This is a genomic window from Paenibacillus sp. GbtcB18, from assembly GCF_019091125.1.
GTDB lineage: Bacteria > Bacillota > Bacilli > Paenibacillales > NBRC-103111 > Paenibacillus_F > Paenibacillus_F chitinolyticus.
In genome coordinates, this window is record NZ_JAGXJX010000001.1 from 1 (window position 1) to 57,671 (window position 57,671).

Genomic DNA, 57,671 nt, shown 5'->3' on the forward strand with positions numbered 1-57,671 from the left:
TAGGTTGGAGGTGGAAGCACAGCAATGTGTGGAGCTGACCAATACTAATCGGTCGAGGGCTTGACCACACGTGTTCATGAACGTGAACGCGGCATCGGACGCATACGTAGTATGCACCACAAGATCTTTGGATGGATCGACTGCTTGTTTCGCTGCTAGTTTTCAGGGAGCAACCCTGATGTGTCTGGATAGACACCTGTTTGGTGACGATGGCGGAAGGGAACCACGCGTACCCATCCCGAACACGACCGTTAAGCCTTCCAGCGCCGATGGTACTTGGACCGAAGGGTCCTGGGAGAGTAGGACGTTGCCAAGCACATGAGAGTCCTTTTGAACGTAACCGTTCAAGAGGGCTCTTTTTGTATGGGGCGATTTTATCGGTGCTTGGTATTTTATTGGGAAACATAATAATGACATCCTACCGGAACGCTGCTTCTGTTCTATAAACTTCGGTGGTTTGCCTGCGGATTTAAAATGTAACACCGGCTGAAGCATAAAAAAGGCAGAACGTCTTCATACGTCCTGCCTTTTTTGTGCTTAGCTTGTGCGATATTTTGCGGGCGAAAGACCGTTGTGCTTTTTGAACAGTTGACAGAAGTAAGAGAAGTTAGAAAATCCGATTCGGTGCCCGATTTCGCGGACGGATAAGTTCGTCGACTTGAGAAGAAAAGAGGCTTGCTGCAGCCGTTTAGCGGTCAAATAGTTAGTCAAGGTGCTCCCGGTCTCCCTGTGAAACAGATAGGAAACATGGTTGGGGGTGAGGTGCACGTGTCTGGCCAAATCGGTTAAACGGAACTCCGAGGCATAGTTCACTTCGATCCAAGCGAGGATGTCAGTCACGGACGGAGAAAAACGGAGTGCGGAGCCATCCCTGCCTACGGTTGATTGTTTATCGAAAAGGATTTGAATCCGGTGGAGGAGGGAGAGCGTATCCAGCAGAACTTTTTCAGATTGGACAGGAGCGCCCAGGCTTACTTGGGACTCGTCCTTATAAAAAAGAAAAAGTTTGTCCATGGCATCCGTATTCGTCACGTTCATCCACTGTTCCCCGAAAGGATGTTTCCAGATATGAAGCAAGAAACTGTTTAACGACGGATAAGGCTTGGTATATCGGAGCAAAACGGCCGGATCAAACAGAAGCATGGAACGGATGTAAGGTTGCTGCTCGGTAATGGTCATCCGAATCGTATGAAGCTGGAAGGGTTTGAAAAACAGAAGCGTGCCGGGTTTCATCTCGAACAGCTCCTGCCCGATCATGACCCTCCCGCTGCCGCGGTGGACATATAAAATTTCGATTCCCTGATGAGCATGGAAAATATCGCGAAAGCTTTCCGAACGATTCAGATAGAGGGAAAGCTGCACGGGATGCCGTCCAAGATCGGCATAATTATCAAGTCTCATGGTGAGCGACCTCAATGAATTCGTAATATGACAACATTATATCATAATATTCCCAAAACAAGCCTGGACGGTGTTTGCTACGATAGAAGAATAACGACAATAACGGAATCTGCAGCGGTGGAGTGGAATGCCGGACGGATTGCCGGAAAGGCTGGGATAACGGTGAAGAAGGAAGAATTATGGGGCAGCTTGTATAAGAAAGTAAATGTGATGGCAGAAAAAATGGGGAATAAATCGCCTCATGTTGCTTTTGAAGGGGTATACGATAATATGAGAATCGATTGGTGGACATCCGGGTTCTGGCCGGGTATGTTGTGGATTATGCATGAAATGACAGGCGACCCTTCATTCCGGGAGAGAGCCTGGGACTGGGATTCGCGGTTGGAGCAGTGTATGGTAAACAACTCGAACCTTCACCATGATGTAGGGTTTCAATTTCTTCCGACTGCCGTGATCAAATACAAGCTTACGGGAGATGGGGATGCACGCCGAAGGGGGATTCAGGCGGCGAATTTTCTGGCGGGGCGGTTTAATCTGGCTGGTCGCTTTCTGCGCGCTTGGAATCAGGACAAAACCGGCTGGGCCATCATTGACTCCTGCATGAATCTGTCCCTGCTTTTCTGGGCGGCGGAAGAAATCCAGGATCCCCGCTTTCGCCATATAGCGGCGGCTCATGCGGATACCGTGCTGGAGCATTTTATCCGGGAAGACGGATCGGTCAGGCACATTGTCAGCTTTGATCCGGAGACGGGGGCTTTTCTGGAAGCGCTGGGGGGCCAGGGTCATTCGCCGGAATCGGGATGGAGCCGCGGTCAGGCGTGGGCTCTTTACGGGATGGCGAACGTTTACCGGTACACCGGCGATATCCGTTACCTTCATGCGGCGAAAAGAGTCGCCCACTATTTTCTGGCTTCCCTGCCGGAGGATGCCGTGCCTCACTGGGATTTCCGCACCGGGAATGCGGAAGGGGAGCCCAGAGATACGTCGGCGGCGGCTTGCGCGGCGTCCGGTCTGCTTGAAATCGCAAAGCATGTGGCTGCCCCTGAAAGAGAGCTGTATGATCGGGCCGCGCTGAGGATCATGGCAGCTTTGGCAGAATCATACGCGTCCTTTGATGACAAGAGCGAAGCGATCCTTCGGGAAGGCACGGGAAATAAGCCCGCCGGCCAGAACATCGACGTGGGGTTGATCTACGGCGATTACTTCTTTGTCGAGGCGGCCGCAAAGCTGAACGGGTGGCAGGGAAGCATTTTTTAAAGAAGCAAAGAAAAAGAAGGACAGCCGGAAAAACATAGAAAGACACATCTAGCCTTAGACAGTGAGTCGTTATAAGCACGGATAGCGTCTTTTCATAAATGGAATAATACTAGTGTGGTTAGGGAGCAAGGTTCCCTGGCACAGTCACTGTCATACGAGCATCGAAAGTAGGGGATGCCAAAAGTTCATAAGAGTCCATTTGGGATCATTCGCGGATTAACGGGGAAAGGAGTCTTTGCAGTGCAGCTGTGCAGATAAGATACGGGGAGGCTGTTTACCTAATGTTTACCTCCTTCTTATTTCGGGTAATAAAAAGTGTCCAATTATTGATCAAAATTTGAAAATTGTTTGAACAAATTTTAAAGATTGTGCTATAATAGACACAAATAGACCCTTACTGCACGAAAGGGAAGTGATATCAATGACAACTAAAACATTAACGGTACCGCAAAGACAAAAAAACGAACGCGAAGTTGGTCGCTTATTTTCTTTTATGAACCTGATGGCATGGAGCTCGCTTGTAATCGGAATTATTATGAGCTTGTGGAACGTATTCCACTTCAGCGACAAGAACTTGACGTTGATGGTCGGCATCGGTTTTATGGTTGGAAGCGTGTTCATTTACACGATCGGCACAGCGATTCATCTGGTGCACGAGCGTAAATTTGAACAGCAGGAGAACGGCGAAGTAACCGAATGACGCAGGATTAAAGGAGAAGTCCTCCGGACCCGTAAGGGCGGAGGGCTTTTTTTTATTGTCCTTGAGTATGAACGTGGAAGAGAGAGCGCGATTTTGACCGGGACAGGTTGTTAGAAGACGGACAATTCGGGTAATGAACTTAAAGGTGTATCTATGGATCGACATAATCGGACAGAATCGGCGTTCACAATTAGACTCAAAAGGGTGCTAAGTTTCATCCAAGTTTTGGGGAGAACGTTGGTCTGACAAGGTTTTCTGCCTATTCATTACAAAAAAACGTCGAAACGTTGAACTTTCTATTACGGAATTTCAACGGTTCAATGACACCTTTGTTAACAGGGCAGATGTTCGATTCCGTTTCTGTTATGTTTATCACATACATGAAAGAACGAAACGATCTCCGCATCTTCTGATGACGGAGGCGTTAGTCAGGAGATGAGGAGAATTGAAGAAGGGGAACTTGTTCCGGCGTTTTAGCGCAGTATTCATGCTGGTCTTGATGACGGTCGTTTCCGCAGGCTGTAAAAGTCCGATCGTATTGGATCCGAAGGGTCCCGTCGGTCAGCAGCAGATGGATTTGATCGTGATTTCGACTCTGCTCTGCCTGGTCATCATCGTACCCGTACTCGTGATTACCTTTGTAATCGTATGGCGCTACCGTGACAAGCCGGACAGAAAGGCGAAATATACGCCAAACTGGGAGCACAGCACCAAGCTCGAAACCATTTGGTGGGGGATCCCGATTCTGATTATTTTGGCTCTTGGAATCGTAACGGTCCGGTACACGCATGCGTTGGAGCCTTCCAAACCGCTTGCGGCCGAGAAAGAAGTTAAGCCGATCACGATCCAAGTTACATCGTTGGACTGGAAATGGCTTTTCAAGTATCCGGAACAAGGTATCGCGACAGTTAACTATGTTCAGTTTCCGGAAGATGTGCCGATCCGTTTCGAACTGACTTCGGACGCGCCGATGAACTCCTTCTGGATTCCGCAGCTTGGCGGACAGATTTACACCATGTCCGGGATGGCCATGAAGCTGAACTTGATGGCCAACGAACCTGGCGAATATATGGGCTCAGGCGCTAACTTCAGCGGTAAAGATTTCGGTAAGATGAGATTCGTCGCGAAAGCTACGACTCAAGCCGATTTCGATTCCTGGGTCAAAGAAATCAAAGGAAGTTCTCCGGAGCTTACGCTCGACGGCTATAAGAAGCTTGCGGAGCCTGGCGTATCCGATGTTCAGTCCTTCTCCAAATTCCCGGAAGGGTTGTTTGAGAAGATCGTAACGAGATACTCCCCGTCCCATAACCATGGAGGCTTCGGCGCACCTGTACCCGCCAAACCGTCCGCCGGTACCGAGTCGGGTACTTCCGACAAAGCCGCCGGAAACAGTTCAACGGAAGGCTCGGGCGCAGTGAAGCAAGAAGCATCGGCCGCTCATACGGGCCATGAATAGAGAGGAAAGGGGGAACATCCATCATGTTGGATAAAATCAAAGATTTCGCGTCCACGTTCTTCGTAACCGGCGATCCGCTGATCTACGGCGCTGACGTGAGTATCGCTCTGGCGACTATCGCCATCATCTTTGTACTTACTTATTTTAAAAAATGGACATGGCTGTGGCGCGAATGGCTGACTACCGTCGATCATAAACGTGTCGGGATCATGTACATCATCGCCTCGATTCTGATGCTGTTCCGCGGCGGCGTCGATGCGCTGCTTATGCGGACGCAGCTGGCGATGCCGGATATGGAGTTCCTGCAACCGGAGCACTATAACCAAATTTTCACTACGCACGGCGTTATCATGATTTTGTTTATGGCGATGCCGCTTATGTTCGGCTTGTTCAATATCGCCGTACCGCTTCAAATCGGAGCACGCGACGTTGCGTTCCCGTTCCTGAACGCGCTCAGCTTCTGGCTGTTCTTCTTCGGCGCGATGCTGTTCAATATGTCTTTCGTTATCGGAGGCTCGCCTGATGCGGGCTGGCTGGCCTATCCGCCGCTGTCGGAGCTTTCACACAGTCCGGGGGTCGGGCAGAACTTCTACATCTGGGGGATTCAGATTTCCGGTATCGGGAGTTTGATGACGGGTATTAACTTTATCGTGACCATTCTGAAAATGCGCGCACCGGGCATGAAGCTTATGAAAATGCCGATGTTTTCCTGGTCCGTGCTTTCCAGCTGTATCGCGATCATTTTCGCCTTCCCGATTCTGACCGTAACGCTGGCGCTGCTGTTCCTGGACCGTTTCATGGGCGCGCACTTCTTTACGCTGGACGGCGGGGGCAACCCGATGATGTACATCAACCTCATTTGGATGTGGGGTCACCCTGAGGTTTACATCGTTGTTCTGCCTGCATTCGGTATTTTCTCCGAAGTCGTCGCGACTTTCGCGAAGAAAAAATTGTTCGGGTACAAATCCATGGTGTTCGCCATGATGATTATTAGCGTTCTCTCGTTCTTTACTTGGGCGCATCACTTCTTCACGATGGGTTCGGGGGCCAATGTCAATGCCTTCTTTGCCATAACGACGATGATTATCGCGATTCCGACGGGCGTGAAGGTGTTTAACTGGCTGTTCACCATGTATCGGGGTAAAATCAGGTTCGACACGCCGATGCTGTGGACGATCGGATTTATTCCGTGCTTTATCGTGGGCGGGATGACCGGGGTGCTGCTCTCCGTAGCGCCGGCCGACTTCCAGTTCCACAACAGTTACTTCCTGATTGCCCACTTCCACCAAGTGCTTATCGGCGGTGTCGCATTCGGATACTTCGCCGGCCTGTACTACTGGTGGCCGAAGATTTTCGGCTTCAAGCTGAATGAGAAGCTCGGTAAATGGGCATTCTGGCTTTGGAATATCGGTTTCTATGTCTGCTTCATGCCGCAGTATTTCCTCGGCTTGGACGGCATGACACGGCGTCTCAGCACGTATGGCTGGGATTCCGGCTGGTACGGCTTGAACCTGACTTCCACTATCGGGGGCTTCCTGATGGGGATCGGCTTCATTTTCCAAGTGTGGCAAATCGCACACAGCATCAAATTCATGGAGCGCGACACAACAGGCGATCCTTGGAACGGACGTACGCTGGAGTGGTCCATTCCTTCGCCGGCTCCGCTTTATAACTTTGCGACGATTCCTACGGCAAGCGTGCAGGATCCTTGGTGGGAAGAGAAGCAGCGTCTGGAGCAGGGCGGCAAACCGGCGCCTAAGGCGAAGCTTGAACCGATTCACATGCCGAAAAACTCGGCGATTCCGTTCATCAAATCGCTTTGCTGGTTCATCGCGGGCTTCGGCTTCGTGTTCGGCTGGATGTTCTTCGCCATCCCGGGCATGATCGGAGTGGCGGTATGTATGCTCGCGCATTCTTTCAACTATGATACAGATTACTATATTCCGGTGGATGAGATTGAACGCACGGAAGCCGCGGCAAGGGGGTCGGTCTAATTGGCACAAGCAAGCAGCCATAACAAAGCAATGTCTCACCAGCACGATCACAGCCATGATGATGGCCATCATGACCTCGAATCGCTGCGGATGTTCGGCTTCTGGATCTTCCTGATCACCGACGTTATTCTGTTCGGTACGTTGTTTGCTACGTACATCGTTCTTCACGGTAACACTAACGGCGGCCCGACTCCGGCAGAACTGTTCGAAATGCCGGGTATTATCGCGGAGACGTTCATCCTCCTCACGTCCAGCTTTACAAGCGGTCTGGCCGTGCTGGCGATGAACAAAGGCAACCGTAAAGGCCTGATCGGCTGGCTGGCCGTAACGGCGCTGCTGGGTGCTTCCTTTATCACGCTTGAAGTAACCGAGTTCATAAAAATGGTTCATGAAGGCGCGACGATTTCCACGAGCGGTTTCTTGTCTGGGTTCTTCACCCTGGTCGGAACACACGGAATTCACGTATCCGTCGGTCTGGTATGGATGATTGCTTTGATGATTCAGCTAAGCCGTCACGGTATCAACTCGGTAACTCGCCGCAAAGTGAACATCATCAGCTTGTACTGGCACTTTCTGGACGTGGTCTGGATCTTCGTCTTCACGTTCGTTTACTTGATGGGGGTGATGTAAGATGGCACAACATACGACCCATTCGGGTGGAGCGCATGATCATGAACACCATGAATCGCATGGTTCTCTGAAGTCTTACGTCATCGGTTTCCTGCTGTCGATCGTACTGACGATTATTCCGCTGGTCGTAATCTTGAACAAAATGGTAACCGGCAAGGCGGCCATTCTGGTCCTGCTCATTACCGCCGTTCTCCAATTCGCCGTGCAGCTTCTGTTCTTCATGCACTTGACGGACGAGAAGGGGCCGCGATACAACCTGCTGACTTTGATTCTCGGTCTCGTCATTTTAACGACAATCGTAGCAGGTTCCATCTGGATTATGACATACAACGCCGTCGCTAACTAAGCGCGGTCCGAAAGAGCTTTCCCGTTTATGCGGGGGAGCTCTTTTTTTATATGGGCACCAGTAAGAAAAATGATTTTTCGATTGATTATAGAAGAATTTGAGGAAGTCTAGAAGGCTGCATGTTCGGTGCAATCGGATTCGGCTATAAGCAGGTTGGTTATGTTCACGGATAAAGGGGAAACCAATCAACAAAAAAGAATAGTACACGTATGATTGTATGCCCCTTGATTAACGATACTTCGTAGGCGGATAAGGAAGGAGATACGTGTGAAGCATTGTCCTAAATGCAACATTGACCGAATAAAGCGAACTTCTTCCATTTTCACGAGATTGCTAATAGCCCTTTATTTATTTCTGACTTTTCTGTTTTACACGGGAGAATTTTCTTATGGGGCTTTGCTTTCCTTGGTTTCTTTCGTAGTTCCCTATGATCATACATGTCTGAACTGCTGTCATAGGTTTTATAAATTTTTCCCCATATTGAACAAGGTTTCTCTATTCGGATTTTCGGTTTGGGATCAGTGTGTTTTGGCCCTTGCTCCTTCCATGCTTTTGATTACAGCGTTAATCGTATATTTTCCTTCCACGGGGCTTGGCAGAATTGTTAGTCTTCCTGCTGTTTATGTTTTAAACAGTACGGTGATCGCGATTGGCTTCCTAAAAAGACCAAAATACGTAAATCGGGCGGTTTCGGTAATCGTCGCAATCCTGATAACGTTATTCCTTTCGATTTTATTGCATCCACAAGAATATAATCCTCCGGTTTTGGAACAATTGTGGGAGTTGGCTTTTGGCCGGTAATTGCAACGGCAGAATTTTGTTGCACCCGTGTAAGAAGAAAAAAAGACAGCCCAATCGGCTTTTCAGTCATAGGGATGGGGCGACGTCATGTATGGGAAGTATCAAAAAACAAAATAAACATAAAAAAAAGCCTCAATTTCGAGGCTTTTTTGGGTTGTGTTATTGGAAACCGTATTGCAGATTCGAGACAGAGATAGCTTGTCCGCCAATAATAATCTTGTAAGTCCCGTATGGTAAGTTAGGAATGGAAGCGTTGATGGTTCCATTTCCGCCAACGGATGTGAAGATTTTGTTGTATACGGCTTGTCCGTTTTGGTTGCTGACATAAACCTCGGCATAAGAAGCTCCTGTGAAATTCGCCGTAACGGTCAACTGACCTTGGCCTGTGACTTGCACATTCGTTGCTGCTGATGCGGAAAGGGGAACAACAATAAACAGGGCGAAACAGAGGAACAACATTGCTAAAACTCTACTCTTCATTATTACACATCCTTTACCATAATTTGGACTACATCATCAAGGTAACACATTAACGTAAACCTGTAAATAAATAAAATAGCGGAATTTAAAATAAAATCTTTAATTATTTGATTATATTTTAAAAAAATAAAGTTGAACACTTTGTAGCAGTGCAAAACGTGTTTTTTAACTTTCTTATGGCTGTCTTCCTCTTCGTTTTCTGGCCAAGTTCGGAAACGACAATATTTCCTTTTTGGAAAAAATGAAGCGGTTTGTCCGAATGAAATGCTGTTCATGATTTTGTCGCCTTGACAATGCGAGGATGTTCGGGTATAAATAATTTAATTATTCAACCAACGAAAAAAAATGGAACGTTTAAGAACGGGATTGGCATTCAGACGGATAGTCGCAGCGAGCCGGAGAAGGTGAAAGCCGGTACGGATGTCTGGTTGGCCTCGGACCCGGGAAACGGTCTTCTGAACGGAAAGTAGGAAGATCCGGCTGAGCGCCGTTATCGGTCAAAAGAGGTCCGGTTTTCGCCCAAGAGGCGGCCGGGCACTTAGAGTGGTACCGCGGGAACTTACGAGCTCTCGTCTCTTCATAGAGACGGGGGCTTTTTTGCGTTTCATCATGAAAAGGGGGTTAAGAAAATGATATCCGCAACGCTGCGCATTGAAATCGAAAGAGGGGTCCGGAAGCTGCTGGACGAAGCGGGCACCTCGTGGCCGTCGGAACTGAAAGTGCTGGTGGATAGGCCCGCCCATCCCGATCACGGGGAGTACAGCACTAACGTCGCCATGCTTCTGGCCAAAACCTTAAGAAAGTCTCCCATGGAAATAGCCAATAAGCTAAAAAGTGAGCTTGAGCATGCGAAGATCGCAGAGGGCATCTTTTCAAGAATAGAGGCCGCGGCACCGGGCTTTTTGAATTTTGCAATCGATTGGAACGTCTGGCTGAACCGCCATCGGGAATATTCGGCTTACCAAGGCGAGACGGAGAAGGGAAAGGTGGTGATCGAGCATACCTCGATCAATCCGAACAAATCGGCACATATCGGACATTTGCGCAATTCTTGCATTGGGGATACGCTGGCACGCCTGTTAACGAGAGCCGGCTGTGAAGTCGAAATTCACAATTACATCGATGACCTGGGCAACCAGTTGGCCGATACAGTAGTGGGTATTCTTCATACGAAGACGGAGGGGGAGCATGTCCGGTTCGGTGATTTTTGCTGGGACACGTATGCAAAAGTAAACAGAGTGTCTAAAGAGAACCCAGGGCTGCAGGAAGAGAGAACGAGGGTGCTCCACGAGTTGGAGGAAGGAACCTCTTCTACGGCTTGGATCGGGCGTTTAACGGCGGAAAAAATCGTGCGCGAACAGCTTCACGAGATGAAGGCGTTCGGTATCGGTTATGACGTGCTCGTGTGGGAAAGCCGGGTTGTGGCCGAGGGGCTGTGGGAAGCCGCTTTTGAGCATCTCCAGGCTACCGGGGCCTTTTATAAAGTGGAGGAAGGCAAGCTTGCCGGATGCTGGGTGCTGCGGCACGGAGGTGAGGGCAGCGGTGAATCGGAGGGACCCCCAGGGCCTGACCCGGAAGCGCATCAGGCGGACAAAGTGCTCGTCCGGTCGAACGGGATACTGACGTATACGGCAAAAGATATCGCGTACCATCTGTGGAAGTTCGGTCTGTTGTCCCAAGATTTTACGTATATGCCGTTTGCGGACGGGGTCTGGTCCACCGATTCGCAAGGGCAAGCGATGCCGTTCGGCCGCGGAGAGACGGTGATCAACGTGATCGATTACCGGCAGGAATATCCGCAGGCGATGGTCAAGCTGGCGCTGGAGGCGCTCGGGTACAAGGAGCAGGCGGCCAGACTGCTGCATGTCAGCTACGGGGTCGTGTCGCTGAGCCCCGAAACGGCCGAAAGCCTGGGAGTCGACACTTCCGCAGGTAAAAGCTCGTATGCCATGTCGGGCCGCCAGGGGGTAGGCATCAAGGTGGCCGAACTCCTGCAGGTGATGGAGGAGAGCATCGAATCCAAGCGTTCCCGGCAGGAGGGGCTTTCCAGCCGGGAGATTGCGGCCGCCGCAATCCGGTATTACCTGCTGAAATATCATCTTCAGACGGAAGTCGTTTTCGATCTGCGCCAGGCGACGGAAGTAAGCGGAAATTCCGGCGTATATCTGCTGTACGCGTATGCTCGTGCCGGAAGTGTGCTGGAAAAAGCAGGCGCCGGCCAGACGGAAAGCGGCAAAGCGCTCATGGAGCCTCCGATGCCTTCCGTTGACGGCGGGGCGCTGGAGTTCCCGGAGCGTCAACTGCTGAAGCAGATCGCGTACTGGACCGAGACGATGGATGCCGCCGTCCGGCAGCTGGCCCCGAATCTGATCTGCAGCTATGCTTTCGAGCTGTCGCTGCTGTTCAACAATTTCTACGGAGCCTGTCCGATACTCAAGGGTCCGGCCGACCGGGTGGAGCTGCGGGTGTGGCTGACTTGGAAATTCCGTGAAACGCTGGGGAAGGCGCTCGATGTACTCGGCCTGCCGGCTCCCGAACGGATGTGATTTTACCGGGCGGGCGCGGTATGCCGTGCCTTGACCGGAAGGCTCCGTAAAAGCAGGGACTGCCGGACAGACTAGGAGAGTGAAGCAGCCGCGAACGGGCCGCTGCCGCCTAACCCGGTCCAAGTCCGGGCTTGGAACCGGCTTGCTTAGGCCGTTTCCTTGTTCACGGCAAGCTTTAACAGCGCGTGGGTGTCGGTATAGACGCCGCCAGAGCTTGACCGGAGTACGACAGTAATCAGGTTCTTCCCGTCGAGGTCCGCCGAAGAGACGAGACAATAGCCGGCTTCGTCGGTGAAGCCTGTTTTGACGCCGTTAACGCCTTTGAAGTAGTAGGCGCCGCCCTCTTGGAGAAGCTGATTTCGGTTAACGAAGGTTTGCTTGTTTCCGGCCGAAGCGACGGTGTGCCGGGGTTGGTCGACAATGCCGCGAAATACCTTGTTCTTCATGGCTTCGCGGGCAAGCAGGGCCATGTCGCCCGCAGTCGTGTAATGCTTGGGGTCGTGAAGCCCGTGCGGGTTCGTGAAGTGGGAACGCTTGGCGCCGACCGCGGCGGCCTTCTTGTTCATCAGACCGGCGAAATAGTCGATGCTTTCTTCCGCGGAGAGCTGCCGGCCGCTATCCTTCTCCGCTATGTAGCGGGCGACGGTTCTGGCCGCGTCGTTGCCGGAAGGAAGCATCATCGCGGCGATAAGGTCTTCCAGCGAGAGGCGCTGGCCTTCCCACAGCCCGGCGGTGCTTTCTCCCGGCGTTTTCAGCCGGATTTCGTCGCCGACCGTAATGAGGTCCTTGGCGCCGCCTTTCTCGAGGGCGATCATGGCGCTGACGATTTTGGTGGTGCTGGCGGGATACAGGCGCGAATCCTTCTGCTTCTCGAAGAGGACCTTGCCGGTATCCGCGTCCATGAGTACGGCGGCTTCACCCTCGAGGGAAGAAGTTAAAGGGCTGCCGCTTCCGCCCAGAAGACCTGAGCGCAGCGTCGATAAAGCGGACACGGCGCGAGGTTTAATGACATGTAAAGGATCCGAGACCAGGGTCAGGGCGACGACGGCCGCCGTGAGTCCCAGCAGGGTTGATTTTAGTTTCATGGGGTAATGCTCCTTTCCGGTTTGAAGCGATAACTCTCTCCTTCTATATTGGACTCTAACGTTTAATAAACCGATAAGAAAACCTTACGAAATACTTACGATTCTCTGTGATTTTAGACAGATTTTGAGAGTCGCGCGTACAGCCGTTGTTCCGGGGATAAAAAAAGCGATCTCCCGCGGGAGATCGCGTCTAAAAGGAACCGGAGCGGACGGAAGCAGGGGGAGGACTGTCGGGATTTAGCGTCCGCAGGCGGACTGTGAATACCGTCTCTTCCGGATCGCTGTAAGCCTCGATCGTTCCGCCGTGGAGATCGATAATCTGCTTGGCGATGGCCAGACCGATTCCGGAGCCCCCGAGATGCTTCGTACGGGACTTCTCCACGCGGTAGAACCGCTCGAAAATCCGTGGCAGATCGGGCGCGGGAATCGATTCCCCGTAATTGGTTAAGGACAGGACAATTTCGCTGCCTTCAACCCGTCCCGTGACGTCGAGATAAGCTCCGTCATGCCCGTATTTGATGGCGTTGGTGATCAGATTCTCGAACACCCGGCGCAGTTTGTTGCCGTCCGCAAGCACGTAGAGGCGGGGCTGTTCGAACGTCATCCGCGTGTCCATGTCCGCCTCCTTAAGCTGCAGCTGAAAAGCGGAGAAAATCTGATGCAGCATTTCGACCAGATCGATCTTGACGAGCTGCAGCTTCATTTCTTTGTTACGGAGCCGCGTATACTCGAACAAATCCTGTACGAGCTGGTTCAGCCGCTGGGATTCCTCGTACGCCATCCCGATATAGTGGCGGAGCTCCACCTCGTCCCGGTACCTGTCCTGATCCACCAGACCCAGATAACCCGTAATGGAAGTGAGCGGTGTCCGGAGATCGTGGGATACGTTCGTGATCAGGTCGTTCTTGGCCTGTTCGGCCTGGCGCTCTTCCTCCAGGGAGAGCTTCAGGCGGTCCACGAGCCGGTTGACGTGCACGGCAAGCTGGCCGAGCTCGCCGGAGCCTCCCGCCGGTACCCGGTGATTAAAATCGCCGTCGGTGATTTTTTGCATATTCTCGATAATCTGCGCGAGCGTACGCTTGTCCCGGTGACGCTGCTCCAGCCGGAAAAAGTAAATAAAAAAGAGAAGGAAGATGATCAGTCCGGCCTGGATGTAAGCATCGGGATAACCGATCCGGTAGTTGATCCAGATCAAAATATTTTCCAGACTGATCCGCTCGGAAAGATAGGAATAGAAGAGCGTGCGGCCCAGCAGAAAAATAAGAAGCAGCACGATGAGGGACGATCCGAGGCTGTACAGCAGGGCTCTGCTCCAATTAGTTTTCAAGCTTGTAGCCGACCCCCCATATCGTGTGAATGATTTTCTCGCCTTCCATTTCTTTCTCCAGCTTGTCGCGGAGGCGGCTGATATGAACCGTTACGGAGTTCGTGGATTCGAAATATTTTTCTTTCCAGATTTTCTCGAAAATTTCTTCCGAGCTGAAAACACGTCCCGGATGAGTCGCCAGCAGGGACAGAATGCCGAATTCGATCGGCGTGAGCTTGACGAGGCGCCCGTTGGCGGTAACGGTGTGCGTCTGCTTGTCGATCAAGAGGGAACCGATCCGCGTCGTGTGCTCTTCTGCGGGAACGGCCGCCTGGGATTGGAAATAAGCCCGTCGCAGCAAGGACTTGACACGGGCGATCAGCTCCAGCGGATTGAAGGGCTTCACGACGTAATCGTCCGCCCCGGTCATCAGTCCGGTAATTTTATCGAGATCCCCGTCCTTGGCGCTGATCATCAAGATGGGGGTCATTTGCTTTTCGCGTATTTTCATGCACACTTGAAGGCCGTCCATGCCCGGCATCATAATATCGAGTATGACAAGGTGAACCGTCTGCTCCGCCATAATTTCCAGAGCTGTCAGGCCGTTATCGGCTTTGTAGACGGTATAACCCTCGTTTTGTAAATAAATTTCGATGAGCTGCGCGATTTTATCGTCGTCGTCGACGATCAGAATATGCTTGTCCATGTCCGTTTTCATCCTTTGTTGTACCCGGTTGCGGCGGGCCGTCAGTCATAATGGTTCCATTGTATCATTTGTTGCTTAGGATCTTTTTACAAAAAGGTTAAGAAATCCTTTCAATAAAAAAAGCGGGGACGCCCCCGCGGCTTAAACAAAGGCCGGTCCCCAATAAGGAACCCGGCCCCGGTTCTTATTTCGTAAACAGTTTCAGGTAATCGCCGTAGCCTTCTTCTTCCAGTTTGTTTTTCGGAACGAAGCGCAGAGCGGCCGAGTTGATGCAGTAGCGCAGCCCGTTCGGGCCCGGACCGTCTTCGAAGACATGCCCCAGATGGGAATCCGCTTCTTTGCTGCGGACTTCCGTGCGGACCATATTGTGGGTCAGATCCACATGCTCCGTTACTTGCTCGCCCTGCAGCGGCTGCGTAAAGGAAGGCCATCCGCAAGAGGAATCGAATTTGTCCAGAGAACTGAAAAGAGGCTCGCCGGATACGATATCGACGTACAGCCCTTCTTCTTTGTGGTCCCAGAATTCATTGCGGAACGGCGGCTCGGTGCCGCTGTTTTGCGTCACTTCGTACTGCATGGGCGTGAGACGCTTTTTGAGATCCTGATCTTTCGCGTGGTCTTTCCAAGTGTTTTTCAAAAATGCCGCCCTCCCTGATCCTACCGAGTACGCTTTATAGCGCAGGGGATTTTTTTTATAGTAGTCTTGGTGATACTCTTCTGCCGGGTAAAACGGTTTGGCCGGTAAAATTTCCGTGGCGATCGGTTTGTCGAAACGACCGCTGCGGGCCAGATCCAGCTTGGATTTCTCCGCCGCCGCCTTCTGTTCCTCGCTATGGTAGAAAATGGCGGTCTGATAGGATTGGCCGCGGTCGTTAAATTGGCCGCCCGCGTCCGTCGGGTCGATCTGCTGCCAGAATACTTGAAGCAGGCGCTCGTAAGAGAACACGGCAGGGTCGAACGTGATTTGGACCGCTTCGTAATGGCCGGTCGTATCGGAGCAAACCTGCTCGTACGTCGGGTTTTCCAGGTGACCGCCCGTATAGCCGGATTCGACCTTGAGAATTCCAGGCTGCTCGTCGAACGGCTTGACCATGCACCAGAAGCAGCCGCCTGCAAATGTTGCCAGCTCGGATGATTTGTTTTCCAAACTCATGGGTTCCCAGCTCCTTTATTTAAACGTTCTTTAAAGTCGGTAAGATTCCTGACCCTTCCATTATACCATCTCCGGGCGGAAAAAAAGAAATCCCGCCGCCACGGCACGGCCGCCTGTCGTTTGCCACCCCGGCTGTCCGGTCGGCCGCTCTTTCACGAAAGTCGCGAAAGGAGTATAATGGCCCTTGCATGACGTATGCAGTCCATTCTGAAACGAAACAGGTGACCTCGATGGAAGCGAATTATTGTATGACGTGCGGAACTCCGCTTGAAACGCGGGAAATGGACGGAACGCTCCGCCGGGCCTGTCCGGCCTGCAGTTTTGTCCACTGGGGCAGCTACAGTGCGGGCGTAGGGGCGCTTGTGATGCGGGAAGGAAAACTCCTGCTCGTCCGCAGGGCGCAGGAGCCGGGCAAGGGAAGATGGACCAACCCGGGCGGCTTTATCGAACAGCTGGAGCTGATTCACGAGACGATTGTTCGGGAAGTGCTGGAGGAGACGGGCATCGAGGCTTCCGTTAAGAAGGTAGTGGCGTTCCGGGATATGCCGAAAAGCATTCATAACATTTATATCGCTTTTGCGATGGACTACGTAAGCGGCGAACCCGTACCGGACGATCACGAGGTGGACGCCGCAGGATTTTACAGCCTGGAAGAAATGGAGACGATGAACGTGGCGCCGTTTACTCGCTGGCTGGCCGATGTGGCCTGGAACGGGCGGGACGGAGGGCTCGTTATCGACACGGACCCGGTGGTTCCGCTGGACGGGTACGGACTTTTCCGCGTCTGACACGGGTAAACAGCGGTGCGGATTCAAAGCATGCAGCCAAGGCAGGAATTGCCGGAAGCTGCATTTTTTTAGGGAAAAAATAGCATGAAAAGATTCGGGCGGGCAGCATTCGAATCCTTGATTTCCATTGGTAAAATTTTTCTCCAATTGCGCCGAAAAACGTATTAAAAATTCCTTGTACAGATGGAAGTTTCTTGTGCTATCTTATTGCCATAGAAAGATTTGGAAGCGTTTTCTAAAAAGGCGGACGTAATGATTTTCGGCTCCGGTTTTAAACCTCTTTTTTAAGTTCTCCGACATAAAGACTTCTGCTGTTAGACTCATCCTACGAGATTTTTCTTACACATTCCGTTTAATGATTTCCACCGAACGGGACGCTTTCCGAATCTTCCGCCATCATGTATGGGAGGTCATATTCTTGAAAAAATGGAAACCTTCTTTATTGACCGCATTAACGCTGGGGCTTGCGCTGGGAGCCGTTCCCGCCATGGGCGCGTCCTCTGCCGGGGATATCAGTATCGCTTACGGCAGCCGTGTCGCCGTACAGCAGCTGAAGCCTGTTCTGCAGGGGGATGCCTTGACCGTACCCGCCGAGGAGCTGGCCAAACAGCTTCAACTAAAGCTTAGTCCTCTTAAAGAGGACGGTACTTTTACGCTGTCCAAGACGGGCGTCTTTATCGAGATGAAGCTGGGCTCCAAGGAAGCGCGTGTGAACAACCGGCTCGCTGCGCTTCAAGCCGCTCCCGTCAAACAGGGAGACGCGCTGTACGTTCCTCTCCGTTTCGTATCGGAGGCTTCGCGCAGCCTGGTGGAGTGGGATCAAGCCAGACGAATGGCGATCATCAGCCCAGCTTATAAAGTCGTCGGGTATTTCACCTCCTGGGGAAAATTGAAGGCTTCCGAGATCGACGCGTCCAGGCTGACGCATATCAACTACGCGTTCGCCAATATCGTGGACGGGGAAGTGGCGCTGAGTTCGCCTAAGGAGCAGGAAGAAGCCTACCCCGGAGCGTGCAAAGGAGAAGATTGCGCGAAATTCGTAAGCGATTTCAAAGAGCTGGCCAAATTAAAGCAGGCGAATCCTCATTTGCAGACGCTGGTCAGTGTCGGCGGCTGGACCTGGTCGGGCCGGTTCTCGGACGCGGCTCTTACGGAGGCTTCGCGTGCCAAATTCGCCGACAGCGCCGTCCGCTTTATCCGGGAGAACGGCTTCGACGGAGTCGATCTCGACTGGGAGTATCCGGTGACGGGAGGCCTGGAAACGAACGTGCGCCGTCCGGAGGACCGCACGAATTTTACCCTCCTGCTGCAAACCATCCGCGAGAAGCTGGAAGCCGCCGGACGTGAAGACGGCCGCCATTATCTGCTCACGATCGCGTCGGGCGCGAATCCGAACTACGTGAGGGATACGGAGCTCGATAAAGTGTCCGAATCCATCGATTTCGTGAACATCATGACGTACGATCTGCACGGAAGCTGGGAGCCGACGAGCAACAACAACGCCGCCCTGTACTACGATCCGGCCGATCCGGATCCGAACGCGCATCGTTTCTACGCGGAAGCGGCCGTGAACGGTCACCTGAGCGCGGGCGTGCCGGCCAAAAAGCTGGTGCTGGGCATTCCGTTCTACGGCCGTTCCTGGGGCGGCTGCGAAGCCGTAAACAACGGTCTTTACCAGGCCTGCAAAGGCGGGGACGTCGTGGATTGGACCGAAAAGCCGGAAGGATTCCAGCGCTACTGGAACGACCGTGCCAAAGTTCCTTACCTCTACAACAAGCAAACCGGCCAGTTCGTCTCCTACGAGGACGAGGAATCGATCGGTTACAGAGCCGAATTTATCAAGGAAAAAGGCCTCGGCGGAGCCATGTTCTGGGAGCTGAACGGCGATCCGGACGGCAAGCTGCTGCCACGGCTGGCGGAATCGCTCGACCGGTAAGGAAACCGGTTAAAACTTCAAAAGAGCAAGATGCACAAAGAAAAGTCAGTAGAAACAGACACGAAAATTATTTATAAGAATTAAAACCGCCCTTTCGTTTAGAGAAGGGCGGTTTTAATTCTTAATATCCATATTAAGTTAGTTTAATTATTTTTCTACTGATTTGGGCTGTATAGGATCAGGCCATTTATTATTTTTATAGCTGCTGATTGTAGTTGTTAATTCTTGTTCGGTTAAAGTTTCTTTTCTGTTCTCAGCCTTGCCGTTTTTTAAAGAAAATTTACCTTGGAACATGCCTCTTGTGATGAGGTGATCTTTTTCTTTTGATTTGCTGTACGCCGTGTCGTCATTATCTAAGAAAATTAGAACATTTTCATTTAGATTAAACTGAGGTTCACCTTCCGATTCAACCTTTCGAATCGTTTTACCTGCTGGGACTTCGCCTTCGTAAACCCGAACATTTACATACTCTGACGGTGATCCTTTTAATACTTTGTCTACTTTAATCTTTACATCATGGTAAATGACGTCTGAAAATTTAATTTCTTTTGGTTCAAGTCCATCGGGAGTATTCCATTTTGCTTCTCCAATTGAAGAAACAACTCCTTTTATTATAACTGGAGAAGTGGAGGCCATTTCTTCTTTCGAGTAATTTGGCAGTTGTCCGGCTATCACTATTGTATCGTCTGGTTTTTGTTTACTATTATAGAAATAAAAACCTATCGTAAAACATGCAGTTGCTAGTATTGCTACCGTCATACCAATAGATAGTAATTTTTTCATATTGGATCACCCCTAATTTTAATTTATTAGTTATTCCACGCAATATTATTATATCCTTGAAGATCATCTGACGTTAAGACAGTCTTTATGGTACCACTATCCAATTGGTAAAACATGACGGCCACACCTGCTCCTGTATGGTTTAAACCAGCCACATGACCAAATTCATGTGCAAAGACAGATGCTACATCGTATGTTAGACCATAAAAAGGAAACATTTAAAGCAATATCTGCTTCCGTAGTATGAGATCCTGATGCCCAACGAGTAGTTTGGGCTAGATATGAATTTGTACCATTGGAAATTTTAAAAACTTCGTTATTTCCATTTTTTGAAGCGACGGAAGCTGAATTTGAAGAGCTAGTGGTTTGAAAGTAAAATTGAGGGTTTTTTAATAAATTCCAGGGGCTTGCTCCACGATCTACAGAGTTCTTTCCCTCGCTAGAAAAGTCACTGCCGTAACTATATGTATAAGTTACATTACGTGGCCAGTGGTCAGAAAGAAGTGACCAAGCATTTGCAACTCCATAACCACAACTAAAGAAGAAGAGTGAAGTTATTCCTAACCTTAAGAAAATTTTTGGATATTTAAACATATGACAACACCTTTCCATTCATTAATTTATTTTAGGTTGAAAGGTTTTCGTTTTCACCCTTTTTAAACACTATACACTTCTTATTTAAGATATAAATGGTATAAAATACCTAATCTTACTTTTTGAAGAATGCAACCGGGTATTGGTTCCGTGCGGTCTCCCCATGGTATAATGCGGACATCTCATCTGTTTACCTGTTAAATAAAGGAGTCGGACTCTAGTGAAATCGCGTCTTGTTCTGCTTGTTTTGGCGCTGTTCGTTTATGCGGGGCTTAATATCTACATCGGATGGCATGGCGAGCGGTTTCTCGACTTCTGGGGAATTTCCGTGCCCGCAGGACTATACTGGACGCTGCTGGCGGTGCTGGCTCTCGCTTACATGCTGGGCCGCTCTCCCGCAGTCCCGGGTCCCCCGGGCAGGCTGCTGAAGGTCATCGGGTCTTATTATTTCGCCGTGCTGGAATTTGCCGTTATTCTCCTTCCGCTGGGAGACTTGGCCGCCTGGCTCTTGAAGCTTGCCGGATTTCCGCCCGCCGTATATTTCGGAGGTACGGGATGCGTCGTGCTCGGGATTCTGATTATTCTGCTTGCAAAAGGATACTGGAATGCCTGGACGCCCATTGTCCGGACGTACCGGGCTCGGGTCGGCAAAGGGGCCGGACCCTTGCGTCAACTCCGGATAGCCGTTGCATCCGATATTCACTTGGGTAATATTGTAGGAAAACGGCACTTGGCCCGCCTGGTTAAGACCGTCGACGCCATGAAGCCCGATCTTATTCTGCTTCCCGGCGACCTTATCGACGACAGCATCGAGCCGTATATCCGCAACGGGATGTCGGAGGTCATGAAGCAGCTTCAGGCGAAATACGGCGTGTATGCGGTGCTGGGAAACCACGAATATTACGGCGGCCATATCGAAGAGCACATCCGCCAAATGGAGTCTATCGGTATCCGCGTGCTGCGGGACGAGACCGTTTCCGTAGAGGACGCTTTCTATATCGCGGGACGCAAAGACAAGACGGCGGAGTCGTTCGATACCGGCGGCCGTATGGCAGTGGACCGGCTGCTGTCCGGGCTGGATCCGTCGAAGCCGATTCTTCTCATGGACCACCAGCCCTATCATTTTGACAAGGCAGCCGCTGCGGGAGCGGATGTGCTTCTGTGCGGTCACACGCACCGCGGTCAGTTCGCGCCGAATCACTGGATCACGGGAAGGTTATTCGAGCTGGACTGGGGCTACATGCTGAAGGATAAGATGCATGTCGTCGTATCGTCCGGTTTCGGCACGTGGGGACCGCCCATACGGATCGCCAGCCGTTCGGAAGTTATCGAACTTATTCTCGATTTTGAAGAAGCGGAATGAAAGAGTTTTCATGGTATAATAGTCTGGTAAAAGACCGCGCCGGAACTGACGAGGGGAGAGAGAAGCATGACACATAACCGTGCGTATGAAAGTAGTTATCAGGGAATGAAAGCCGTCCGGCTGGAGTGGGGCTCCTATGAAGCCGTCATGCTCCCGGATTACGGAGGCAACCTTATCGCTTTCCGGGATAAGGACAACGGCTACCGGTTTCTGCACGAGCCGGCCGAGGAAGAGCTGGAATCCTTTAAGGCGAATCCGGGAATCCACGGCATTCCCGTGCTTTTTCCGCCGAACCGTTACGAAGACGGCAAGTTCCCGTGGAACGGCAAAGTGCTCCGGTTTCCGATTAACGAAGAATCGACGGGCAATCATTTGCACGGATTTTTACATAAGATTCCTTGGCAGGTCGACGAATACGGGACGACGGAGAGCGAAAGCTTCGTAAGCGTGTCCGTCCGGGTGGATGAAGCTCATGAGGTGTACAAGTTCCTGCCGTTCCGCTTTACGATCCGCCTGCGTTATTCGCTAAACGGGGACGGGTTGGCCCAGCATTTGTTTATCCGCAACGAAGGCGGAGAACGAATGCCTTGTCTGCTTGCTTTTCACACGTCGGTCAACGCCCCTTTCGCGCCGGATGCTTCGGCGAAGGATTACAGGGTGAAGCTGACGATCGGCAAGCGCTGGGAAATGAACGACCGCATGCTTCCTACGGGGAAGCAGCAAGCCTTGACGCGGGAAGAAGAGCAGCTCCGGGACGAAGGGGTTTATCCTTTCTACGAGCCGCTGGACAACCATTATACGGTGTCGGCCCAGAACGGGCGCAACCGTATGGAGCTGACCGACACGAAGCACAACGTCACCCTCGTTTACGATGTCGGTACGTCCTACAAGCAGTGGATGATCTGGAACCACTTCGGGGAGGAAGGATTTTTCTGCCCGGAGCCGCAGGTGAATCTCGTGAATGCGCCGAACAGCCCGCTGCCGGTGGAAGAAATTGGCTTATTCGGGCTGAATCCCGGAGAAATCTGGGAAGAGACGGGAAGGCTTTATGTGAAGTAACGGCCACAACGCAGCCGAAGCGGGAAAAGAAGACGCTGCTTTCCCATCATCTCCAGAACATGATAAGATGGGAGGCAAGGAGGAGTATATATGACCACACCTAACGAATCCGGCGATCAGCCTATTGAAGCTCAATCGACAGAAGAAGAGCAGCTGTCTCCCGAAGAGCAGGCAGCCCGGGAACAGCAGGAACAACAGCAGGAACAACAGCAGGAACAACAGCAGGAACAACAGCAGCAGAACGAAATTATTTTTGCCTGGTACAAGCATGCCGAACAGGTATTAAAAGAGCAGTTTTCCGACTACGAAGTGGAAGGACAGGTGGGCCAGCATCCCGTCTTCGGTCCTTTGTTCGCCTACACGATCCGTCAGAACGATAACAGTTACTCCTGCGGATTTTTCCTTAACGAGCTTGTGCATACGTTCCAGAATAAGGAGAATCCGGGTCTATGGATGTCTTCCTTCTTCGTGGACTTGATCCGCAGCTCCGACAATCGTCCGCTTCCGGCCGCTCCTCAAAGCGAAGAAGAAGCGAAACAGCTGCTGGACAATTATATCGTGCCTCACTGCGCGGAGAGCGTAAGAAGCGAATTTCCGGAAGAACAGATCTACGTCGATCTGGAGATGCATCCCGAAGCCGGCCCGGTTCTGGAAGTGGGCTTCCCGTCCATTAAAGAAGGCAACAATACGTTTGCCCTTCCGCTCCAGTTTCTGATGACGCTTCACTTGCTGAACCGCGATCCGGCCGATCCGCTTGTTCAGGCGCTCTATAAAATCCATGAAGAGCATCAGCAGCAGGCGGAGCGCACGTAACCGCTTCCGGTTGTCCGATGCCCGCCTGCCGGCTAACGGTGCCGCTTATCGTGCCGTACCGGCCGGCGAGATATAAAAAAGACGATTCTCCGAAAGGGGAATCGTCTTTTTTCGTTGCCACGCGCTACAGACCGGGCTCCTCTTCAAAGTTCAGGTTGATCGGAGCGTCGGGTAACGCGTTAACCTCCTCCAGACTCGTCACGGGCACCTGGAGACTGACGGTATCGAACTGGAGGCTGTCGATCCAGACCCGGCCGCCTCCGTTCAGCAGAACGCCGAATGCGATGGCCACACTCTCTTTGGGCACATCCAGCACCAGGCTGCATCGGCTCCAGCCCGTCGTTCCGCGGATGGGTCTGCCGCCCATGTTGTCAAAACCGAGCACGTCGTGATCTTTGCCGTCTATGCGCAGCCACAAGCCGCACCAGTCCCGGACTTGCTCGGTTTTGACAAAACCGCTCAGCCGGAGCCGGCTTCCCAGGTAAGCGTCCGCTTTGAACATCTGCATCATGGTCCCGAACCCGGAGGCCCGTTCCGTGAGCGAACGCAGATAACCGGACGATTTGCCGTGATGGACCACCAGCCGGTCTACGCCCATCTCGTAATCTCCCGTGTGGGTGCCGGTAAGCATCCAGCCAAGGGGTTCTCCTTGCAAAGCATTCAATTGATCCGCCTGTTCGGCCATTTCGGCTTCACTCTCCTTCTGCATCGTAAGCGTGCGGTAATAGGAACGGTACTGGCCCGGCGTCATAAGGAACATGCGCTTGAAAGAGCGGGTAAACGATTCCTGGGAATCGAAGCGGTATTCAAGCGCGATGTCGAGGATCCTCCGCTCGGTTCCGAGCAGGCTGCATGCCGCGCTGGACAGCCGGCGCCTGCGGATATAGTCGGCGGGAGGCATACCTACCTGAGCCTGGAAGATCCGGTGAAAATGATACATGGAAAATGCCGCCCGCTCGGCGAGGATTTCCAGATTCAGCTCCTCTTTCAGATGAGCCTCGATGTAAGATAAGGTCCGGTTGACCGTTTCCGAATATAGGACTGCTTGCACCATAGCGGGGTATCGCCTGCCTTTCCGCTTTCAGCTTACCATGGAGAGCCGGACGGGGCTTGATCGTTCTTGCGCTTTACAACTGCTGGCGTTCGGCAACGGTCGATTGGATATCTACGTACAGGGTGTTCGTGTACTCCACCCGGCCGATTTCACAGCCGGGACCGATCTTCACGTCTCTACCGCGTACGACGGAGGCGAATGTATGCTCCAGGTAGATGACGTCGCCTTCGATGGTTCCGGCTTCCAGGGATATGCGTTTGGAACCGAAAAGAGAAGCCAGCGAGTTCAGGAAACCGTTTTTGTTAACCCGGATGGATTCTCCGCCGATTTCTCGGGCCCGGCACGGTCCGAACAGGCGAATGTCGATCATGCCCGCATTCAGCAGACCGCCGACTTCAAATCCGCCGTAGGCTTCGAACTTTTCCGCTTCGCAGTCTCCGTTGATCTGTACGGAACCGCGAATGACCGCCGTGTCCGCTGTCAAGGAGCCGCCGATGCCGGCCGATCCGTTCACTTTGACCAGCCCGGCAGCCACGTCGCCCCGAAATTCCCCGTTTCCGCTGACACTCAGCAATTCGGAACGGACATTTCCGGCAACGGAGCCGCTGCCGCGCAGGATCACTTCACTGGCGGCCAAGTTTCCGTACACATGACTGTGCCCCGCCGATTTAAAGCTTCGGCATTCCAGATCGCCGTCAATCCGGCCGTTTCCGTTAATTCTCGCGTTCCGGTAACGTCCGCCGTCTGCCGAACCCGATCCCGAGATGGACAAGTCATTCGTTATAATAGGCTGTGCTTCCATGGTCAGGCCTCCCGCCAAATTTTTGTTTTTAACGCTTCAACGGATGAGGAAAGCTGCAGGCGCGCCACCACTTTCACACCCTTTTCCAGATAAATCTCTCCGGTGCCCTGCTTTAGAAAACAGGTGGACACCCCCATTTTGCGGATAAAAAGGAGTTCCCCGTCGCTGTCGCTCATGTTGAGGTACTGGTCCGTCATAAGCTGGATAAGGCCGCTGCCTTCCTCCAAGCTGATTTCCCCGGTTTCGAGCAGTGTGTGAAGAACATAGACGGCGAAAATACGCTCGAATGTCCACACCTCGGCGTCTCCGCTGAGCCGGACGAAATAGTCCAATGCAACCTTCGAAACAATGTTGCGAAGGATAAGCTCATCTTTTGTCATGCTTAGGTCGGAAGGGCGGGGAGAAAAGCGGTCGGCCAGCTCATCCAGCGACAAATCGTCTTTCTGATACAAAATGTTGTCAATGCGGACGAGAATCTCTTTCTTGGGAAAAAACGTTTCCTGCCCCGTGAAGGTAGATTTTCGGATGAACCACGCTTCGGGTATAAGGTTTTTTCGTTTCCAGCGATAAAGCTGGCCATAGGATATGCCGGTCAATTCGAGCAGATCTTTTTTAGAAATCAATTCTTGCGTCATCTCAACACCTCTTGAAAAAGATTGTAACATAACACTGTTACGCTGTAAATCAGGCTAAATGCCGAGATTTTTTGCAAATGAAGTCGTAAAAAAAGACGTTGACACTTCAAAAAAACGTGTGCTAAGCTACTTGAAACTCCGATAACATACTAATCCAATCGGAATTATTAAAAGAAATGAAGTCTACCGTTCGAACGGAGACGCGCTTTTTTCCTGTCGGGGAAAGTGCGTCTTCTTTTTTTGGGATGAGCGGAAGAACGTCAGGGGGAGAGAGACGAAAATGACAACGAAATCCGGGCGGCTGAAGCGTTCCGCACGTACAAAAGCATGGCTGGCGGCTCTTATGCTGACGGCTGCGGCCGTTCTGTCCGCATGTTCTTCGGGCGGGGACAAAGGGGCCTCGGCAACAACGCCGAATGAAATCAAATCCGCCGTAACGGGAGACGCCAAGGTGCTCCGAATCGGCTACCAGAAAGGGAACACGCTGAATATACTGAAAGAACACGGCAATTTGGAGAAACGGCTGAAAGAGAAGAACATCACCGTGGAATGGAAAGTTTTTGCGGGCGGGAATTTTCTGTTGGAGGCGTTAACGGCGGGAAGCATCGATTTCGGGCATGCGGCAGACGGTTCGGGCGTATTCGCGCAGGCCGGAGGCAAACCGTTTGTCTACGTGGGCAGTGATCTCCCCAATCCGGAAGGCATGGGAATCGTCGTTCATGCGGGGTCGCCGGTCAAAACCGTCGCGGATTTGAAAGGCAAGAAGATCGCAGTAGCGAAGGGCGGGAATCATCATTACCTCGCTGTTCTGGCCCTGGAAAAGGCCGGCCTCAAACTGGACGATGTCAAATTCGTGTTCGTCAAAGACGCATCCGAAGGGAGAGCTTTGTTCGAAACGAAGCAGGTGGACGCGCTCGGTTCCTGGGACCCTTTCTTCGCTTCGGTCGAGAACGATCTGTCGCCGGTGACGCTGACGGACGGAACGGGATTTTCACCGAACCGGACCTTTTATTACGCCAATGAAGCGTTCGCGAAAGGAAATGCCGAGCTGATCCAAACGATTCTGGAGGAAATCGACGTCTCCGACAAATGGGCCAATACGAACAAGCCGGAAGTCGTCAAGCAGCTGACGGAAGCGCTCGGCATCGACCGGAAGGCAATCGAACGGGCCGTGAACCGACGAACGTACGGCGTCGAAAATTTATCCCCGGAAATCATCGAGCCGCAGCAAAAACTGGCCGATACGTTCCACCGGATCGGACTGATCGGGGATAAAATCGATGTAGCTCCGCTGATGCCCGTCCGGCAGGCGTGGGCGATCGGGAAATGACGGCGGATCCTAACTTGAGGGAGATGACGAAATGTGGGTAAACACTGAGCAAGCGGATACGAGACGAAGAGATACATGGACGGCCTTGCTGCTTCCCTGGCTGCTTCCGGTGCTTATTGTGGCGGGTTGGCATATGGCCGCCGTCTACGGGCCTGTTTCCCAGCGGTTGTTCCCGCCTCCTCTTGAGGTAGCAAAGTCGGGATGGAAGCTTTTCGCCTCCGGTCAGCTCACGTACCATCTGGGCGTCAGTCTCGGCCGGGCGGCCGCGGGTTTTGTCATCGGCGGAGGAATCGGGCTGCTGCTCGGGGCGGCCAACGGACTGTTTGTGACGTCCTACCGGATTTTCGATACGTCGATCCAGATGATCCGGAATATTCCGCACCTTGCGCTGGTGCCCCTTGTGATATTATGGATGGGAATCGACGAAGGAGCGAAGGTGTTTCTGGTGTCTCTCGGTGTGCTTTTCCCGGTCTATGTAAATACGTTTCACGGAATACGATCGGTCGACCGGGGATATTTGGAAATGGGCCGCGTCTACGGGCTCACCTCCTGGCAGTTGTTTCGCCATGTTATTTTGCCGGGCGCGCTTCCTTCCGTTTTTGTGGGAATCCGTTACGGGCTCGGAATTATGTGGCTGACGCTGATCGTAGCCGAAACGATCGCCACCGATAAAGGAATCGGGTTTTTGGCTTTAAACGCCCGTGAGTTTATGCAGGCGGACATCATCATTTTAAGTATTCTGCTGTACGCGCTGCTGGGCAAGCTGGCGGATGTGATCGCCAAATGGCTGGAGCATGCCGTGCTCAAGTGGAATGTAAGCTACCGGAAAGCCTAGAACAACGTAAACGGAGGTGCCGCAAGTGAGCGGGTGGAGTCAGTTGGCCGAGGAGGCTTTATATACGGAAGCGCCGGCAGGTGATAGGCGAAAGGCGGTTTCGGGCGATGATGCCGGGCAAAACGGAGAGCGTCAGTTCGGAGCGTCCGTCCAGCTGCAGGGCGTTCATAAATCGTTCGGAGGCAAAAAGGTGCTTCACGAGCTGGATCTGACGATCCGCCCGGGCCAGTTTATTGCCGTTGCAGGCAGAAGCGGCAGCGGCAAAAGCACGCTGCTCAGACTGCTGGCGGGACTTGAGAAGCCTGCCGAGGGCCGGATCGAGATCGACGGCAGGCCCGTGTCCGGCATCGGCCGGGATATCACGGTCATGTTCCAGGAGGCCCGCTTGCTCCCGTGGAAAACCGTGCTGGATAACGTGGGCATCGGTTTAAGCGGGAACTGGCGCCCGCGTGCCCTGCACGTACTCGGGCAGGTAGGCTTGACGGACCGCGCCGGCGAATGGCCGGGCGTCCTCTCCGGAGGCCAGAAGCAGCGGGTCGCCCTGGCGCGGGCGCTTGTCCGCCAGCCGAAGCTGCTGCTGCTTGATGAGCCGCTGAGCGCGCTGGATGCGCTGACCCGGCTGGAGATGCAGCAGCTGATCGGCACGCTCCGGCAGCGGCATGGCTTCACGACTGTGCTCGTCACGCACGACGTAAGCGAAGCGGTCCGTCTGGCGGACCGGATTCTTCTGATCGAGGACGGGAAAATCGCGCTGGACGCCGATAACCCGGCTCCGTGGCCGAGGGATCAGGCGAATCCGGAATTCGCCCGGCTGGAGAAGCGGGTGCTGGAGCGGATTATGCAGACGGGCGGGGGGAACGGCCGATGAATCCATCTCCATTCAGCTTTGCCCGGACGGCGGAAGAGCAGAGGCGTCTCGATGAGATCGGCCGGTTGGCCGACACGCTGCGTGATGAAGCGGCCAGGGCGGATGAGGAGAACGGCTTCTCCTACGGAGCTATCGACGCTCTGAAAGAAGCCGGGTATCCTTCGCTGACGGTCCCGGCCGAATACGGAGGAGCCGGAGCATCCCTGTACGAATTTGTCCTCCTGCAGGAAAGGCTGGCCGAGGGAGATGCGGCGACTGCACTCGGAATCGGCTGGCATCTGGGCATCGTTCTGGAACTGGCGAATCAGCCTGCCTGGCAGGACAAATACGAGGCGCTGTGTAGAGACATCGCTTCCCGCAATCTTCTGATTAACCGCGCGGCCACGGAAAAAGGGACGGGGAGCCCGTCGCGCGGAGGCCGTCCGGCTACAACGGCGGCGGAAGTAAAGGGCGGCTACCTTCTAAACGGACGTAAGACGTTTACGACGCTGGCTCCCGCCCTCGATCTCGTCATTGTGACGGCATCCCTGGAGCCGGACGGAAGTCACGGCGAGTTTGTTTTTCCCGTCGCGACGGAAGGCGTCCGTATAGAGCCGACATGGGATATGGTCGGCATGCGGGGAACGGCCAGTCACGACCTGGTGCTGGAGGATGTGCTTGTCCCGCCGGAGGCGAGAGTAAAGCACACCCGCAGCGAACCGAGCAGACCCGGGCCGGCGGCTCATCCGTATCTGCTGCACATTCCCGCCTGCTACCTTGGCATCGCTCTTGCGGCGAGGCGGGAAGCGGTCACTTTCGCGGCGGCTTACCGGCCGAACTCGCTTCCTCACCCGATTCTGGAGCTGCCTCATATCCGACAGCTGATCGGGGAGATCGAGCTGGAGCTTTCCGCGGCAAGGCATTTTCTCTACGCGGTCGCGCAGCGCTGGGAGAGTGCCCCCGCAGATCCGGGGGCATTCGCCGCGGATTTGAGCGCCGCCAAGACGTTCGCCGTGCGGACGGCGCTTACCGTCGTCGACAAATCGATGCGGATCGCGGGGGCGCACAGCTTGGCGATGACTCATCCGCTTCAGCGGCTGTACCGGGATGTGCGGTTCGGACTGCACAATCCCCCGATGGACGACGTCACACTGAAGCAGCTGGCCGACCGGGCGGAGCGCGAGCTGCTGCCTCCGCCTGAGGGAACGGCGGAGGCGTAAGCGAAAGGCGCTAATGCCATGAAGAAAATTAACTGGCCAAGCATGGCATCTCTAGCACATATTCCAATTCCATGCCATCACAAGTTAATACATGATGTACGTGACTAACGTCTATTAGGTTAAGAGCCACGGTTAGAATATGGAAACTTCGGCTCCTGTATTTAACCAACATTTTTACAGTATACACGGGCTGAATGATTAAGCGAAAAAAGATCATGGCTGTAGGTCGCCGTGATCTTTTTTCGCTTAGATTGCTCATTACCGTAGAGTGCTCCCTATACTGGCACTCCGATTCCTTCATCAAGAAGCGTCCTTGGGTTTATCTCGTTCTGTAAGGACTGCTTGTTTTGTGGTTCGTCTGTGTTATGCCCACTTTTGAAGTGAATCAAGTTGAAGAGGTTTGCGCCCGTTTGAAAGATAAAGGGGTTAACGAGCCTCATGCTAGGCAAGGCTTTCAGCTAACGGGTGACGAGAGCACGATAGGTGATTCAGCAGGCTGCCGACGATCGGCAGCCTATTGAAGTAACAGGCAGATTAGTTAAAGATCATTTGAGGGGAACCATACCACAAGTGACGGCGAAAAATGTTGGTTGTGGGTATGGCGGGCAGTGTTGTTGTTATGTGAAATAGAATGGATTTTAACCTCTACGACCTTTGGGTTTAGGGGGTTTAAGGCTTAAAACAAGGTATTCACGAAGTTCATGAATAAGACGTTATCAGAAATTACTACAAAGGATTGAAAAAAATGATTCCAGAAAATATTGAAGAGATTTTTTTATCTGATGGACTATATAAATCATATTTAATTGAAAGTAATGATGATGTAACTTCTATAATTAGTAACATATATATGAATTTGATTAAACTAGATTGCCACTGTACTCAATGTGGAAGAGATAGTACTTATATTAGTGCTCAAAACCAAGGTTCAAGAACTTATTCATTAAATTGGTTAGAAAACCAAAGAGTATTTACGAGACATTTTTATTGTTCAAGAGTCATAGAACATAAGATGTATTTTATATTTCTGGTTACAGATAATAGATTAATTAAAGTTGGTCAATATCCATCTATTGCAGATTTAACATCTCCAAAATTTAAAAAATATCAAAAAGTCCTAAATAAATTAGACTACCATGAATTAAGTAAAGCAATTGGTTTGGCTTCACATGGTATTGGAATTGGTTCCTTTGTGTATTTAAGAAGAATTTTTGAAAAGCTAATATTTGATGCTTATGAACAATTCAAATCTAATATTGGGGTTAATGAAGATGAATTTTTCAAAAGTCGAATGAACGAAAAAATCTTTATTTTGCAAGAATATTTACCAAGATTTTTAGCTGAGAACCGAGGAATATATTCAATTTTAAGCAAAGGCATTCATGAATTATCTGAAGATGAATGCCTTGAGCTCTTTCCAGTGATGCTAATAAGTATTGAGTTAATACTTGATGAAAAACTCGAGGCTCTAGAAAGAACAAACAAAATAAAATCAGCATCTAAATCAATATCAAATATTTTAAGTAAATTCGGTGAAGGCAGTAACTTCTGATAACACCATATTCACGCATCGGGGCATTCGCCCCTCGGACCAGCAGAAGATATTGACATGGGAGCTGGAGCAGCCGGAACAACCGACTTCGTCGGATGTCGTGAATATACGAAACGTTAGACGAAATCATTAAAACGGGGTGGTCTTTTTGAAAGATAAAATAAATAATCCAGAAACCAATAAATTGATTTCTGGCCTTCAAATCAGCGATGCTGCTATAATGATGACCTTCGAGCGCCCCGAAGGGTCGCTGGGGTCAGCGATGGATTGATACCCCAGCGGCAGCTAACTCGGCTGCATCTACTTGAAGGGCTTCCTGTATTTTTTCCAAAGTATCTATGGTGAAGTTCCTTTCTCCCCGCTCCACTGCACCGATATACGCATCAATGGGGAGCGGCGGTCTGTATTTTGGCTTTTCTGGTGCTCATCGGGGTGGCTGTACGCTTCGCGTATTTGGCGATTTGTGCCCTAAGGCATGCCGAGACTGCGCTTGACACGATGTAGGAGCAAGTGCGTCAAACTGCGGAGAACACCGAAAGCTTACTTCGGGTGTCACCGAGGTCATGCAGGACCTGCAAGGCAAAATGAAATCGATCGATGCTTGGTTTGCGGCAGCGGAGGAGACGGGAGAAGCGGTGCAGCGGGTATCCCGAATCGTGAAGTCCGCGTCACTTGCCATTGAGAACACGGCACTTGAGGCGCGCAAAGCGTTACATAGCCATCGGGATGCCGCAAACGACCTGATGGAGCTGACAGGCGCCGGCCTGCAGCTCTGGCATCGCCTGCAAGCTTCCAGACCCATGAAATCAAAGGAGTGAAAAACGATGGCATCGGAAAAAGAAATAAGGATTTGCTCGTCGGAAAGCTTGACTTGCAAAAAAAACGGGATCTTCGGCGCTATGCCTGAGATCCCGTTTGGTTTTGGCTGTTTGGATTTTAACAACTATTAATCTGGCAAACAGTAAAGGATGGCCATTTTTAGCGGGCTAGTACTCCTAGTGATTGATTCATCTGTAGGGCAGGAAGACCGCCCGTGTCAGAAGCCTCAATGTATCACTTAACGGTTTTTTTTGACACTTCAGAGTAGAATAGGCGCGATTGCTTCTGTTAGAGTAGTGCCTTGACTTTCACTATTCAGTGCCCGGTACGGCAAGATGATAATTCCGATATATTATAAAATAAATATAAAAAACCAAAATTTACAAAATAAGTATATACATAAAAACTATATAGTGGTAGTATATAGTTAATTACTTTGGTGATATACAACTGGCCAGCTTGTATTATCATAAAAATTTAGTTGAGGTGATTAAATGTCTATTTCTCGAACTAGTTTTATTTTCACAATTTGTTTAACATTGATCTTAGCGTTTACAACATCAGCATACGCTGCTCAACCAAAAGAGAACATTGAAAAGGAAAAATTAAATAAGATTTTCAGCAAATACCATGGTCATATCCAGCTTATAGACGATAACGATCAAGGTTTTAAGGTAAGTGAGAAAAATAGGGTGTATTCCATTGAAGAACTCGAAAAAAAACTTGATGAAATCCAAAAAGATACTGATTTTTTAATGAAGGCTATAGAAAATTCTTCACAAGCTCAAATAGTGGATGAGAACCGAATCAGCACTAATTCAGCAGGAATGAGAACAATAAAAGAATGGTTTCCAACGCTCCCTGGTGGGACTTTTGTATGGTTAAATACAACTCTTAATTATACATATGTGTACGGAGTTAATCCTGATAATCCGAGTGCTCCTCCTCATAACTATTTTAAGAGTGGGGACGCAGCTAATATTTATCTCACTGGTGTTGATACGTTGTTATACAGCATCCAAATGGTCAGCGCTCCTCAATGGCAAATAACTGACGATTGGGAAAACGGCGCAGTCTTGCGATGCTCTTATACCTATGCAATGAAGATTGGGGTTCCTACACCTTGGGGGACTATTGGATATACAACAACTACAGGTACGCATTCTGTTAGCACGTCATCACCGTAACCTCAATACTGAAAAATTGTACTGTCCCCTTGACTAAGGGGATAGTTCAATTTAATTTGGAGGAACTTTGATAATGAGGCCACAAGCGATATTATTTATTGGTTATATGTATTTTTTTTACGCATTATTGGTGCTGCTTTCTTTGTTTAAGTTCGGATTTTTGAATATAAGTTTCGAACCAAGATTAAGTATTGCTAATGGATTGCCCTTCGTAAATGACTCAGTTTTCAAAGTAGTATTGGGATGCTTACTCCTGTTTATTTCGTATGGAATATCAAAATTTAAAAAATGGGGTTACTATTTATTGACCGCATACAGTGTGTACTTGATAATTGTTAGTTTATTTTTATACTCTAACTCGCAGCAGGTTATTTTTATGGGAAATGTTTTTTTTAACGCAGGCATCGTCTATGTATTAAATAGATATAGGAGTAGTTTTTCAAGATGAGATTTTATCATCGTAGGATCGAGAGTAAAATCGCAGTTCCCATCATCATTCTTGATGATGACCGTACGGGACGAGAATGTAAAAACGGGATCTTCGGCGCTAAACCCAAGATCCCGTTTGTTTTGTGTCGAGATTACCATTTGGACGGATTGATCTTGCTTGGATCGAATCCTTCCCAAATGTTCTTGATATTCGCTTTAGACGGGGCTTTGAACACGAGCCATGCAGTGGGCAAATACCGTTCGCCATTCTCGCTGGAAGGCTTGTTCAAAATCTGGTTGTCCTTGACCAGCAGTGCTATTGATTATATAGAGGAACATCTTGCCGAGCAACTTTCGTTAGAAGAAATCAGTAGGGCGGCTGCGATGTCGGTACCGAACTTATATCGCTTGTTTTATGCAATGACGAGTCACCCTATAAAAGAATATATACGCAAACGAAGGACTAGTGAGGCAGCTTGTCTCTTGCGACAAACTAACCTGCCGTCGATTGAGATAGGATTTCGCTGCGGGTTTGATACGTATCAAACTTATATCAAGACATTCAAGCGAAACACAGGATTGACTCCTAGACTTTATCGAAAAACGGAAGTCATTTACAGCTTCGAACGGATTCGCCTTCACGAACGATTTTCTTATTTAGAGGAACGGGAGATTTCCGAACGCTTCCCGGATGTGAAGGTTATTAGTCTTTCTCCCCAAGAAGGAATAGGTTATCTTCATGTTGCCGATCGGGATGAAGGACTGGAAGAAGAAAAGGTGTCAACTGCGTGATTACGGGCTGATGAGGCCAATATGAAATGGTTAACACTTAATGGCTTCATAGGGCAATCGCTTTGAGGTATTCATGAATAGTAGCTACGGCAGTCCGTCTGATGACAGCAATATGTATGAAATTTGTATCACTTTACCGGAACGTCTTGTCCCCTCTCCTGAGGAAAACACCGAGTGGCTGATATGGAAAGCGGATTGTATACTTGCTTAACAACCAGATACTTAGGTTCAATGGCTGGAGTCCTTGAAAGGATTTACCGTTGGCTGGGTACATCTTTTGAGTATGAGGCGGATGAAGATCGGCATTGGTTTACTCACTACATTCTTGATGAAAGCGTAAAGGAGTGGGGGCTGGGTCTCTTGAGAAAGTGGTGTGGGTAAAATGCTGTGTGCCTGTCGTTTTACGAAATCTGAAGCAGGGGGATTGATCATGAGCGAAGGATCTGCACGCAAAAATTTACCGGAAGATTACAGACCCTTAGTGATTCCGAAAACTCTAAAAATGATTCATGGAGGTAGAATGATGAACGAACAACAGCAAGCCAAAGAAAGCAATTCGCAGGCTAGCCCGGTCAAAAACAAAGTCGGGAGCATTTTTGTCCCCGTTAGGGACATTGAGAAGTCACGCAGATGGTATTGTCAGGTTTTAGGACTGAATGAAGATGACTGCAAGATCATAAATGGTCACTTATGTACTTTTCCCATGGAAGGGAACCGGGATTATTCTTGATACGATGCCAAAGTGGGGAGGTGACCAACCGGGAGGAGCTCCGTCTATCGAAACTCTTCGCTTTTTTTCAATAAGGCGAACGAATGAAATGCTTATTTTCGGAGCGAGGCATTATATCGGTGAGTGTATACAAGCCATGTAATGCTTGCTGTTAATAATGCCGACGAAATCAAAGCTGTAAGAACACTATATGTTTGCCAAATAAGTATCGTTGACCAATCTAATACACAGCACATTATAAACTGGACAATCGTAGCAATCAGCAAAATAGCTGTTACGATTATTCGCTTTTTTGTTATTGGCTGCCGTTCACTTGTTTTCCTTTTGCGTAAGCCTAAGAGAAAGAACAGAACAGCCAAAAGGCAAAGAATAATTGTGGTAGACGACAAAATGATGTCCAAAAGCTGTGTGCCGCTTATTCCATATGACTGAGTCAGGTTGCCGTCTAATATATCTTTAACTTTTAGTACCATGCTTCTATTGATATTTGCGCCGTTGGTCAGCAAGCAGATGGCTGTTCGTTCATTTGGCAGTATGGCTATTTCGGTTCCGAAATTGGGATTGCCCCCTGGGTGCTCTATAATCGTTTGGTTGGCGTTTACCGACCAGCCCGCCGCATAATACATTTCATTGACAGCCGGAACAGACCTATCACCCTGATGTGATTTTTCGATAACCGTATGGAATATTTCGGGTATGTCCTGCACAATACCCATCTGTATGCCCATCCAACGCGCCATATCTTTTGTACAAGAAATGATGTAGCCTGCGGGTTTATTCCCGGAATAATCCGGCGCGTTATATGGAGTTGTCATAAAAAAGGAAGAACGGTAGCCCTGTGCCAACTGTCCGGTGGCTTGAGCATCTTCTTTATAAACATACGTCTGGTGGAGACCCAACGGCTGAAATACCTGTTCCCTCATAAAGTCTTCATAGCTTTGTCCCGCCACAATCTCAATAACCAGACCTAATACGTCATAATTAACAGTTCCGTAATTATACTGCTCACCAGGATAGAACGACAATTCAGAATCTACGAGCATTTCTACGGTTTTTTGCAACATATCCGGCGTATTGCCTTGGGGAATGTTTTGACTGTGACTGCCATTTGTTAAGCCGCTAGTATGGTGTAAAAAGTTATTGAGTGTAATACTTTGCATATCAACGTGTTTCCCCTGATACTTTAATGTAAACCAAGGCAAATATTTCTGGATAGGGTCTGACATTGACAGCAGTCCTTGCTCTTCCATCAGCAGAATACCCATGCCGGTAAAAGCCTTACTTACCGAAGCCAGCTCATATAGAGTATTTTCGCTTGCCGACAGTCCCTTTTCACGATCTGCGTACCCGGAAGAAAAGTAGAGCACTTCATTGTTCGCAAGTATTGAGATTGATATTCCCGGTACACCTGATATACGGCTTGCATCATCCAACAATGTTTGTATTGAATCAGATTGCGAATCTGATAATGCATAGCTTGGTGTTGCGAATCCGGTGAACAGTATAAGTACTGCAATCATAAAGACAATAATTTTTTTCATAGTCTCTCCATTCCGAAAAAACTCCCGTACGGAAAATATAAATAATCCGCAGTAGCTTATTATTGCAAAATCTTTTTGTATGTGAAGAATCATACGATATAAAAAATTAGATTGCTATCATAATCTTCTCATCAAAGGTTAGCTCGATCTCTTTGTGATGCATTTATTTACTGCTTCAGTCAGATAGAAACACTGCATTTAGTCAAACTTGAATAGCTCAGAAGACTCCAATTGTGTTGATGTCGAGCTCTTTCAGTGATATTCCAGCTGTAAACAAGGTTGATAGTCAAGCATTTTGAGGCGATTTCCGAAAAACAATAATAATATAGGAGATTATTACCTTATGGACGAGTTCTTTTGATAGGAGTTAAGTTCGCTTTATAGATGATATGGTGAAACTTATCATAAGTGACGACGAAAAGTTTTTGCATTATGTCTACATTTTATGAAATGCACTGAAGTAGAAATATTAATCCCTAAGTAGCAGGGGAATACTGGTAAATGCCGAAATTAAGTATTAATGCATATCACCTGGTTGGGTGAGGAGGAATACTGTGTGACTACAAATGAGATTATTAAACAACTATTTATCAATTGAACAACTTGGAAGAGTTAATGATGAAGATGAACCACCACACATATGGAAAAATGATGTATCAAATAAATCGAGCGTGGAATTACAAAGTTTTTCAATCGGATTTAAAGATGCTTGCAAGGATGACACTGTCATCAAGGATTTATTCTCTCACGCCGAATTGGATTGATCTAGATTAATATTTGGGCGGTAAGAGCGGGATTTCTTCATATGACGGGAGTATATGGATTGAGTGAACACAGGGAGGATAACTGGGATGAGAATGCCAAGCGACAGCTTCTACAATTTATTGAGAAGCATCATGAAAAACTCAAGCGCTATCAATTGATGGATGATGAGAATGAATTGGCGGACGAGCTCGCGATCAAGGAGCAAATTCCGATTGTGTTTGCTTTGTATACAGCGTCACTGTAGATTGGGGAGAGGATGACGAGGAAATCGTCCGATTGTTCGGTAAACGGCTTCCAGATGAAACGATCGAAGTGACGTCTACGGACAAAGGACTGGACGTTACCTACAATGGACAACTGTATTCGATTGCGCTTACCTTTACCGGAAATGATCGCTATATCACGATTCGCGGCTTTCAGGAGCTGATCCGGGACAAATACGAAATTCGACTATTTGAGGCCTCGTATCTTTCCGATACGCACGATTTTTTTGATTTTACCGAAGCGGCAGTGGGGGGAACTGGATGCCCGGTATCCGGTGCGGAATAGGGAGATATTCCGTGTCATCGATGATGAGCTGGATTTTCCGTAACCAGGATGTTTTTGCCTGATTTGCTTGGGATAAGACAAAAAAGAGCTGTAGCTGCGACAATAGTTTCATTTTTATAGCGGGTCATATGTCAAACATGAGCAATCAGGGATTTATTCCCTCGCGCCGAATTGGATTGATTACAGTACAAAGGAGCTGGCCGCGACAGCTCCTTTTCGCATTTTTCGCCGTTAGCCCCGTTAAGCTGAACCTTACCATATGTGACGCAACGAAAACCGCGTCTAGTATTCAACCCAGCGTTGCCAACTGCATTCCGGTTCTAAAGCCGAATGCAGTTTTTTATTTATCATATCAACGTGTCCGCTATTCTTTATTTTGACCTGCTGTTTTTCTTTTTGTTTGTGGGGCTTCGATCGGTCGGGAAGAGCGGCAGAAGGCGGATATTTTTACAACTTGCCGCTCGATCCTATCTCGCCTTTTTCGTCTCACCGGTTTGCTGGACAACCCGTTCATGTCGTTTCAACTTGGCAACGACCTGATCCTTCGTTCTCTGCGGGATGTCGAACTTCTGGAGCGCAGGCGCTGAGGGAAAACGAGGCCTGGTCTAAGCATTGAATTCGGCAGTAAACAGTGTTAATCTGAGGTGCGGCAGACTCCGTATTCATGTTCTGCAGTACCTCTAATAAACCCCATTTCAGCTACCAAGAAAGGTAACACGATGATCAACGTTGAACACTTATCCTTTTCGTTCCCGCAAAAAGAACTGTATACCGACGTTTCGTTCACGCTTGAAGAAGGGCAGCACTGCGCCTTTATCGGAACAAGCGGCAGCGGGAAAAGCACCCTGATCGAGATCCTGATGGACCCGGAAAAGCATTTGTTCGACGGCAAGCTGGAGATCGATCCGAACTGCCGAATCGGGTACGTCAGTCAGTTCTCGCAGTTGGACCCGGCGAAAGAAATGACCGTTTTTGAATATATTAGTGAAGAATTTACCAAGATCCAAGAGAAGCTCAACGCGATTTATGCCGAAATGGCGACGACATCGGATATGGATTCGCTCATGGAGAAATATCAACTCGCTCTGGACGCGTTGGACTCGATGGGCGGGGACGATTTCGAGAGCCGCATCCATAAGAAGCTGAATCTGGCCAATCTCGCGAAGTTAAAAGACGTTAGCGTAACCTCCTTAAGCGGCGGGGAATTCAAACTCATTCAAGTCATGAAGGAAATGTTGACCCATCCGGACTTGATGATCATGGACGAACCCGATGTATTTTTGGACTTCGAAAACCTGAATTCGCTCAAAAAATTGATCAACTCTCACAAGGGCATGCTGCTGGTCGTTACGCACAACCGCTATCTTCTAAACCATTGCTTCAACAAAATCATTCACCTGGAAAATACGGAAATTCAAGAGTTTGACGGAAGCTATATCGAATATCATTTCTCGCTGCTTCAGACCAAAATCGAGCTGCAGGAGATCGCTGTTGCTGAAGCAGAAGAGATCGAGCGATATGATCACATCATCGACAACCTCAGAGCGATCGCGACTTATAATTCAGAAGCATCCAGAGGCCGAGCGTTAAAAGCCAGAGTGAAGTTCCAAGAAAGACTGGAAGCGCGCAGAATCAAAGCGCCGTTCGTCGAGATCAAGCAGCCGGATATCAGCTTCGGGATCGAGCATGAAATGGAAGACGCGGCTGTCGTAAAAGTCGATCATTATAGCGTGTCCTTCGAGGAGCTGCTGTTGGAAAACGTAAACTTCGAGATCAAATCCACGGACAAAGTCGCTATCATCGGTCCGAACGGCACCGGGAAAACGACTTTGCTGCGGGACATCTTCCGAAACCATCAGGAGTCGATCGAAGTCCATAGGGATGCGAATGTGGCTTACTTATCTCAGCTTCAAGGCGAAACGCTGCAAGATTCGAATACGATCCTGCATGAATTCATCGACGCCGGATTCAAGACTTATGACGAGGTCAGAGCGTATCTGGTGAACTACGGCTTCGAAGGAGAGATCCTTGAGCAGAAGATCGAATCGTTGTCCGGCGGAGAAAAGAACATGCTCCAATTGGCTAAAGTCGCGGCCAGTCAAGCCAACTTACTGCTGCTTGACGAACCGACGAGCCATTTGGACATCTATACACAGATCGCGTTGGAAAAAGCCATCATCGACTATAAAGGTGCGATCGTTATGGTTTCACACGATTTCTATTCCGTCGTTAACGGGATGGATTATGTGCTGATCGTTGACAATAAGACCATTCGAAAAATGAGTATGCGAAAATTCAGACAGATGATCTACGCCAGTCATTTCGATAAAGACTACTTAGAAATTGAGCAAAAGAAAAAGTCAGTCGAAATGCAAATCGAATCAGCCTTGAAAGAAACGGATTTCGAACTTGCAAAAGGATTGGTCGACGAGCTGGAAGGATTGATCAAGCAGTTGTCTGCGCTCTAGCATGCGCCACAGGCTTAGACGTTTCGGGAAGAACAATCGAATATTCGAAGAGAGGAGCTCCGCTTCAAGTGAAGCTCCTCTCTTTGTCTCAGCCTACAAGCGCCACAGCCCGAACCTCTACCCACTGTTCCGGAAATGCCAGGTAAGTCACCCCGATCATGCTCCCCGCCGGCCGATGCTCCCCGACATTCTTTTTGAATAGTCTGATTGCGGTTTCCCCGTGCTCCTGCGCATTCGTCAGATACAGCGAAGTGGACTACTATCCGAAAGGATAGCGTGAACATGGGCATTTCCGATTTGAAGGGCAAGGAAACGGTAATCCAAGACACACCGTTCGGTTATACGATGTCCGTGATCGGCGGGAAGTGGAAGATGGCGATTCTTATCTGCTGTCCGCAAAGCAGTCGGTTCGATTCAACGAAATGCAGAGACAGCTTGGAGCGGTGATGTACAAAGTTCTCAGCGCGCAGTCTGGAATAGCGTCAGGTTGAGAGGAAATAGGATTTGTATTATTGAAAGGTGTGAGCTAAAGGGGGAAAGTTGAGTACACGGAAATGTTTAATGACTTTCTATCTAAATGTAGCATTCATGTTAAATGATCCTAGGTTGAGGGGAGAGCGCAGGGAGGCCGGGGCTAATCGATAGGTTTGTCAATGTGGTCCCGATAGTAGTCAAAATACAACTGATTTTGCGTACCTCTCACGGCATAGAACACGTCGGATACGGACTTGTTCCGCTGCCGCAGCACCTGCTCCAGCCATTGGACGGTCAGCCCGTTGTGGATGAGATTGTCTTCCATGATTATGCCGTCCATAATCAGCTCGACAGGGAACGACTGGACGGCCGCGGCGTGTAGCTTCAGATCTTTGCGCGTCACCCACTCATACTCGCTTTTTTTCTTGACGGACAGCTTCCCGTGATCCTCCAAGCAAGCGTACTCGACTTCCGCCATATTAAAAATATCTTTTTCACGCAAAGATTGGGCCAGGGAGTCCAACGTGTAACGGATTTTTCGCATGTTGTCCTCGAGAATTTTGCCGTTCTCGATGACGACGGTCGGAGTGCCGGATACCAACCGGTTCCACGCCCGGTTTTTGAGCGCGATCTTGGACACGAGGAAAGAGATGCTGAAGAAGATCAGCAGCGATACGACGATGAGCCAATGGTTGAGCTTATCGTTAAACGCCAAATTCGCCGCAATGGCACCCAGCGTGATGCCGCTCACGAAGTCATGGAAGGTCATATTGGATATCGTCTGCTTGCCGAGAATTCTCGATGTGATCATGAGGAGGACAAAAGCGGCGATCGTTCGAAAAATAACTTCCACGTATGCTTGCAATGGTCGGACTCCTTTTTCCAATTTGTGGGGGTGTCGTACGGCTCGATAATAACAATATGGACGGTTGGAGCCGGGGTTATAACATTTTCGCATTGGGGGTTGCAAAGAAAGGTCAAACCATAAGAATGGCCTTAAACTTGCCGTTATAGACAACGCGAAGAACCTTATCATAAGTGACGGCAAAAAATTGGGGCGAAACGGCTCCTTAGTAACCTATCAAATCTTCCCGGCAACAATGAAATATTCCTGAGAGCTTTTCTTCAAGCAATCCGATTCGACAATTGAAAAATTCCCTTTCTCAATTGTAACGACTAGATTGCGTATTTTAAATGGTCTTATCTTCGGCGCTAGACCAACTCTGCCTGCAAAGAATAACAAGCTGCTTATAAATTTTTTTCTCCCACGCAGGGCGTTGCAGAAATCATTGATTTGCTGTTTTGTCCCAGAAACGTTCCGATGTATTCATTTTCGTTACACCTTCTTTTCTAGAACATCCACCCGGTTGAATCCTTTAAGGATTAGCCATATGGCCAAAATCAATTGTTGAGAGGCTATTGGAACGTTCAACATCATGTAGGTTGCATCGAGACCGATGAAGCGAATCATAAATAATAAGCTTGCCAATATGGACAATATAGACCCAATAAGACCCCAAACGGATAACCAACGCGGAACAAATTTTGTTCGGTAAAATATGCAGTTAAACAAGAACATCGCCAAAACAAATGTCAGTGTCGTGGCCACATGATTCACCAGATCACGTCCTTCCCGTAACACTCCACCCAAGGTCTGAAAATACGAACCATTCAGAGTTCCGAATTTTGCAAATTCGTGGCTTAAAGTCAGTAGCAACAGAAGAATGATTACACCAATAATAATGAACACACCCGCCATAATGCCGAAAGCAACAGATCCAAGAGCTAAACCTTTATGAGGCTTGCTTAAAATCGGATACATCAAAATAGGAATACCAACATAGGGAACAACCATTAACAACTGGAAAAACGCTCCTATTAGTACCTGATTTTCATTTGTAGAAGCCTTGACAAGGTAGTCTGCTCCATCTATAACAGGAACGACACTAAATATACCTGTAACCAACCCGGCTATGAATAACACCCCGGCAATCACTGCAGACCTTCTGCCTGAATTTGTACTCTTCCTCAACATAATGAACCTCCTCATTGCTTATCATCAGGAAACGATGGAGTACCGTTGGGGTTACACACCTTTCTTTGTTTGCATGGCTGCTCGACACTTCCATGATACTAAACAAAGAGGGTGTTTTCTGTCGAAAGAAGAAAAAATATTGCATGAACTCTTAAAGCCGCATGGAGTTCAGGTTAATTCGAGACTGCGAAAGTTGCAAGCGGAGCTCCGTGGAGATTGGCGTCCCCTCCCTTGCAGGCCTGATATGGATTCTGTATGTGTAACCCTGCCTCGCTGCAGTGACGGAAGCAAACTGGCGCAAAAAGACCCGCAGCCAGCGTTCGTAACCGAACGTGAGGCTGCGGGTCTTTTTTATACAAGCGGGCAGAAGACTCAGGAACCGATCGCCTGCATGCCCCGCGAGTGACGGTACAGCTCCTCGTAGTAGCCTTTCTTGGCCAGCAGCTGCCTGTGGGTGCCTTCCTCCACGATCTCACCGTGCTTCATGACAATGATCCGGTCGGCGTGCATAATCGTGGACAGCCGGTGGGCGATGAGCAAGGACGTCCTGCCTTCGGAGACGACGGAGAGCGCCTTTTGCACGAGCTGCTCCGTATGGGAGTCGAGGTTGGCCGTAGCTTCGTCGAGTATGAGAATTCTCGGTTTGAATACGAGAATGCGCGCGAACGACAGAAGCTGTCTCTCGCCGGCCGAGAGGCCGCTGCCGCGTTCCGAAAGCTTCGTGTCATACCCGTTCTTGAGCCGGGTGATGAGCGGATGGGCGCCGACCGCCTTACAAGCGGCGATCACCTCATCGCGGCTGATTTCTTGCCGGAACAGCCGCACGTTGTCGAGGATCGTCCCGGAGTACAGGTACGGCTCCTGCTGGACGAGCCCGATCATCCGGTGAAGCGTATCCTGCGGAATGCGCCGGATATCGGTTCCGTCGATCGTGACGCTTCCCGCGTTCACGTCATAGAAGCGGGTAAGCAGGGAGATCAGCGAACTTTTGCCGGCTCCTGTCGTTCCGACAATCCCGATCATTTCCCCCGGTTTGATGTGCAAGTCCAGATTCCGGAGGACCTTGCTTCCCTCCACATAAGAAAAATCCACGTGATTATAGTCGATTTTTCCGGCTGTTTTTTTCCAGTCGACTTCGGCTTTATCTTCGCCGGCAGGTTCTTTTACATCGGGTTCCGTGGAAAAAATGTTCCACAGCCGCTCCATCGAAACGGAGGTCGATTGCAGAGTATTCCACTGCTGGGTGATCTGGTTGATCGGCTGAAAAAACTGGCGGATGTAAGTAATAAACGCGTAAAGCACACCGAATTCGATGCTGTCGCCGAGAAAAGCGAGTCCCCCTAGCCACACGAGAAGTGCGACGGATATGTTGCCGAAAGTATCGAAGGACCGGTTGAATAGCACGTTCGTGCGGATTTCTTTCAGGTTGGCTTTCAAGTACTGCCCGTTGCGGTCGCTGAAACGTCCGAACTGCTCATCCTGCTGGTTGTACGTCTGAATCAGGCTCATCCCGGCGAGATTTTCAGCCAGATAAGCGATGAGACGGGACAACTGCGCCCGGGTCTCTTGGTAAGCTTTTCGCAGCATGGAACGGAAAAGGACGGCGATCAGCGCGATGACCGGCAGAAGAAGCATGCTGTACCAGGCGAGTGTGGCGTCCAGTTGAAACATGAAAAAGATGATAAGCACCAGGGTCATCCCGTCCCGGACTAGACTGAGGAATACCTGAGTGAAAAACTGGCTGATCGTCTCGGTATCGCTCGATTCGAGCGTGACCAGGCTCCCGATCGGATAACGGTCGAAGAAAGACATCGACAGTTTCGAGATATGAGCGAACAAATTTTTGCGGATACTGGCGACGATGCTTTGCCCGGCATACTGGAGCAGGTTGTTCTGGATATAGGTAAAAGCAAAGTTGACGACGGACAGCCCCAGGTAAAAGAGGCCGATGACCACGAGGGGCCGCATGGCTCCGCTTCCGCCGAAAAGGTGGTCGTCGATAGCGATTTTGACCAGATACGGCTGCAGCAGCTCGGCCATAATGGCGATCAGCGAGCAGAAAAAAATACCGATGAACGTGAGCTTGTGCGGCTTGGCATACGTGAGCGTCGCTTTAAATGCGGCGAGTCTGCCCGGGCGCGGGCTCTCTTTCTGTTTATGGGCTCCGCTGCTTTCCGCGGTATCCGCCGTTTGCCCGGGCCCCTCAGTTCCGGTCGAACCGGTGGAAGCGCTCCCCTTTGGGGCGCTTGCTTCCGGTGATTTCGGATCAGGCATGCCGGGTTCCCTCCTCCTGAATCTGATACAGGGAAGCATACAAGCCCGGACGGGCGAGCAACTCCTTGTGCGTACCCCGCTGCACGATGCGGCCTTCATCCAGGACGATGATCTCGTCGGCATGCTTGACCGCACTGATCCGGTGCGCGATGATCAGCGTTGTTTTGTCGCGGTGGGCGGCGCGGATTTGGCGGACGATGTTCGTTTCGGTCACGGCGTCCACGGCGCTTACGCTGTCATCGAGAATGAGGATGGGCGCCCGCTTCATGAAGCCGCGCGCCAGACTCGCTCTCTGGCGCTGACCGCCGGACAAGGTGATGCCGCGTTCGCCGAGTTTCGTTTCGAACCCGCGCGGCAGTTCCGTAATGCTGCTGTAGATCTGCGCCTCGCGCGCGGCCTGCTGCATTTCGTCGTCCGCCGCATCCCGTTTGGAGAAGGCGATGTTGTCCCGGATCGTCGTGCTGAACAGAAAGCCGTCCTGCGGGACATAGGCGATCTGCGAGCGCAGGCTTTCGAGCGTCACCCGGCGGATATCGTGGCCCCCGATATAAATCGTGCCCGCGGGCGGATCGTAAATGCGCAGGAGCAGCTTGACGAGCGTTGTTTTGCCGCTCCCCGTGCGTCCGATGATGCCGAGCGTCCTGCCCGGCTCCACTTTCAGGTCGATGGCTTCCAGAGCGCGGCGATCCGAACCGGGGTAGCAGAAGGATAGTCCGCGGATTTCCAGTTCTCCCGCACCGTTTTCCAGATGCGCCGCTTTTGCCTCCTCCCGGATATCGGGCTTTACGGCCAGCAGGTGATTGAGCCGTTCCAGCGACGCGCGCGAACGCTGCATCATATTGATCACGTTGCCGATCTGCTGCAGAGGCGTCATCATCATCCGTAAGTAGAAAGTAAGGGACACGAAGCTGCCGAGCGTAATTTGGCCGTGCAGCGTCATATAGCCCCCGGCAAGAATGGCAATGATCATCGAAAAAGAGCCCATCAGGGGAAGAAGGGACTGGAAAAGCGACGACATCCGGACGAGCCGAAGCTGTTTTTCCCGGATATCATCGACGTTCCGGCCGAAACGCTCGTAGGCGATTTCTTCGGCCGCGAACGTTTTGGTCACGCGGATACCGCCGAACTGTTCCTCGGCCGATTCGGTCATCGTGGCGAGCGATTCCTGTACCTCAAGAGACCGGGAGCGGATGCGCGGCCCGAGGAAAACGACGATGAACGGAATAAGAGCCATAGGCGCGAGACTCAGCGCTATTAAGCTGAAAGGAATAGAACTGAAGGACATCATGACAAAAGCGGAGAGAATAAAGAAGATGGCATTGGTGGTCTGGTTGACTCCGTTCGAGATGGACTCTCGGACTGCCGTCACGTCGTTCATGACGTAACTGAGGAGCTTGCCGACACCGTGCCTGGAGAAATAATGCTCGCTGAGCGTGGAGAAATGACGGAACAGCTTCTGCCTCGTCGCGTATTCGAACCTGCGTCCGAGCCGGGCGTTCGTATACTGGCCGACGCCGAAAAGCACTCCGTAGGCCACACCGATTCCGAGAAGCTGTAAGCTGTAGCCGGCAATCGTGTGGGACGTGGCGACCTTCAGCTGCAGATCGTCCGTAAATTCTCCCAGAACCCGGGGGAAAAACGATTGCACCACGTTAGACAGGATAATAAAGGCGACCCCGACCGAATACAATCCCAGGTTCGCTTTCACATAATTCCGAAGCAGCCTCTGACTGCCCATGCCACCACCTCCTCAGGGATAAACTCATTTCTTTATTGTAAAGGCCAACGGAAAAAACGGGCAAGGCAGCTAGAGTGTCATATAGGCTGAAATGAGACCGTACGGCGGACAAAACGGGCTGAAAGCGATTTATTTCCGAGAAAATCGAAAGATTTGGAGAAGGTCTCCAATTAAAGGACGGAGGAGGGCTGAAATACAGAGGCCGGACAATAAAAAGCACGACAATAAAAAGCCCCCGCGACGGGAGCTTTTCTCTCGTGCATTCCTAAAACGAGGGGAACGCCGCAAGAATGGCGGGCTTTCATGCAAGGCGGCACGACCGGTTTCGCAAACTTCACCTTAAACGGCCCAGTAACCTCATATTCGGCATAAACATACAGCCTCTCCGTACGTCCTGTGGTTGACCACCGTCATGTGACGCCGAGTACCGCGCGCTGGGAGCTTCGCGCGCCTGCCGCTCCCCTTAGGAGCGTACCGCTCGGTCCGCGTTGACCCGGCCGTACACCCAGTACGTCCCCGTTCCGTAAATCGGATCGGCATTAAACAGAATCGCGTCGCGGATTTGCGCATTCGTACGACCTTGCCCCGCGAGGAGAGCGGCCACACCCGACACGTGGGGGGCGGACATGGACGTGCCGCTGAGATAGGCGTAGCTGGAGCCGGGGAACGTCGAGAGGATCGCCGTTCCGGGCGCGGCGACCTGCACCCAGCTTCCGCGGTTGGAGAAAGAGGAGATGTTGTCGGCCGAATCTGTGGAAGCCACCGAAATGACCGTCGAATAGGCGGCCGGATAGTTGGGTGTCGTGCTTCCGTCGTTCCCCGCCGAAGCCACGATGACCGAGCCTTTGCCCCAGGCGTAATCGAGCGCGTATTGGAGAGTTGTCGAGGCGTATGGGGAGCCGAGACTCAGGTTGATGACCTTGGCGCCGAAGAAGGAGGCGTATATGATCGCGTTGGAGATATTGCTTACCGTTCCGCTGCCGGAGTTGTCAAGAACACGGATTGGCTGAATGGAAGCGAGCGGGGCGACGCCGGCGATTCCGATCCCGTTGTTCGTAACGGCGGCCGCGATGCCCGCCACATGGGTGCCGTGTCCGTTGCCGTCACTCGGATTCGGATCATTGTCCACGTAATCGTAACCGGGAACCAGATGCGCGACCAGATCCGGATGCGTCAGTTCGACTCCCGTATCGAGGACGGCGATGACGACCGAACTGGCGCTTTGCGCCACATCCCATGCCGAGGGGGCCGAAATTTTTTGCGGACCGTACTGATAGAGGCTGAAATAAGGATCGTTAGGGATAGCAAATGCATGCACATCCGAGGAAGATTGCCCTTTCCCGGGCTTCTTGCCGCCGGAAGGCGCGGGCTCGAACGCCTGATACATATAGTTTAATTCGGCATACTCCAGCATCTCATGTTTTTCATAGCGTTTGATCGTTTTGAGAAGAGGCTGCTTCGTGAACAGAACCTGGTGACCGAGCGTGCCGCATTGTTCCACGACTTTGCATTTGTATTTTTTATGAAGGTTTGCCATAAGTTCTTCCGGAGTTTCCGGTTTGAACTTTACGATGAGCTGGCAGGGCCGATGGGGTTCCTTAGGCCGTTCTTTTTTGCGGAAAATGAAATAAACAACAGAGGCTGAGACGATGAAAGCGAGCACGGAGATCAAAGTCGTCATGGATCATTCCTCCCGGATTCGATTAGAAATCTCTCTATGTTATGAACCGCTAGATTGAGAGGATTGGGGGGGGTGTCCCTTTATAAAAAATAATCGCGTATATTTAACAAATTTAATGATGGACGCGCTTACAACTTATGCTTATAATGCGGAAAGAGCCTGAGAATCGGAAAATTTTCCAGATTGATCGGATGCTTAAGCCGGAAGGGTGAATCCGTTGTCGACGAACATACGAAAAATGCTGATCATGAACTTTGTGTCGTCCATTATTTTTATTTACATCGGGATTTTCGTGAACCTGTATATCTGGCAGGCCAATACCAGCATTTTTGAAATTTCCTGGTTCAACATGGTGATGTTTTTCGGATGGGGATTTTCGTTCGTTCTCGGGGCGAAGCTGCTCTACCACCGAACGATCCGCCTGCTGCTCGCTCTGTCCGCATTCGGAGGCGCGGCCGCATTTAGTATGCTGACGTTTCTTACGCTGGAGAACCGGGTTCTGTGGATCGCCCTGATCGGATTTCCGGTCGGTCTCATGTGGGGGTTCTATACGGTTGCCCAAAATCTAAGCGTTTCTTTTTCGGGGAAAGGAACTGAAATCGCCTCTTTTTTTGCGGCAAACAATCTCATCGCGTCGATTCTGTCCATGGTTATTCCTATTATTTCGGCCCAATTTATCAGTTGGTTCGGGTATGAAAGCTCGTTTGTTCTGATGTTTGTCTTTCTGATCGTCATGCTGGTTTTCTCGGCTACGATGCCCCGTATCGCACTGCCGAGAACGGAAACGCCCCGGCTGGGCTTCTGGCAGCAGCTTCAGTGGAAGCGGGTTTTCGGCGACCGCCATTCCGTCTGGCTGATCCTTTCGATATTGGCCGGAGGCGTATTCCTTCAGTTTCAAAACCTGTTTACGCTTGTCTTCACATTCACGGTCACCCAGGATAAGCTGCTGATCGCCCTGCTGAATCTGCTGTATACGGGTGCGGCTTTTCTGGGGCTTATTCTGTACCGCAAGTTCAAATGGAACGATCATTTCTGTCTCTGGCTCGGCGTTCTTCTGCTGTCGGCCGGGTTTGTGATCGCGATGTTTCCCCTTAAACCGCTGCTGATCCTCTCGAATGTGCTTACGGCGTTCGGCATGTTTTTCTTTGCGATGATCTGGAACGCTCAGCAGTTTCAATGTATTGAGGACTACGCTCCGGGCCGGAAAGCGGCCTTCCTTATTTGGCGGGAGAGCATGTTGGTCGGCATGCGGATTGTGCTGCTCGTATTCATTATGTCTTTGGATAAACTGGAGGGCTGGCTGTACATCTCCATTATCGGCGTCACGCTCGCCAGTCTGATTTCGATTCCGGTCGTTCAGGCGAAAGCGGTCAGGCTGATGGCCAACGGCCCGAAAAAAAGCGAGGGCACGGAACCTCTCGGAGAGGAAGGAAATCTGCCTCGGCCGCCTACTTTCTCTGCCTGATTTCCCTGTAAAACGGGACCGGAATAACCGGATTTGGGACTATCTTCCCAGATCCGGTTTTCTTTTTGCACCGAGGATGGTGCAAAAGGTTTGATCTTTTCAGTTGGAAGCGGTTGCGTTATCTTGGGCTTACAGGAACCTTTCCTTTACAAAATGTTTAAGCCATACAGAAACCGTTTTAATTCGGAAGGAGATACCACAGATGGAGAAAGAGTTTTCCGTACAGAATCCGTTAGGTATTCACTCGCGTCCCGCAGGGGCACTTATGAAAAAAGCAAAAGCGTTTACATGCGACATTACGATTGCCAAGGGCGACAAGAGCGTCAATGCGAAAAGCATCGTCGGACTGCTTTCTTTGGAAATGCGTTACGGCGATAAAGTAACGGTCAAAGCTTCCGGCGAGCAGGAAGAAGAAGCGGTGAACGAGCTGGGAACCATGCTCGAATCCGTACTTGAATAGGTGACCGCATGATAGAGGAGAAAGTAACCGAAAGCGTGAAGGGCATCGCGGCCGCTCCCGGCTATGCGATGGGGAAAGCGCATTTATGGCAGCCGCAGGCTGAAAAAGCCCAGCGCAGAACGCTGGCGGAAGAGGAAGTCGCAGCCGAGGTTGCCAGGCTGGAAGAGAAGACAAGGGAGGCGCTTGACGAGCTTCAGTGCCTCAAAGAAGAAACCGCTCTCAAACTGGGCGAAGCTCACGCCGAAATTTTCGAGACGCACATGCTGCTGCTCGAAGACGACGATTTCGTCGGGGCGGCGGCCGAAGCCGTCCGCTCGGAGCGGCTGAACGCCGAAGCGGCCGTGGAAGACGCGGCGAAGGCGCTTGTGGAGCTGTTCGAGAACATGAGCGACGCGTACATGCGCGAACGCGCCTCGGACATCCGCGATGTGGCGGGCCGCCTCCAGCGCCTGCTGCGCGGGGAATCCGCCGGCGATATCGGCGGCGTGGGCGAAGCGGTCGTCCTATTCGCCCATGACCTTACGCCGTCGGATACGGCGCGGCTCGACCGCAGCCGCATCGCCGGCTTCGTTACGGCGGTGGGCGGCCGCACCTCGCACTCGGCGATTATGGCCCGCTCGCTGGAAATTCCGGCGGTCGTCGGCATGGGCGCGGGGGCGGAGCGGGTACGGCCCGGCGACTACGTGATCGTGGACGGGGGCGAAGGCACCGTCTACATCAACCCCGATGCCGAGCTGCTGGAGCTGTACCGGAGCAAGCAGCTCCGGTACGAAGAGCGCCGCGCGCGGCTGGGCGCCTACATCGGACGCCCGACGGAAACCGCAGACGGGCATCATGTGGAGCTTGCCGCCAACATAGGCAGCCCGCAGGACGCCCAGGCCGCCAGAGACGGCGGGGCCGAAGGCATCGGGCTGTACCGTACGGAGTTCCTGTACATGGGACGCGATACGATGCCGACGGAGGAGGAGCAGTTTCTGGCCTACAAGATCGTGGCCGAAATGTTCGCCGGCCAGCCGGTCGTCATCCGGACGCTGGACATCGGCGGAGATAAGGAACTTCCTTACCTGAGTCTGCCGAAGGAAGCGAACCCGTTCCTGGGCTACCGCGCGATCCGCCTCTGCCTGGACCGGAAGGATCTGTTCCGCACGCAGCTGCGCGCGATACTCCGTGCGAGCGCTTACGGCAATGTGAAGATCATGTATCCCATGATCTCGAACATCGAAGAGCTCCGTCAGGCGAATGCGGTCCTGGCCGAAGCGAGAGCCGAGCTGGACGCCGAGGGCGTGAAGTACGCGCAGGACGTCGAGGTAGGCATCATGATCGAGGTGCCGGCGGCGGGCATGGCGGCCGACCAATTGGCGCGCGAAGCCGACTTCTTCAGCATCGGCACCAACGATCTCGTGCAGTACATGATGGCGGCGGACCGGATGAACGAAACGATCGCGCATTTGAGCGAACCGTTCAATCCGGGGGTGCTCCGGCTGATCCGCCACGTCATCACGGCGGCGCATGCGAAAGGCCGCTGGGTCGGCATGTGCGGCGAAATGGCGGGCAGCGTCGTCGCGATCCCGCTGCTGCTCGGCATGGGGCTGGACGAGTTCAGCATGGGAAGCGGCTCCGTCGCTACGGCGCGGGCGCTTATGCACAAGCTGAACCGGAGCGAGCTCAGCCGTCTGGCGGACGAAGCCCTGGAACTGGATACGGCCGAAGACATTCGCCGGCATATCATAAACCGGGTTCCGGCCGTGGCCGAGTGGCTGTAAACTTTTGCACAGGCCGGCCCGATATACCGGTAAGTCTATAAATACCTCCAATTGAAACAACGCACGCTTACGGGTGAAATCGGCGGAAACTGCGGATACAGTATCGCGGCGGGAAAGGTCTTGTTTTTCTTCCGTACCGGCGGGCGGGTAGTGGTACAATAGACGTTAACAGGATGAATATGCAGGAGGGCTATCATGACGCTCACAACGCGATCTCGTGCACTGCTCAAAAAAATCGTCTATTCCCACAGTCCGCTCCGCATCAAGGAATGTGCGGAAGAGTTTCAAGTCAGCGAACGAACCGTGAAATACGATCTAGAATCCATCCGGCTTTGGCTCCAGCAGGAGCAGATTGAACTGCTGTCGAAGCCGAGCCGGGGGATCTGGATCGACTGCAGCGATACGGACCGCATTCATCTGCTGGAGAAGCTGGATGCCGTCGGCGAGCACGTCTTTCTGAACCAGCAGGGGCGGATGAGGCATATGCTGATCGATCTGCTGCTGCTGGACGGGTACCTCACCATCGGCGAGCTCGTCGCAAAGCACGATGTAAGCCGGAACACGGTTCAGGCGGATTTGGCTCTGGCCGATCAATTGCTTGCGGGCTCGGGACTGACGCTGAACCGCACCCGGCATGGAATCCGGGTAAGCGGTTCCGAAATGAGAAGGCGGGGAGTGCTGGAGCATGTGATCCAGGACCTGCTGGACGGCAACGACATGTTCCAGATCGTGCAGGGAGTCGTGCAGGAACGGCGTCCGCATCTTCACTTCAGCAAGCTGCTGGAATGGTTTCTGCAGCCGGTGCGCGACCTCGACCGCGTGTTCGAGGATGTGGGCTCCCTGGTCCGCGAGATCCGGGAGAAAACCCAGCTGCTGCTGACGGACAATGCGATCATCGGGGTGTTTATCCGGCTCTGCATCGTCATTCAGAGGCAGCGCCCGGAGGAGGAACAACCGGCCGCCGATTCCGGCGAACGCCCCGTCGCCTCCGATCAGCGGTCGCTGGCCGGCTATCACCTCAGCATCTCGGATTTATTCCGGCAGAAGCTGACGGGGCTGTTCGCGGAGCTGGAGCTTCCTCTTTCGGAGGAGAACATCCGCTACGTCAGCCTCCCGGCCATCGGTCTGATCCCCCCGCTGCTTCAAGCGCGGGATGAAGAAGGGGCACAGCTGCCCGACGCTTTTGCCGTGACAAAGAAGCTGATCGATATCGTGAGTGAGTCGGTTCACGTCCGGTTCCGCAAAGATCCGGATCTCATGCAGCACCTGCATGCGCATATCGCAGACAAACTGAACAAGTACAGCTACGGAGTCGCGGAGCCGAATCCGCTGCTTCAAGAAATACTCCGATCTTACCGGACCATGTTCGAAACCGTGAGATCCGCCTGCGGTGAAGTATTTTCCCCTTACGGCATTCTGTTGTCGGACTCGGATATCGCTTATATTGTTCTGCACTTTCAGGCCGCTTTCGAACGCAGGCAGGAAGTTCAGCAGTACCGGGCGCTGGTCGTATGCGGAACCGGCCGGGGGACGTCGAAGCTTTTGAAGACGGTCATCGAAAATGAAATCAAGACACTCCAGGTCGCGGCTTTCTGTTCCGTGATGGAGTTCGACAAGCAGGTTGTCGGCGATTTCGATCTGGTCATCAGTATTTTCCCGATTGAAGCGCACGTCCCCGTCGTGGTAGTCAATCCGATTCCGGATAAGAACGATTTCAAATCGATCCGGCTTAGGCTTGAAAACTTGGAGAAGCACGGGGGTGCGAAGGGCGCGTCGGCAGGCCGGTCATCGAGTCTGCAGCGGCCCGAGCTTTCCTATCTGGAGCAGAAATTCCAGGATATCATCTGGAAAGGCTTCGAACTGAGCCGGGCAATCCGGACACGTTTCGCTCCGTATCTGAATGAAGAGAGACTCGAAGGCTTGACGCTTCATCTGCTTTTTATGATGAACCGCATCGCATTCGATACGGCTTATATCCAGACGGGCTCCGCTCCTTCATCCGAAGGGGTGGAAGGCGAGCTGGCGGAGGAATTAAAAATGCTGCTTTCCGAGCATCGCATCCACGCGACGGAAGGCGAAGTAATGGCCATTCTACGGTATTTTGAGAGGAGTGCGTAACCATGAAAGCGGATTTGTTGATCCACGGAGGAACAGCAATCGATCCATCCACAGGAATATCCGGTGCATTTGATGTTGCGGTCAGCGGAGGGAAAATCACAGGTGTTTTCAAGCCGGGTACGGCTGTCGTCGAGGCCGGGCAAACGCTCGATGCTTCGGGGAGTTATGTATCGCCGGGCTTCATTGATATTCATACCCACATTTATGAAGGCGTGCCTGCCATGGGCGTAGCCCCTGACCGCGTCGGAATCGACCAAGGGGTAACGACCGTGGTCGACGCCGGCAGCTCGGGAGCCGCCAATTTCGACGATTTCGTCCGCAGAAGCATCGAGCCGAGCAAAAGCCGCGTTTACGCCTGGCTGAATATCTCGGCGCCGGGCCTCGTCGAAGGACGTTCGGAGCTCGCCGATCTGACCAAGTTGGACCCCAAGGAAGTCCTGGCGGTTATCGAGCGCAACCGGAGCGCTATTATCGGGATCAAGGCCCGCATGAGCGGCTCGGTCGTCAAAACGAGCGGTATCCGGCCTCTGGAGATCGCCAAGGATACGGCGAGGGAAGCCGGTCTTCCGGTGATGGTCCATATCGGCAACGCCCCGCCTCAGCTTGGAGACGTGCTGGATCTGCTGGAAGCGGGCGATGTGGTTACGCATGCCTTCCACGGCAAAGCGGGCGGCATCCTGAGCCCGGACGGAGGCCTGATTCCGCAGGCGGTCCGCGCGCTTGAACGCGGCGTCCTGTTCGATGTCGGACACGGAAGCTCCAGTTTCAGCTTTGACACGATGACTAAAGCAAAGGAACTGGGAATCGACCCGTACTCCATTTCCACGGACTTGTATCTGGAAAACCTGGAGCGTGGACCGGTTTACAGCCTCGCCCTCACAATGACGAAGCTCCTGGCGATGGGATATTCCCTGGAGCAGGTGGTAGCCTGGTCCACCGTGGCCCCGGCCAAAGCCATTCAGCGTGAAAACGAAATCGGTACCCTCCGCGAAGGCGCCGAAGCGGATATCACCGTATTCCGGCTTGTGCAGGAGCCCGTTTCCCTTACGGATTCGGAAGGCACAACGGTCCGATACGACCAGCAGCTGCTGCCGCAATATACTTTAAGAGCTGGAGCGATACATCATGTACAACATAAATGAAGTCCTGGAAGAAATTCCGCAAAAAACGGAAGCTTCTCCCGAAAAACTCGAAGCGGTGAAAGACCTGTTAACGAAACTTCGCCCGATGTCGCAAGAGATCGGGCTTAGTATTCCGCATACGAAAGCCGTCATTATCGGCATTCATCTTCTCGCTTTCCTGAGAAGAGTCGATCAGGACGAATATTTGCCGGAAATCGAGCCGGAGATGTTCGAGGAGATCAGCGCGGAGTCCATAGATCTCAGCAAGCGCTTGTTCGCAGACTACAACATGCCGCCGCAAAGGAAACTGGATGACGCCGAGATATTCTTCCTGGCCGTTCATTTCGAAGCGGCGAAAACTAACCTTTAAGGAGTGAAAGTTCATGGAAAACAAAGTGAAAGTAGTTATCGGTGATCGTCTCGGCAAAGGCCAGAACGTGGCAAAAGGGGTAGAGGCTGCGGGCGGCATCGCGATTGTGATTCCGGGCGTAGGCGCTGACATGAAGCTCGGCGACGTGATGAACAAGGAAAACGCGGATTTCGGCATTTCCTTTTGCGGAAGCGGCGGAGCGGGTGCGGTTACGGCGAATACCAAATACAAATATCCGATGGAATTCGGCATGCGTTCCATTGATGCGGGCGTTACGGCGATCCGCGAAGGTAAAAAAGTTCTTGGGTTCGGTTTCATGGATGTCGAAGAACTCGGCCGCCGTCTGACCGAAGAATATATCAAGAAAAACGGGAGGTAAACCATGTTTCAGGAAAAGCCGTTAACACTCGTCGTAAGCGGGATATCGGAAACCAAGCAAGGAGCTTTTCAACAGGCTCTGACCCGCATGAAAAGCCAAATTTCAAAGGAGACGTCAGATGTGCTTCTGCAAATCGAGCCTCAGGATGTGGAAGTCGTTTCGGCCCATTTGACGCAATACCGTGAGAAGTTTCTCGGATTCTTATTTCCGCGGACGAGAACTCGTTACGAGGTGACTCTGCGAATAACGGTCAAACTGAAATATGTAAACCTTTCGGAAGTGGAATTTACAGAAAATAAAGAGAACCTGAGCAAGTATCAGCGTCTGCTTCATATGCGCTGAGCTGCCGGGGCAGCTGTTTTGTGTGAGGATAGAGAGAACTGGAGACCACCTGTATACTGAAGTTTTGGGGGATACACATGAACACATTGATGATCGTATTTGAGTCCATTATTATCGGACTCCTGGTCGGTTTCGGGGTCGGAGCCGGCGCAGCGCGGATGTTCCACGCACCGAACGTGCAGGGAATGGGCGCGTTCCGCACTTTCGGCGAGTTGAACGCCTGCGAAGGCGACGCCGTCGCTCACTTCTCGTTCGGCCTCGGCTTCCTGTTCAACGCCTGGGCATCCGTCGTGGGCGCAGGCGCCCTGACCCAGGACGTCGACCACCGGATCATTCCGCACTGGTCGGCCGCTGCGCTGCTTTCCCGCAACAAAAAGCTGGAGGAAACTCTCCACGATCCGCGTAAAATGGCTTGGGCCGGCGCGATCATCGGCGCGGTAGTTGTCGCGCTGCTGAACTCGACAGCCGCAGCAATTCCGGCTTCGCTGCAATCCGTGGCGACGAAGGTTCTTGTCCCGGCGGCGAACTGGCTGATCAATCCGATCATGCCGATCGTATTCTGGACCGCAGCCATGGATGCGGGCAAACGGACCGGCGTATGGGCGACTATGCTCGGCGGTTTCTCCCACCTCGTTATGGGCAACGCCGTGCCGGGTATCGTGCTGGGGATTCTGATCGGTAAAGGCGTAGACGACAGCG

At 51.4% G+C, this 57,671-nt stretch carries 52 protein-coding genes, 1 rRNA gene and 3 pseudogenes (1 of these 56 running past the window's edge); 36 read left to right on the plus strand and 20 right to left on the minus strand.

The annotated features are described in order from the left end of the window. Positions 1 to 199 precede the first annotated feature (199 nt). A 5S ribosomal RNA gene (rrf, locus tag KVT34_RS00005) occupies positions 200 to 316 on the plus strand. Between the two features lie 221 nt (positions 317 to 537). Here rrf and KVT34_RS00010 read toward each other — a convergent pair. Then, positions 538 to 1,401, minus strand: coding sequence for an AraC family transcriptional regulator (locus tag KVT34_RS00010; protein ID WP_217556055.1), 864 nt, complete (start codon positions 1,399 to 1,401; stop codon positions 538 to 540). Positions 1,402 to 1,518: 117 nt separating this feature from the next. Here KVT34_RS00010 and KVT34_RS00015 point away from each other — a divergent pair, with 117 nt between their 5' ends. The 6 genes from KVT34_RS00015 (at position 1,519) to cyoD (ending at position 7,784) form a co-directional block, all read left to right on the plus strand. Further along, the gene (locus KVT34_RS00015; protein ID WP_217556056.1) at positions 1,519 to 2,658 is read left to right on the plus strand and encodes a glycoside hydrolase family 88 protein; all 1,140 of its coding nucleotides are present in this window, start codon (positions 1,519 to 1,521) and stop codon (positions 2,656 to 2,658) included. Between the two features lie 421 nt (positions 2,659 to 3,079). Beyond that, complete coding sequence (locus KVT34_RS00020; protein WP_042228792.1) at positions 3,080 to 3,358, plus strand: hypothetical protein; 279 nt, start codon at positions 3,080 to 3,082, stop codon at positions 3,356 to 3,358. Between the two features lie 487 nt (positions 3,359 to 3,845). Further along, the gene (cyoA, locus tag KVT34_RS00025; protein ID WP_217557190.1) at positions 3,846 to 4,814 is read left to right on the plus strand and encodes a ubiquinol oxidase subunit II; all 969 of its coding nucleotides are present in this window, start codon (positions 3,846 to 3,848) and stop codon (positions 4,812 to 4,814) included. Between the two features lie 23 nt (positions 4,815 to 4,837). Further along, the gene (locus KVT34_RS00030) at positions 4,838 to 6,808 is read left to right on the plus strand and encodes a cbb3-type cytochrome c oxidase subunit I (protein ID WP_217556057.1); all 1,971 of its coding nucleotides are present in this window, start codon (positions 4,838 to 4,840) and stop codon (positions 6,806 to 6,808) included. 30 nt (positions 6,809 to 6,838) lie between these two features. Further along, on the plus strand, positions 6,839 to 7,438 hold the full coding sequence (gene cyoC, locus KVT34_RS00035; RefSeq protein ID WP_217557192.1) for a cytochrome o ubiquinol oxidase subunit III: 600 nt from the start codon (positions 6,839 to 6,841) through the stop codon (positions 7,436 to 7,438). 1 nt (position 7,439) lies between these two features. Further along, a complete protein-coding gene (gene cyoD, locus KVT34_RS00040) occupies positions 7,440 to 7,784 on the plus strand; it encodes a cytochrome o ubiquinol oxidase subunit IV (RefSeq protein WP_217556058.1) in 345 nt (114 codons plus the stop codon). Positions 7,785 to 8,744: 960 nt separating this feature from the next. On the opposite strand, the gene KVT34_RS00045 is transcribed toward cyoD, so the two are convergent. Continuing rightward, on the minus strand, positions 8,745 to 9,065 hold the full coding sequence (locus KVT34_RS00045) for a hypothetical protein (RefSeq protein WP_217556060.1): 321 nt from the start codon (positions 9,063 to 9,065) through the stop codon (positions 8,745 to 8,747). Between the two features lie 629 nt (positions 9,066 to 9,694). On the opposite strand from KVT34_RS00045, the gene KVT34_RS00050 reads away from it, so the two are divergent. Further along, the gene (locus KVT34_RS00050; RefSeq protein WP_217556062.1) at positions 9,695 to 11,611 is read left to right on the plus strand and encodes an arginine--tRNA ligase; all 1,917 of its coding nucleotides are present in this window, start codon (positions 9,695 to 9,697) and stop codon (positions 11,609 to 11,611) included. 146 nt (positions 11,612 to 11,757) lie between these two features. On the opposite strand, the gene KVT34_RS00055 is transcribed toward KVT34_RS00050, so the two are convergent. The 4 genes from KVT34_RS00055 to msrA all read right to left on the minus strand — a co-directional run bounded on the left by KVT34_RS00055 (position 11,758) and on the right by msrA (position 15,861). Then, on the minus strand, positions 11,758 to 12,696 hold the full coding sequence (locus tag KVT34_RS00055) for a D-alanyl-D-alanine carboxypeptidase family protein (RefSeq protein WP_217556063.1): 939 nt from the start codon (positions 12,694 to 12,696) through the stop codon (positions 11,758 to 11,760). A 190-nt stretch (positions 12,697 to 12,886) separates the two neighbouring features. Then, positions 12,887 to 14,023 (minus strand): sensor histidine kinase, encoded by a 1,137-nt coding sequence (locus KVT34_RS00060; protein WP_217556064.1) that lies wholly within the window; start codon positions 14,021 to 14,023, stop codon positions 12,887 to 12,889. Then, positions 14,013 to 14,708, minus strand: a complete 696-nt coding sequence (locus KVT34_RS00065) for a response regulator transcription factor (RefSeq protein ID WP_217556065.1) — start codon at positions 14,706 to 14,708, stop codon at positions 14,013 to 14,015. The genes KVT34_RS00060 and KVT34_RS00065 overlap by 11 nt, the downstream gene beginning before the upstream one ends. Positions 14,709 to 14,892: 184 nt before the next feature. Continuing rightward, the gene (gene msrA, locus KVT34_RS00070) at positions 14,893 to 15,861 is read right to left on the minus strand and encodes a peptide-methionine (S)-S-oxide reductase MsrA (protein WP_217556066.1); all 969 of its coding nucleotides are present in this window, start codon (positions 15,859 to 15,861) and stop codon (positions 14,893 to 14,895) included. A 188-nt stretch (positions 15,862 to 16,049) separates the two neighbouring features. On the opposite strand from msrA, the gene KVT34_RS00075 reads away from it, so the two are divergent. Together KVT34_RS00075 and KVT34_RS00080 are read left to right on the plus strand one after the other, a co-directional pair. After that, positions 16,050 to 16,649, plus strand: a complete 600-nt coding sequence (locus KVT34_RS00075) for an NUDIX domain-containing protein (RefSeq protein WP_483311419.1) — start codon at positions 16,050 to 16,052, stop codon at positions 16,647 to 16,649. Between the two features lie 418 nt (positions 16,650 to 17,067). After that, on the plus strand, positions 17,068 to 18,585 hold the full coding sequence (locus KVT34_RS00080) for a glycosyl hydrolase family 18 protein (RefSeq protein WP_254634486.1): 1,518 nt from the start codon (positions 17,068 to 17,070) through the stop codon (positions 18,583 to 18,585). Between the two features lie 147 nt (positions 18,586 to 18,732). Here KVT34_RS00080 and KVT34_RS00085 read toward each other — a convergent pair whose 3' ends face one another. The 3 genes from KVT34_RS00085 to KVT34_RS00095 are packed head-to-tail and all read right to left on the minus strand — an operon-like array spanning position 18,733 to position 19,962. Then, on the minus strand, positions 18,733 to 19,368 hold the full coding sequence (locus KVT34_RS00085; RefSeq protein WP_217556067.1) for a hypothetical protein: 636 nt from the start codon (positions 19,366 to 19,368) through the stop codon (positions 18,733 to 18,735). A gap of 26 nt (positions 19,369 to 19,394) precedes the next feature. After that, positions 19,395 to 19,586 carry a matrixin family metalloprotease gene (locus KVT34_RS32710; protein WP_217556068.1) on the minus strand — a complete coding sequence of 64 codons (192 nt, stop codon included), beginning with the start codon at positions 19,584 to 19,586 and terminating at the stop codon, positions 19,395 to 19,397. Next, a complete protein-coding gene (locus KVT34_RS00095; protein WP_217557298.1) occupies positions 19,534 to 19,962 on the minus strand; it encodes a hypothetical protein in 429 nt (142 codons plus the stop codon). The genes KVT34_RS32710 and KVT34_RS00095 overlap by 53 nt, the downstream gene beginning before the upstream one ends. Before the next feature lie 220 nt (positions 19,963 to 20,182). On the opposite strand from KVT34_RS00095, the gene KVT34_RS00100 reads away from it, so the two are divergent. The 3 genes from KVT34_RS00100 (at position 20,183) to KVT34_RS00110 (ending at position 23,197) form a co-directional block, all read left to right on the plus strand. Then, the gene (locus tag KVT34_RS00100) at positions 20,183 to 21,325 is read left to right on the plus strand and encodes a metallophosphoesterase (RefSeq protein ID WP_217556070.1); all 1,143 of its coding nucleotides are present in this window, start codon (positions 20,183 to 20,185) and stop codon (positions 21,323 to 21,325) included. Between the two features lie 66 nt (positions 21,326 to 21,391). Further along, complete coding sequence (locus KVT34_RS00105) at positions 21,392 to 22,384, plus strand: aldose 1-epimerase (RefSeq protein ID WP_217556071.1); 993 nt, start codon at positions 21,392 to 21,394, stop codon at positions 22,382 to 22,384. Between the two features lie 90 nt (positions 22,385 to 22,474). After that, the gene (locus KVT34_RS00110; protein ID WP_217556072.1) at positions 22,475 to 23,197 is read left to right on the plus strand and encodes a hypothetical protein; all 723 of its coding nucleotides are present in this window, start codon (positions 22,475 to 22,477) and stop codon (positions 23,195 to 23,197) included. A gap of 124 nt (positions 23,198 to 23,321) precedes the next feature. Here KVT34_RS00110 and KVT34_RS00115 read toward each other — a convergent pair whose 3' ends face one another. From KVT34_RS00115 to KVT34_RS00125, 3 genes are all read right to left on the minus strand, one after another. Further along, complete coding sequence (locus KVT34_RS00115) at positions 23,322 to 24,251, minus strand: helix-turn-helix domain-containing protein (RefSeq protein WP_217556073.1); 930 nt, start codon at positions 24,249 to 24,251, stop codon at positions 23,322 to 23,324. A gap of 73 nt (positions 24,252 to 24,324) precedes the next feature. Then, positions 24,325 to 25,053 (minus strand): polymer-forming cytoskeletal protein, encoded by a 729-nt coding sequence (locus KVT34_RS00120; RefSeq protein ID WP_217556074.1) that lies wholly within the window; start codon positions 25,051 to 25,053, stop codon positions 24,325 to 24,327. 2 nt (positions 25,054 to 25,055) lie between these two features. Continuing rightward, complete coding sequence (locus tag KVT34_RS00125; RefSeq protein ID WP_217556075.1) at positions 25,056 to 25,688, minus strand: YhbD family protein; 633 nt, start codon at positions 25,686 to 25,688, stop codon at positions 25,056 to 25,058. Between the two features lie 280 nt (positions 25,689 to 25,968). Between KVT34_RS00125 and KVT34_RS00130 the strand changes: the two genes are divergently transcribed. The 6 genes from KVT34_RS00130 to KVT34_RS32310 all read left to right on the plus strand — a co-directional run bounded on the left by KVT34_RS00130 (position 25,969) and on the right by KVT34_RS32310 (position 31,743). After that, positions 25,969 to 27,018: a sulfonate ABC transporter substrate-binding protein gene (locus tag KVT34_RS00130; protein ID WP_217556076.1), complete on the plus strand. Its 1,050-nt coding sequence runs from the start codon at positions 25,969 to 25,971 to the stop codon at positions 27,016 to 27,018. Positions 27,019 to 27,049: 31 nt separating this feature from the next. Beyond that, positions 27,050 to 27,853, plus strand: coding sequence for an ABC transporter permease subunit (locus tag KVT34_RS00135; RefSeq protein WP_217556077.1), 804 nt, complete (start codon positions 27,050 to 27,052; stop codon positions 27,851 to 27,853). Between the two features lie 25 nt (positions 27,854 to 27,878). After that, positions 27,879 to 28,721, plus strand: coding sequence for an ATP-binding cassette domain-containing protein (locus KVT34_RS00140; protein ID WP_217556079.1), 843 nt, complete (start codon positions 27,879 to 27,881; stop codon positions 28,719 to 28,721). Further along, positions 28,718 to 29,920: an acyl-CoA dehydrogenase family protein gene (locus KVT34_RS00145; protein ID WP_217556080.1), complete on the plus strand. Its 1,203-nt coding sequence runs from the start codon at positions 28,718 to 28,720 to the stop codon at positions 29,918 to 29,920. The genes KVT34_RS00140 and KVT34_RS00145 overlap by 4 nt, the downstream gene beginning before the upstream one ends. A gap of 745 nt (positions 29,921 to 30,665) precedes the next feature. Continuing rightward, positions 30,666 to 31,472 (plus strand): hypothetical protein, encoded by an 807-nt coding sequence (locus KVT34_RS00150; RefSeq protein ID WP_217556081.1) that lies wholly within the window; start codon positions 30,666 to 30,668, stop codon positions 31,470 to 31,472. Positions 31,473 to 31,620: 148 nt separating this feature from the next. Continuing rightward, positions 31,621 to 31,743, plus strand: a complete 123-nt coding sequence (locus KVT34_RS32310; protein WP_302694839.1) for a hypothetical protein — start codon at positions 31,621 to 31,623, stop codon at positions 31,741 to 31,743. Between the two features lie 15 nt (positions 31,744 to 31,758). On the opposite strand, the pseudogene KVT34_RS00155 reads toward KVT34_RS32310, so the two are convergent. Beyond that, positions 31,759 to 31,860 (minus strand): annotated as a pseudogene (locus tag KVT34_RS00155) (helix-turn-helix domain-containing protein); the annotation flags it as partial. A 175-nt stretch (positions 31,861 to 32,035) separates the two neighbouring features. Between KVT34_RS00155 and KVT34_RS00160 the strand changes: the two are divergent. Together KVT34_RS00160 and KVT34_RS00165 are read left to right on the plus strand one after the other, a co-directional pair. Continuing rightward, entirely contained in the window at positions 32,036 to 32,290 is a 255-nt protein-coding gene (locus tag KVT34_RS00160; protein WP_217556082.1) for a hypothetical protein, read from the plus strand. Between the two features lie 495 nt (positions 32,291 to 32,785). Beyond that, complete coding sequence (locus tag KVT34_RS00165) at positions 32,786 to 33,478, plus strand: hypothetical protein (RefSeq protein WP_217556083.1); 693 nt, start codon at positions 32,786 to 32,788, stop codon at positions 33,476 to 33,478. Positions 33,479 to 34,059: 581 nt separating this feature from the next. Here KVT34_RS00165 and KVT34_RS31635 read toward each other — a convergent pair. Then, positions 34,060 to 34,230 (minus strand): annotated as a pseudogene (locus KVT34_RS31635) (phosphodiester glycosidase family protein); the annotation flags it as partial. On the opposite strand from KVT34_RS31635, the gene KVT34_RS31640 reads away from it, so the two are divergent. Both KVT34_RS31640 and KVT34_RS00175 read left to right on the plus strand, forming a co-directional pair. After that, a complete protein-coding gene (locus KVT34_RS31640; RefSeq protein WP_483311422.1) occupies positions 34,154 to 34,699 on the plus strand; it encodes a helix-turn-helix domain-containing protein in 546 nt (181 codons plus the stop codon). The pseudogene KVT34_RS31635 and the gene KVT34_RS31640 sit on opposite strands and share 77 nt — an antisense overlap. A 430-nt stretch (positions 34,700 to 35,129) precedes the next feature. After that, positions 35,130 to 35,429: a VOC family protein gene (locus KVT34_RS00175; protein WP_309244045.1), complete on the plus strand. Its 300-nt coding sequence runs from the start codon at positions 35,130 to 35,132 to the stop codon at positions 35,427 to 35,429. 92 nt (positions 35,430 to 35,521) lie between these two features. Here KVT34_RS00175 and KVT34_RS00180 read toward each other — a convergent pair whose 3' ends face one another. Beyond that, a complete protein-coding gene (locus KVT34_RS00180; RefSeq protein ID WP_217556084.1) occupies positions 35,522 to 36,970 on the minus strand; it encodes a serine hydrolase domain-containing protein in 1,449 nt (482 codons plus the stop codon). An 823-nt stretch (positions 36,971 to 37,793) separates the two neighbouring features. On the opposite strand from KVT34_RS00180, the gene KVT34_RS31645 reads away from it, so the two are divergent. The 4 genes and pseudogenes from KVT34_RS31645 to KVT34_RS00195 all read left to right on the plus strand — a co-directional run. Next, the gene (locus tag KVT34_RS31645; RefSeq protein ID WP_254634487.1) at positions 37,794 to 37,979 is read left to right on the plus strand and encodes a hypothetical protein; all 186 of its coding nucleotides are present in this window, start codon (positions 37,794 to 37,796) and stop codon (positions 37,977 to 37,979) included. 32 nt (positions 37,980 to 38,011) lie between these two features. Beyond that, positions 38,012 to 38,284 (plus strand): hypothetical protein, encoded by a 273-nt coding sequence (locus tag KVT34_RS31650; protein WP_254634488.1) that lies wholly within the window; start codon positions 38,012 to 38,014, stop codon positions 38,282 to 38,284. Positions 38,285 to 39,003: 719 nt separating this feature from the next. Further along, on the plus strand, positions 39,004 to 40,752 hold the full coding sequence (locus KVT34_RS00190) for an ABC-F family ATP-binding cassette domain-containing protein (RefSeq protein WP_217556085.1): 1,749 nt from the start codon (positions 39,004 to 39,006) through the stop codon (positions 40,750 to 40,752). A 282-nt stretch (positions 40,753 to 41,034) separates the two neighbouring features. Next, positions 41,035 to 41,222 (plus strand): annotated as a pseudogene (locus KVT34_RS00195) (winged helix-turn-helix transcriptional regulator); the annotation flags it as partial. Positions 41,223 to 41,386: 164 nt separating this feature from the next. Here KVT34_RS00195 and KVT34_RS00200 read toward each other — a convergent pair. The 5 genes from KVT34_RS00200 to KVT34_RS00220 all read right to left on the minus strand — a co-directional run bounded on the left by KVT34_RS00200 (position 41,387) and on the right by KVT34_RS00220 (position 48,954). Then, the gene (locus tag KVT34_RS00200) at positions 41,387 to 42,091 is read right to left on the minus strand and encodes a DUF421 domain-containing protein (protein ID WP_217556086.1); all 705 of its coding nucleotides are present in this window, start codon (positions 42,089 to 42,091) and stop codon (positions 41,387 to 41,389) included. 471 nt (positions 42,092 to 42,562) lie between these two features. After that, positions 42,563 to 43,261: a DUF4386 domain-containing protein gene (locus KVT34_RS00205; RefSeq protein ID WP_217556087.1), complete on the minus strand. Its 699-nt coding sequence runs from the start codon at positions 43,259 to 43,261 to the stop codon at positions 42,563 to 42,565. A 372-nt stretch (positions 43,262 to 43,633) separates the two neighbouring features. Further along, complete coding sequence (locus KVT34_RS00210; RefSeq protein WP_217556088.1) at positions 43,634 to 45,535, minus strand: ABC transporter ATP-binding protein; 1,902 nt, start codon at positions 45,533 to 45,535, stop codon at positions 43,634 to 43,636. Further along, positions 45,528 to 47,273: an ABC transporter ATP-binding protein gene (locus tag KVT34_RS00215; protein ID WP_217556089.1), complete on the minus strand. Its 1,746-nt coding sequence runs from the start codon at positions 47,271 to 47,273 to the stop codon at positions 45,528 to 45,530. Before KVT34_RS00215 ends, KVT34_RS00210 begins: the two co-directional genes overlap by 8 nt. A 463-nt stretch (positions 47,274 to 47,736) precedes the next feature. Further along, positions 47,737 to 48,954 (minus strand): S8 family peptidase, encoded by a 1,218-nt coding sequence (locus KVT34_RS00220; protein ID WP_217556090.1) that lies wholly within the window; start codon positions 48,952 to 48,954, stop codon positions 47,737 to 47,739. Between the two features lie 208 nt (positions 48,955 to 49,162). Here KVT34_RS00220 and KVT34_RS00225 point away from each other — a divergent pair, with 208 nt between their 5' ends. The 9 genes from KVT34_RS00225 to KVT34_RS00265 form a co-directional block, all read left to right on the plus strand. Next, positions 49,163 to 50,419: an MFS transporter gene (locus KVT34_RS00225; RefSeq protein WP_309244046.1), complete on the plus strand. Its 1,257-nt coding sequence runs from the start codon at positions 49,163 to 49,165 to the stop codon at positions 50,417 to 50,419. Positions 50,420 to 50,621: 202 nt separating this feature from the next. Continuing rightward, positions 50,622 to 50,879, plus strand: a complete 258-nt coding sequence (locus KVT34_RS00230) for an HPr family phosphocarrier protein (protein WP_009677256.1) — start codon at positions 50,622 to 50,624, stop codon at positions 50,877 to 50,879. 8 nt (positions 50,880 to 50,887) lie between these two features. Continuing rightward, positions 50,888 to 52,642: a phosphoenolpyruvate--protein phosphotransferase gene (gene ptsP, locus KVT34_RS00235; protein ID WP_217556091.1), complete on the plus strand. Its 1,755-nt coding sequence runs from the start codon at positions 50,888 to 50,890 to the stop codon at positions 52,640 to 52,642. Positions 52,643 to 52,837: 195 nt separating this feature from the next. Further along, entirely contained in the window at positions 52,838 to 54,760 is a 1,923-nt protein-coding gene (locus KVT34_RS00240; RefSeq protein WP_217556092.1) for a BglG family transcription antiterminator, read from the plus strand. 2 nt (positions 54,761 to 54,762) lie between these two features. After that, positions 54,763 to 55,902: an amidohydrolase/deacetylase family metallohydrolase gene (locus tag KVT34_RS00245; protein WP_217556093.1), complete on the plus strand. Its 1,140-nt coding sequence runs from the start codon at positions 54,763 to 54,765 to the stop codon at positions 55,900 to 55,902. Then, complete coding sequence (locus KVT34_RS00250; protein WP_217556094.1) at positions 55,886 to 56,251, plus strand: PRD domain-containing protein; 366 nt, start codon at positions 55,886 to 55,888, stop codon at positions 56,249 to 56,251. Before KVT34_RS00245 ends, KVT34_RS00250 begins: the two co-directional genes overlap by 17 nt. Before the next feature lie 13 nt (positions 56,252 to 56,264). Then, entirely contained in the window at positions 56,265 to 56,630 is a 366-nt protein-coding gene (locus KVT34_RS00255; protein WP_217556096.1) for a glycine-rich SFCGS family protein, read from the plus strand. A gap of 3 nt (positions 56,631 to 56,633) precedes the next feature. Then, positions 56,634 to 56,972: a DUF4312 family protein gene (locus tag KVT34_RS00260; protein ID WP_217556097.1), complete on the plus strand. Its 339-nt coding sequence runs from the start codon at positions 56,634 to 56,636 to the stop codon at positions 56,970 to 56,972. A 77-nt stretch (positions 56,973 to 57,049) separates the two neighbouring features. Continuing rightward, positions 57,050 to 57,671, plus strand: the 5' portion of a protein-coding gene (locus KVT34_RS00265) for a DUF4311 domain-containing protein (protein ID WP_009677250.1). It continues 164 nt past the right edge of the window; 622 of the gene's 786 nt are visible here — the first part of the coding sequence; its start codon is at positions 57,050 to 57,052; its stop codon lies beyond the right edge, outside the window.

Bases quoted from the DNA above. Each gene is read 5' to 3' on its own strand.
- KVT34_RS00010 (WP_217556055.1), bottom strand. From the start codon at position 1,401: ATGAGACTTGATAATTATGCCGATCTTGGACGGCATCCCGTGCAGCTT.
- KVT34_RS00020 (WP_042228792.1), top strand. From the start codon at position 3,080: ATGACAACTAAAACATTAACGGTACCGCAAAGACAAAAAAACGAACGC.
- cyoA (WP_217557190.1), top strand. From the start codon at position 3,846: ATGCTGGTCTTGATGACGGTCGTTTCCGCAGGCTGTAAAAGTCCGATC.
- KVT34_RS00030 (WP_217556057.1), top strand. From the start codon at position 4,838: ATGTTGGATAAAATCAAAGATTTCGCGTCCACGTTCTTCGTAACCGGC.
- cyoC (WP_217557192.1), top strand. From the start codon at position 6,839: ATGTCTCACCAGCACGATCACAGCCATGATGATGGCCATCATGACCTC.
- cyoD (WP_217556058.1), top strand. From the start codon at position 7,440: ATGGCACAACATACGACCCATTCGGGTGGAGCGCATGATCATGAACAC.
- KVT34_RS00045 (WP_217556060.1), bottom strand. From the start codon at position 9,065: ATGAAGAGTAGAGTTTTAGCAATGTTGTTCCTCTGTTTCGCCCTGTTT.
- KVT34_RS00050 (WP_217556062.1), top strand. From the start codon at position 9,695: ATGATATCCGCAACGCTGCGCATTGAAATCGAAAGAGGGGTCCGGAAG.
- KVT34_RS00055 (WP_217556063.1), bottom strand. From the start codon at position 12,696: ATGAAACTAAAATCAACCCTGCTGGGACTCACGGCGGCCGTCGTCGCC.
- KVT34_RS00065 (WP_217556065.1), bottom strand. From the start codon at position 14,708: ATGGACAAGCATATTCTGATCGTCGACGACGACGATAAAATCGCGCAG.
- msrA (WP_217556066.1), bottom strand. From the start codon at position 15,861: ATGAGTTTGGAAAACAAATCATCCGAGCTGGCAACATTTGCAGGCGGC.
- KVT34_RS00075 (WP_483311419.1), top strand. From the start codon at position 16,050: ATGACGTATGCAGTCCATTCTGAAACGAAACAGGTGACCTCGATGGAA.
- KVT34_RS00085 (WP_217556067.1), bottom strand. From the start codon at position 19,368: ATGAAAAAATTACTATCTATTGGTATGACGGTAGCAATACTAGCAACT.
- KVT34_RS32710 (WP_217556068.1), bottom strand. From the start codon at position 19,586: ATGTTTCCTTTTTATGGTCTAACATACGATGTAGCATCTGTCTTTGCA.
- KVT34_RS00095 (WP_217557298.1), bottom strand. From the start codon at position 19,962: ATGTTTAAATATCCAAAAATTTTCTTAAGGTTAGGAATAACTTCACTC.
- KVT34_RS00105 (WP_217556071.1), top strand. From the start codon at position 21,392: ATGACACATAACCGTGCGTATGAAAGTAGTTATCAGGGAATGAAAGCC.
- KVT34_RS00110 (WP_217556072.1), top strand. From the start codon at position 22,475: ATGACCACACCTAACGAATCCGGCGATCAGCCTATTGAAGCTCAATCG.
- KVT34_RS00115 (WP_217556073.1), bottom strand. From the start codon at position 24,251: ATGGTGCAAGCAGTCCTATATTCGGAAACGGTCAACCGGACCTTATCT.
- KVT34_RS00120 (WP_217556074.1), bottom strand. From the start codon at position 25,053: ATGGAAGCACAGCCTATTATAACGAATGACTTGTCCATCTCGGGATCG.
- KVT34_RS00125 (WP_217556075.1), bottom strand. From the start codon at position 25,688: ATGACGCAAGAATTGATTTCTAAAAAAGATCTGCTCGAATTGACCGGC.
- KVT34_RS00130 (WP_217556076.1), top strand. From the start codon at position 25,969: ATGACAACGAAATCCGGGCGGCTGAAGCGTTCCGCACGTACAAAAGCA.
- KVT34_RS00135 (WP_217556077.1), top strand. From the start codon at position 27,050: ATGTGGGTAAACACTGAGCAAGCGGATACGAGACGAAGAGATACATGG.
- KVT34_RS00145 (WP_217556080.1), top strand. From the start codon at position 28,718: ATGAATCCATCTCCATTCAGCTTTGCCCGGACGGCGGAAGAGCAGAGG.
- KVT34_RS00150 (WP_217556081.1), top strand. From the start codon at position 30,666: ATGATTCCAGAAAATATTGAAGAGATTTTTTTATCTGATGGACTATAT.
- KVT34_RS00160 (WP_217556082.1), top strand. From the start codon at position 32,036: ATGCAGGACCTGCAAGGCAAAATGAAATCGATCGATGCTTGGTTTGCG.
- KVT34_RS00165 (WP_217556083.1), top strand. From the start codon at position 32,786: ATGTCTATTTCTCGAACTAGTTTTATTTTCACAATTTGTTTAACATTG.
- KVT34_RS00175 (WP_309244045.1), top strand. From the start codon at position 35,130: ATGAGCGAAGGATCTGCACGCAAAAATTTACCGGAAGATTACAGACCC.
- KVT34_RS00180 (WP_217556084.1), bottom strand. From the start codon at position 36,970: ATGAAAAAAATTATTGTCTTTATGATTGCAGTACTTATACTGTTCACC.
- KVT34_RS00190 (WP_217556085.1), top strand. From the start codon at position 39,004: ATGATCAACGTTGAACACTTATCCTTTTCGTTCCCGCAAAAAGAACTG.
- KVT34_RS00205 (WP_217556087.1), bottom strand. From the start codon at position 43,261: ATGTTGAGGAAGAGTACAAATTCAGGCAGAAGGTCTGCAGTGATTGCC.
- KVT34_RS00210 (WP_217556088.1), bottom strand. From the start codon at position 45,535: ATGCCTGATCCGAAATCACCGGAAGCAAGCGCCCCAAAGGGGAGCGCT.
- KVT34_RS00215 (WP_217556089.1), bottom strand. From the start codon at position 47,273: ATGGGCAGTCAGAGGCTGCTTCGGAATTATGTGAAAGCGAACCTGGGA.
- KVT34_RS00220 (WP_217556090.1), bottom strand. From the start codon at position 48,954: ATGACGACTTTGATCTCCGTGCTCGCTTTCATCGTCTCAGCCTCTGTT.
- KVT34_RS00230 (WP_009677256.1), top strand. From the start codon at position 50,622: ATGGAGAAAGAGTTTTCCGTACAGAATCCGTTAGGTATTCACTCGCGT.
- ptsP (WP_217556091.1), top strand. From the start codon at position 50,888: ATGATAGAGGAGAAAGTAACCGAAAGCGTGAAGGGCATCGCGGCCGCT.
- KVT34_RS00240 (WP_217556092.1), top strand. From the start codon at position 52,838: ATGACGCTCACAACGCGATCTCGTGCACTGCTCAAAAAAATCGTCTAT.
- KVT34_RS00245 (WP_217556093.1), top strand. From the start codon at position 54,763: ATGAAAGCGGATTTGTTGATCCACGGAGGAACAGCAATCGATCCATCC.
- KVT34_RS00250 (WP_217556094.1), top strand. From the start codon at position 55,886: ATGTACAACATAAATGAAGTCCTGGAAGAAATTCCGCAAAAAACGGAA.
- KVT34_RS00255 (WP_217556096.1), top strand. From the start codon at position 56,265: ATGGAAAACAAAGTGAAAGTAGTTATCGGTGATCGTCTCGGCAAAGGC.
- KVT34_RS00260 (WP_217556097.1), top strand. From the start codon at position 56,634: ATGTTTCAGGAAAAGCCGTTAACACTCGTCGTAAGCGGGATATCGGAA.